Source organism: Hydrogenovibrio sp. 3SP14C1 (assembly GCF_029625905.1).
Lineage (GTDB): Bacteria > Pseudomonadota > Gammaproteobacteria > Thiomicrospirales > Thiomicrospiraceae > Hydrogenovibrio.
Genome location: NZ_JARTLM010000007.1, coordinates 1 through 56,769, shown reverse-complemented (window position 1 = coordinate 56,769; position 56,769 = coordinate 1). Strand labels below are relative to the sequence as shown.

Annotated in this window: 61 protein-coding genes and 4 tRNA genes (1 of these 65 only partly in view); 24 read left to right on the top strand and 41 right to left on the bottom strand. The window is 42.0% G+C overall.

Annotated features, from left to right (window positions below; all coding sequences use genetic code 11):
• Window positions 1-41, bottom strand: partial view of a M61 family metallopeptidase gene (locus P8629_RS07135; RefSeq protein ID WP_278165438.1) — the 5' portion only. Its footprint begins 1,765 nt before the window's first position; 41 of the gene's 1,806 nt are visible here — the first part of the coding sequence; its start codon is at window positions 39-41; its stop codon lies off the left edge, out of view.
• 290 nt (window positions 42-331) lie between these two features.
• Here P8629_RS07135 and gltX point away from each other — a divergent pair, with 290 nt between their 5' ends.
• The 8 genes from gltX to pgl all read left to right on the top strand — a co-directional run bounded on the left by gltX (window position 332) and on the right by pgl (window position 6,233).
• A complete protein-coding gene (gene gltX / locus P8629_RS07130; RefSeq protein WP_278165437.1) occupies window positions 332-1,744 on the top strand; it encodes a glutamate--tRNA ligase in 1,413 nt (470 codons plus the stop codon).
• Between the two features lie 111 nt (window positions 1,745-1,855).
• Window positions 1,856-1,931, top strand: a tRNA-Ala gene (locus P8629_RS07125).
• A 113-nt stretch (window positions 1,932-2,044) separates the two neighbouring features.
• A tRNA-Glu gene (locus P8629_RS07120) sits at window positions 2,045-2,120 on the top strand.
• 4 nt (window positions 2,121-2,124) lie between these two features.
• Window positions 2,125-2,199: transfer RNA gene (locus P8629_RS07115), tRNA-Gly, on the top strand.
• A 102-nt stretch (window positions 2,200-2,301) separates the two neighbouring features.
• A tRNA-Glu gene (locus tag P8629_RS07110) sits at window positions 2,302-2,377 on the top strand.
• Between the two features lie 243 nt (window positions 2,378-2,620).
• Complete coding sequence (gene gnd / locus P8629_RS07105) at window positions 2,621-4,069, top strand: decarboxylating NADP(+)-dependent phosphogluconate dehydrogenase (protein ID WP_278165436.1); 1,449 nt, start codon at window positions 2,621-2,623, stop codon at window positions 4,067-4,069.
• Window positions 4,070-4,071: 2 nt separating this feature from the next.
• Window positions 4,072-5,556 carry a glucose-6-phosphate dehydrogenase gene (zwf, locus tag P8629_RS07100; protein ID WP_278165435.1) on the top strand — a complete coding sequence of 495 codons (1,485 nt, stop codon included), beginning with the start codon at window positions 4,072-4,074 and terminating at the stop codon, window positions 5,554-5,556.
• Window positions 5,556-6,233, top strand: coding sequence for a 6-phosphogluconolactonase (gene pgl, locus P8629_RS07095; protein ID WP_278165434.1), 678 nt, complete (start codon window positions 5,556-5,558; stop codon window positions 6,231-6,233). The genes zwf and pgl overlap by 1 nt, the downstream gene beginning before the upstream one ends.
• Window positions 6,234-6,298: 65 nt before the next feature.
• Here the strand turns inward: pgl and P8629_RS07090 are convergent, their stop codons facing one another.
• Complete coding sequence (locus P8629_RS07090) at window positions 6,299-8,473, bottom strand: RelA/SpoT family protein (protein ID WP_278165433.1); 2,175 nt, start codon at window positions 8,471-8,473, stop codon at window positions 6,299-6,301.
• Window positions 8,474-8,583: 110 nt separating this feature from the next.
• Entirely contained in the window at window positions 8,584-10,386 is a 1,803-nt protein-coding gene (locus P8629_RS07085; RefSeq protein ID WP_278165432.1) for a cation:proton antiporter, read from the bottom strand.
• 164 nt (window positions 10,387-10,550) lie between these two features.
• Between P8629_RS07085 and dusA the strand changes: the two genes are divergently transcribed.
• The 5 genes from dusA to P8629_RS07060 all read left to right on the top strand — a co-directional run bounded on the left by dusA (window position 10,551) and on the right by P8629_RS07060 (window position 14,641).
• Window positions 10,551-11,624: a tRNA dihydrouridine(20/20a) synthase DusA gene (gene dusA / locus P8629_RS07080; RefSeq protein ID WP_278165431.1), complete on the top strand. Its 1,074-nt coding sequence runs from the start codon at window positions 10,551-10,553 to the stop codon at window positions 11,622-11,624.
• Window positions 11,621-13,189 carry an exodeoxyribonuclease VII large subunit gene (xseA, locus tag P8629_RS07075; RefSeq protein ID WP_278165430.1) on the top strand — a complete coding sequence of 523 codons (1,569 nt, stop codon included), beginning with the start codon at window positions 11,621-11,623 and terminating at the stop codon, window positions 13,187-13,189. The genes dusA and xseA overlap by 4 nt, the downstream gene beginning before the upstream one ends.
• Before the next feature lie 17 nt (window positions 13,190-13,206).
• A complete protein-coding gene (gene xseB, locus P8629_RS07070; RefSeq protein WP_278165429.1) occupies window positions 13,207-13,443 on the top strand; it encodes an exodeoxyribonuclease VII small subunit in 237 nt (78 codons plus the stop codon).
• A gap of 16 nt (window positions 13,444-13,459) precedes the next feature.
• Window positions 13,460-13,813, top strand: a complete 354-nt coding sequence (gene arsC / locus P8629_RS07065) for an arsenate reductase (glutaredoxin) (protein ID WP_278165428.1) — start codon at window positions 13,460-13,462, stop codon at window positions 13,811-13,813.
• A 285-nt stretch (window positions 13,814-14,098) separates the two neighbouring features.
• Window positions 14,099-14,641 (top strand): helix-turn-helix domain-containing protein, encoded by a 543-nt coding sequence (locus tag P8629_RS07060; RefSeq protein ID WP_278165427.1) that lies wholly within the window; start codon window positions 14,099-14,101, stop codon window positions 14,639-14,641.
• A gap of 167 nt (window positions 14,642-14,808) precedes the next feature.
• Here the strand turns inward: P8629_RS07060 and P8629_RS07055 are convergent, their stop codons facing one another.
• The 21 genes from P8629_RS07055 to P8629_RS06955 all read right to left on the bottom strand — a co-directional run bounded on the left by P8629_RS07055 (window position 14,809) and on the right by P8629_RS06955 (window position 24,459).
• A complete protein-coding gene (locus P8629_RS07055) occupies window positions 14,809-15,018 on the bottom strand; it encodes a hypothetical protein (protein WP_278165426.1) in 210 nt (69 codons plus the stop codon).
• Window positions 15,019-15,021: 3 nt separating this feature from the next.
• The gene (locus tag P8629_RS07050) at window positions 15,022-15,195 is read right to left on the bottom strand and encodes a hypothetical protein (protein ID WP_278165425.1); all 174 of its coding nucleotides are present in this window, start codon (window positions 15,193-15,195) and stop codon (window positions 15,022-15,024) included.
• The gene (locus tag P8629_RS07045) at window positions 15,177-15,332 is read right to left on the bottom strand and encodes a hypothetical protein (RefSeq protein ID WP_278165424.1); all 156 of its coding nucleotides are present in this window, start codon (window positions 15,330-15,332) and stop codon (window positions 15,177-15,179) included. The genes P8629_RS07050 and P8629_RS07045 overlap by 19 nt, the downstream gene beginning before the upstream one ends.
• Entirely contained in the window at window positions 15,329-15,736 is a 408-nt protein-coding gene (locus P8629_RS07040) for a hypothetical protein (protein ID WP_278165423.1), read from the bottom strand. The genes P8629_RS07045 and P8629_RS07040 overlap by 4 nt, the downstream gene beginning before the upstream one ends.
• A 62-nt stretch (window positions 15,737-15,798) precedes the next feature.
• On the bottom strand, window positions 15,799-15,981 hold the full coding sequence (locus P8629_RS07035; protein ID WP_278165422.1) for a hypothetical protein: 183 nt from the start codon (window positions 15,979-15,981) through the stop codon (window positions 15,799-15,801).
• A 10-nt stretch (window positions 15,982-15,991) separates the two neighbouring features.
• On the bottom strand, window positions 15,992-16,690 hold the full coding sequence (locus tag P8629_RS07030; RefSeq protein WP_278165421.1) for a tail fiber protein: 699 nt from the start codon (window positions 16,688-16,690) through the stop codon (window positions 15,992-15,994).
• A 1-nt stretch (window position 16,691) separates the two neighbouring features.
• Window positions 16,692-17,432 (bottom strand): hypothetical protein, encoded by a 741-nt coding sequence (locus P8629_RS07025; protein WP_278165420.1) that lies wholly within the window; start codon window positions 17,430-17,432, stop codon window positions 16,692-16,694.
• Window positions 17,429-17,995, bottom strand: a complete 567-nt coding sequence (locus tag P8629_RS07020; protein ID WP_278165419.1) for a hypothetical protein — start codon at window positions 17,993-17,995, stop codon at window positions 17,429-17,431. The genes P8629_RS07025 and P8629_RS07020 overlap by 4 nt, the downstream gene beginning before the upstream one ends.
• A gap of 2 nt (window positions 17,996-17,997) precedes the next feature.
• A complete protein-coding gene (locus P8629_RS07015) occupies window positions 17,998-18,360 on the bottom strand; it encodes a hypothetical protein (protein ID WP_278165418.1) in 363 nt (120 codons plus the stop codon).
• Window positions 18,360-18,554 (bottom strand): LPXTG cell wall anchor domain-containing protein, encoded by a 195-nt coding sequence (locus P8629_RS07010; RefSeq protein ID WP_278165417.1) that lies wholly within the window; start codon window positions 18,552-18,554, stop codon window positions 18,360-18,362. Before P8629_RS07010 ends, P8629_RS07015 begins: the two co-directional genes overlap by 1 nt.
• Complete coding sequence (locus P8629_RS07005) at window positions 18,554-18,712, bottom strand: hypothetical protein (protein ID WP_278165416.1); 159 nt, start codon at window positions 18,710-18,712, stop codon at window positions 18,554-18,556. The genes P8629_RS07010 and P8629_RS07005 overlap by 1 nt, the downstream gene beginning before the upstream one ends.
• The gene (locus tag P8629_RS07000) at window positions 18,712-18,960 is read right to left on the bottom strand and encodes a hypothetical protein (RefSeq protein WP_278165415.1); all 249 of its coding nucleotides are present in this window, start codon (window positions 18,958-18,960) and stop codon (window positions 18,712-18,714) included. Before P8629_RS07000 ends, P8629_RS07005 begins: the two co-directional genes overlap by 1 nt.
• 12 nt (window positions 18,961-18,972) lie before the next feature.
• On the bottom strand, window positions 18,973-19,815 hold the full coding sequence (locus tag P8629_RS06995) for a major capsid protein P2 (RefSeq protein ID WP_278165414.1): 843 nt from the start codon (window positions 19,813-19,815) through the stop codon (window positions 18,973-18,975).
• A gap of 10 nt (window positions 19,816-19,825) precedes the next feature.
• Window positions 19,826-19,948 carry a hypothetical protein gene (locus P8629_RS06990; RefSeq protein ID WP_278165413.1) on the bottom strand — a complete coding sequence of 41 codons (123 nt, stop codon included), beginning with the start codon at window positions 19,946-19,948 and terminating at the stop codon, window positions 19,826-19,828.
• A 187-nt stretch (window positions 19,949-20,135) separates the two neighbouring features.
• Window positions 20,136-20,672 (bottom strand): hypothetical protein, encoded by a 537-nt coding sequence (locus P8629_RS06985; protein ID WP_278165412.1) that lies wholly within the window; start codon window positions 20,670-20,672, stop codon window positions 20,136-20,138.
• A 167-nt stretch (window positions 20,673-20,839) separates the two neighbouring features.
• A complete protein-coding gene (locus P8629_RS06980) occupies window positions 20,840-21,343 on the bottom strand; it encodes a hypothetical protein (RefSeq protein ID WP_278165411.1) in 504 nt (167 codons plus the stop codon).
• Window position 21,344: 1 nt separating this feature from the next.
• On the bottom strand, window positions 21,345-21,638 hold the full coding sequence (locus tag P8629_RS06975) for a hypothetical protein (protein ID WP_278165410.1): 294 nt from the start codon (window positions 21,636-21,638) through the stop codon (window positions 21,345-21,347).
• Window positions 21,628-22,035, bottom strand: coding sequence for a hypothetical protein (locus tag P8629_RS06970; RefSeq protein ID WP_278165409.1), 408 nt, complete (start codon window positions 22,033-22,035; stop codon window positions 21,628-21,630). Before P8629_RS06970 ends, P8629_RS06975 begins: the two co-directional genes overlap by 11 nt.
• Complete coding sequence (locus P8629_RS06965; RefSeq protein ID WP_278165408.1) at window positions 22,022-22,291, bottom strand: hypothetical protein; 270 nt, start codon at window positions 22,289-22,291, stop codon at window positions 22,022-22,024. The genes P8629_RS06970 and P8629_RS06965 overlap by 14 nt, the downstream gene beginning before the upstream one ends.
• A 10-nt stretch (window positions 22,292-22,301) precedes the next feature.
• Window positions 22,302-24,266, bottom strand: a complete 1,965-nt coding sequence (locus tag P8629_RS06960) for a replication endonuclease (RefSeq protein ID WP_278165407.1) — start codon at window positions 24,264-24,266, stop codon at window positions 22,302-22,304.
• 4 nt (window positions 24,267-24,270) lie between these two features.
• Window positions 24,271-24,459 carry a hypothetical protein gene (locus P8629_RS06955; RefSeq protein ID WP_278165406.1) on the bottom strand — a complete coding sequence of 63 codons (189 nt, stop codon included), beginning with the start codon at window positions 24,457-24,459 and terminating at the stop codon, window positions 24,271-24,273.
• Between the two features lie 35 nt (window positions 24,460-24,494).
• Here P8629_RS06955 and P8629_RS06950 point away from each other — a divergent pair, with 35 nt between their 5' ends.
• Both P8629_RS06950 and P8629_RS06945 read left to right on the top strand, forming a co-directional pair.
• Window positions 24,495-24,737, top strand: a complete 243-nt coding sequence (locus P8629_RS06950; RefSeq protein WP_278165405.1) for a hypothetical protein — start codon at window positions 24,495-24,497, stop codon at window positions 24,735-24,737.
• Between the two features lie 393 nt (window positions 24,738-25,130).
• Window positions 25,131-25,559 carry a hypothetical protein gene (locus P8629_RS06945; RefSeq protein ID WP_278165404.1) on the top strand — a complete coding sequence of 143 codons (429 nt, stop codon included), beginning with the start codon at window positions 25,131-25,133 and terminating at the stop codon, window positions 25,557-25,559.
• Between the two features lie 167 nt (window positions 25,560-25,726).
• Here P8629_RS06945 and P8629_RS06940 read toward each other — a convergent pair whose 3' ends face one another.
• The gene (locus tag P8629_RS06940) at window positions 25,727-26,179 is read right to left on the bottom strand and encodes a hypothetical protein (protein WP_278165403.1); all 453 of its coding nucleotides are present in this window, start codon (window positions 26,177-26,179) and stop codon (window positions 25,727-25,729) included.
• A 170-nt stretch (window positions 26,180-26,349) separates the two neighbouring features.
• Between P8629_RS06940 and P8629_RS06935 the strand changes: the two genes are divergently transcribed.
• Genes P8629_RS06935 through P8629_RS06920 form a run of 4 tightly spaced genes read left to right on the top strand, consistent with a single transcriptional unit; the run spans window position 26,350 to window position 31,159 of the window.
• Window positions 26,350-27,852, top strand: coding sequence for an RNA polymerase factor sigma-54 (locus P8629_RS06935; protein ID WP_278165402.1), 1,503 nt, complete (start codon window positions 26,350-26,352; stop codon window positions 27,850-27,852).
• 24 nt (window positions 27,853-27,876) lie between these two features.
• Window positions 27,877-28,809, top strand: a complete 933-nt coding sequence (locus P8629_RS06930) for a hypothetical protein (protein WP_278165401.1) — start codon at window positions 27,877-27,879, stop codon at window positions 28,807-28,809.
• A gap of 46 nt (window positions 28,810-28,855) precedes the next feature.
• Complete coding sequence (locus P8629_RS06925; protein ID WP_278165400.1) at window positions 28,856-29,557, top strand: response regulator transcription factor; 702 nt, start codon at window positions 28,856-28,858, stop codon at window positions 29,555-29,557.
• A gap of 42 nt (window positions 29,558-29,599) precedes the next feature.
• Window positions 29,600-31,159, top strand: coding sequence for an ATP-binding protein (locus tag P8629_RS06920; RefSeq protein ID WP_278165399.1), 1,560 nt, complete (start codon window positions 29,600-29,602; stop codon window positions 31,157-31,159).
• Here P8629_RS06920 and pyrF read toward each other — a convergent pair.
• From pyrF to gyrA, 11 genes are all read right to left on the bottom strand, one after another.
• Complete coding sequence (gene pyrF / locus P8629_RS06915; RefSeq protein ID WP_278165398.1) at window positions 31,137-31,847, bottom strand: orotidine-5'-phosphate decarboxylase; 711 nt, start codon at window positions 31,845-31,847, stop codon at window positions 31,137-31,139. The genes P8629_RS06920 and pyrF overlap by 23 nt on opposite strands.
• Window positions 31,848-31,919: 72 nt before the next feature.
• On the bottom strand, window positions 31,920-32,261 hold the full coding sequence (locus P8629_RS06910) for a LapA family protein (RefSeq protein WP_278165397.1): 342 nt from the start codon (window positions 32,259-32,261) through the stop codon (window positions 31,920-31,922).
• 63 nt (window positions 32,262-32,324) lie between these two features.
• Window positions 32,325-32,630, bottom strand: coding sequence for an integration host factor subunit beta (locus tag P8629_RS06905; RefSeq protein WP_278165396.1), 306 nt, complete (start codon window positions 32,628-32,630; stop codon window positions 32,325-32,327).
• A 129-nt stretch (window positions 32,631-32,759) separates the two neighbouring features.
• The gene (gene rpsA / locus P8629_RS06900; RefSeq protein ID WP_278165395.1) at window positions 32,760-34,433 is read right to left on the bottom strand and encodes a 30S ribosomal protein S1; all 1,674 of its coding nucleotides are present in this window, start codon (window positions 34,431-34,433) and stop codon (window positions 32,760-32,762) included.
• Window positions 34,434-34,639: 206 nt separating this feature from the next.
• Window positions 34,640-35,305: a (d)CMP kinase gene (gene cmk / locus P8629_RS06895; protein WP_278165394.1), complete on the bottom strand. Its 666-nt coding sequence runs from the start codon at window positions 35,303-35,305 to the stop codon at window positions 34,640-34,642.
• Window positions 35,306-35,315: 10 nt separating this feature from the next.
• Window positions 35,316-36,653: a 3-phosphoshikimate 1-carboxyvinyltransferase gene (gene aroA, locus P8629_RS06890; RefSeq protein WP_278165393.1), complete on the bottom strand. Its 1,338-nt coding sequence runs from the start codon at window positions 36,651-36,653 to the stop codon at window positions 35,316-35,318.
• A 46-nt stretch (window positions 36,654-36,699) separates the two neighbouring features.
• On the bottom strand, window positions 36,700-37,560 hold the full coding sequence (locus P8629_RS06885) for a prephenate dehydrogenase (protein ID WP_278165392.1): 861 nt from the start codon (window positions 37,558-37,560) through the stop codon (window positions 36,700-36,702).
• 29 nt (window positions 37,561-37,589) lie between these two features.
• A complete protein-coding gene (hisC, locus tag P8629_RS06880) occupies window positions 37,590-38,711 on the bottom strand; it encodes a histidinol-phosphate transaminase (protein WP_278165391.1) in 1,122 nt (373 codons plus the stop codon).
• 29 nt (window positions 38,712-38,740) lie between these two features.
• A complete protein-coding gene (gene pheA / locus P8629_RS06875) occupies window positions 38,741-39,841 on the bottom strand; it encodes a prephenate dehydratase (protein WP_278165390.1) in 1,101 nt (366 codons plus the stop codon).
• Between the two features lie 41 nt (window positions 39,842-39,882).
• A complete protein-coding gene (gene serC, locus P8629_RS06870; protein WP_278165389.1) occupies window positions 39,883-40,947 on the bottom strand; it encodes a 3-phosphoserine/phosphohydroxythreonine transaminase in 1,065 nt (354 codons plus the stop codon).
• A gap of 130 nt (window positions 40,948-41,077) precedes the next feature.
• Window positions 41,078-43,699, bottom strand: coding sequence for a DNA gyrase subunit A (gene gyrA, locus P8629_RS06865; protein WP_278165388.1), 2,622 nt, complete (start codon window positions 43,697-43,699; stop codon window positions 41,078-41,080).
• Window positions 43,700-43,980: 281 nt separating this feature from the next.
• Here gyrA and ubiG point away from each other — a divergent pair, with 281 nt between their 5' ends.
• Genes ubiG through P8629_RS06850 form a run of 3 tightly spaced genes read left to right on the top strand, consistent with a single transcriptional unit; the run spans window position 43,981 to window position 46,087 of the window.
• The gene (ubiG, locus tag P8629_RS06860) at window positions 43,981-44,706 is read left to right on the top strand and encodes a bifunctional 2-polyprenyl-6-hydroxyphenol methylase/3-demethylubiquinol 3-O-methyltransferase UbiG (RefSeq protein ID WP_278165387.1); all 726 of its coding nucleotides are present in this window, start codon (window positions 43,981-43,983) and stop codon (window positions 44,704-44,706) included.
• Between the two features lie 26 nt (window positions 44,707-44,732).
• A complete protein-coding gene (locus P8629_RS06855) occupies window positions 44,733-45,392 on the top strand; it encodes an HAD family hydrolase (protein ID WP_278165386.1) in 660 nt (219 codons plus the stop codon).
• Window positions 45,389-46,087, top strand: coding sequence for an SDR family NAD(P)-dependent oxidoreductase (locus tag P8629_RS06850; protein ID WP_278165385.1), 699 nt, complete (start codon window positions 45,389-45,391; stop codon window positions 46,085-46,087). Before P8629_RS06855 ends, P8629_RS06850 begins: the two co-directional genes overlap by 4 nt.
• A gap of 99 nt (window positions 46,088-46,186) precedes the next feature.
• Here P8629_RS06850 and P8629_RS06845 read toward each other — a convergent pair whose 3' ends face one another.
• Window positions 46,187-46,918, bottom strand: a complete 732-nt coding sequence (locus P8629_RS06845; RefSeq protein WP_278165384.1) for an elongation factor-1 alpha — start codon at window positions 46,916-46,918, stop codon at window positions 46,187-46,189.
• 154 nt (window positions 46,919-47,072) lie between these two features.
• On the opposite strand from P8629_RS06845, the gene ppsA reads away from it, so the two are divergent.
• Entirely contained in the window at window positions 47,073-49,484 is a 2,412-nt protein-coding gene (ppsA, locus tag P8629_RS06840; protein ID WP_278165383.1) for a phosphoenolpyruvate synthase, read from the top strand.
• Between the two features lie 54 nt (window positions 49,485-49,538).
• On the opposite strand, the gene P8629_RS06835 is transcribed toward ppsA, so the two are convergent.
• The 4 genes from P8629_RS06835 to P8629_RS06820 are packed head-to-tail and all read right to left on the bottom strand — an operon-like array spanning window position 49,539 to window position 55,673.
• Entirely contained in the window at window positions 49,539-51,182 is a 1,644-nt protein-coding gene (locus P8629_RS06835; RefSeq protein WP_278165382.1) for an ABC transporter ATP-binding protein, read from the bottom strand.
• Window positions 51,183-51,192: 10 nt separating this feature from the next.
• Complete coding sequence (locus P8629_RS06830) at window positions 51,193-52,566, bottom strand: ABC transporter permease (protein WP_278165381.1); 1,374 nt, start codon at window positions 52,564-52,566, stop codon at window positions 51,193-51,195.
• On the bottom strand, window positions 52,566-53,543 hold the full coding sequence (locus P8629_RS06825) for an ABC transporter permease (protein ID WP_278165380.1): 978 nt from the start codon (window positions 53,541-53,543) through the stop codon (window positions 52,566-52,568). The genes P8629_RS06830 and P8629_RS06825 overlap by 1 nt, the downstream gene beginning before the upstream one ends.
• The gene (locus tag P8629_RS06820) at window positions 53,544-55,673 is read right to left on the bottom strand and encodes an ABC transporter substrate-binding protein (protein WP_278165379.1); all 2,130 of its coding nucleotides are present in this window, start codon (window positions 55,671-55,673) and stop codon (window positions 53,544-53,546) included.
• Between the two features lie 201 nt (window positions 55,674-55,874).
• Here P8629_RS06820 and P8629_RS06815 point away from each other — a divergent pair, with 201 nt between their 5' ends.
• A complete protein-coding gene (locus tag P8629_RS06815; RefSeq protein ID WP_278165378.1) occupies window positions 55,875-56,651 on the top strand; it encodes an enoyl-ACP reductase FabI in 777 nt (258 codons plus the stop codon).
• Window positions 56,652-56,769 lie beyond the last annotated feature (118 nt).

Sequence of the window (56,769 nt, the reverse complement as noted above, 5' to 3'; positions counted from 1 at the left end):
TTTGGATTGGCTGGGCTAATTCGATACTGAATATCCGGCATTGTGAAGACTGTCCTTTTAAATTAGTAGCAGGTGATTGTAGATCGTATTTGTTTTGATCATTGTATTATAAAGACAAAGTGTTTACTTTTAAGAATCCTGAATGGAAACGATGTGTTAAACATGTCGTGGATGATTTGGACATTAAGTAAGGCAGTTTCTTTTCTAATAAAAGATGCATTGATATTTTTAATTCAGCGCACAATCGAAAGGCTATTCCCTTTATAATATGCCTACATTTTTGAATATTTGTCTTTGTCAGAAAGACGACCAAATTATTTAGGAGATTTTTGTGGTCAAAACTCGCTTTGCTCCCAGCCCAACGGGCTACTTGCACATTGGTGGCGTTCGTACAGCGCTTTTTTCATGGCTTTATGCTAAGCAGAAAAAAGGGGAGTTTACCTTACGTATTGAAGATACGGATATAGAGCGTTCAACTCAGGCATCTGTTAAAGCTATTCTAGACGGGATGGAGTGGTTAGGGCTGGATTATGATAAAGGACCGATTTATCAAACAGAGCGTTTTGATCGTTACAAAGCGGTTATCCAGGATTTAATGGATCGTGACTTGGCTTACTATTGTTATGCCTCTCGTGAAGAGCTTGATGAAATGCGAGAAGCCCAAAAAGCGCGCGGTGAAAAACCACGTTATGACGGACGTTTCCGTAATTTTGAGGGGACACCGCCAGAAGGCGTGAAGCCAGTGATTCGTTTCAAAAACCCAGAAGAGGGGGAAGTGGTCATCGAAGATTTGGTGAAGGGGAATATTACCGTTGCCAATAAAGAGTTGGACGACTTGATCATTGCGCGTTCGGACGGAACGCCTACTTATAACTTGACGGTTGTGGTGGATGATATGGATATGGGGATGACGCATGTTATTCGTGGAGATGACCATATCAACAATACCCCACGCCAAATTAATCTTTATAAAGCATTGGGCGCAGAGCCACCGAAGTTTGCTCATATTCCAATGGTATTAGGTGAAGATGGTAGTCGTTTGTCAAAACGTCATGGCGCTGTTTCGGTTTTACAATATAAAGAAGATGGCTTCTTGCCTGAAGCGCTGCTTAATTACTTGGTTCGTTTAGGCTGGTCTTATAAAGATCAGGAAATTTTTACGATTCAAGAAATGATTGATTTGTTTGACTTGGAATCAGTCAACGCGTCACCTTCGACATTTAATCTGGAAAAGTTGCTTTGGATTAACCAACAACATATTCAGACCACTGATCTTGATAACTTGGTTAACAACTTAAAGCCGTTTATGGGTCATAAGGGGATTGATACTCAGCAGGGACCGGAATTGTCACAGGTTGCTGATTTATTGCGTGAGAGAGCAAAAACCTTAATTGAGATGGCGGATGGCGCGGTTTATTTCTATCAGGACTTTACCGAGTTTGAAGCCGGTGCTGCTAAAAAGCATTTACGCTCTGTAGCTGAAGAGCCATTACGTTTAGTGCAAAAGAAGTTTGCCGAATTGACAGATTGGAAAGCCGAGAAGATTCATGAAGCCATTCACCAGGCTGCTGAAGAGCTAGAAGTTGGTATGGGGAAAGTCGGGATGCCATTACGCGTTGCAATTACAGGAGGAGGGCAGTCTCCATCCATTGATGCGACCGCAGAGCTTATCGGCCAACAGAAGTGTGTGGCACGAATCGATTTGGCTTTACAGGCAATCGAAGCAAGAAAGGCTAACGGGTAATCCTAGGCTTAAGTGGTTAAGTTTTCTTGAAAATTAAAAAGTATGTCACTTTTGATAAAAAATGCTTGACCACTCACGCCAATTCTATATAATACGCGCCATCAGCTCGAGGGGGCTATAGCTCAGCTGGGAGAGCGCAACACTGGCAGTGTTGAGGTCAGCGGTTCGATCCCGCTTAGCTCCACCAGATCTGATTATTTTCCTTAGTTTTAAGACCACTAGGCCGGACTTAAAAAAAGAGCTGAGAAAAATACTGGGAAACCAGAGATACACAAGATTAACACGGTTAATCAACTTTGTGTCCCGTTCGTCTAGAGGCCTAGGACACCGCCCTTTCACGGCGGTAACAGGGGTTCGACTCCCCTACGGGACGCCACTACGCGGGAATAGCTCAGCGGTAGAGCACAACCTTGCCAAGGTTGGGGTCGCGAGTTCGATCCTCGTTTCCCGCTCCATTTTTAAGTGGAATGAATTGTCTACTTCTAGGTCAGTAGGTTAAGCACTTCATTTCACTGCTTGTTGAAATACAGGCACGAATGACAAGTCATTCAAAACTTGTCCCGTTCGTCTAGAGGCCTAGGACACCGCCCTTTCACGGCGGTAACAGGGGTTCGACTCCCCTACGGGACGCCAATTCTAAAGGCTCGTTTATCATTCGGTAAACGGGCTTTTTTTATGTCTGAATTTTTTCCAGCTTCTTCTCTTTTTTTCAAAATAACGTTTCGTTCCAAGCGCCAAATCAATCGGGTGTGCTTTTTGCTTTATTGTTGTCATAAAGGTTTAAATTAATTAAAAAAATTGGGTTTAAGCTATCATTTTAATCTTGGATTATTAAAATGAAGTGAACGTCTTTTTGCGTATTTACTTGGGGGTGTTATGTCTAAAGCAGATATAGGGTTAGTAGGATTGGCGGTAATGGGGCAGAACTTGGTGTTGAACATGGCTGACCATGGTTACCACGTTTGTGTTTACAACCGTTCAAAAGAGAAAACAGATGACTTTATTCATAATCGGGTAGAAGGGCGTTCCATTTCCGGAGCTGGGACGCTTGAAGAGCTTGTTGGTTGCCTGAAAGCCCCTAGGAAGGTGATGTTGATGGTTAAGGCTGGTGACGTCGTTGATTATTTTATTGATCAATTAGTGCCTTTACTGGACAAGGGCGACATGATTATCGATGGCGGAAATTCGCTTTATACTGATTCAACCCGACGTACACAAGCATTGAAAGAAAAGGGCATTTTATTCGTTGGAACGGGGGTGTCTGGCGGAGAAGAGGGCGCGCGAACAGGACCCTCGATTATGCCTGGTGGTAACCCGGATGCATGGGCATCTGTTAAACCTATTTTTCAAGACATTTCAGCTAAATCTGATAATGCACCATGTTGTGACTGGGTGGGTCCAGAAGGTGCAGGACACTATGTCAAAATGGTGCATAACGGAATCGAGTATGGCGACATGCAGCTCATTACGGAAGCGTATCAGTTAATGAGAGAAGGGTTGGGATTATCCGCTGATGAGTGTCACCAGGTTTTTTCTGAGTGGAATAAAGGGGTATTAGATTCTTACCTCATTGAGATCACGGCCGACATCTTAAGTTTTAAAGATAAGGACGGCGAGCCGTTAGTCGATAAGATTTTAGATGCCGCAGGACAAAAAGGAACCGGGAAATGGACAGGTATTAGTTCGCTCGAGCTGGGGATGCCATTAACCTTAATCACTGAGTCGGTTTATGCCCGTTGTTTGTCGGCGTTAAAAGCCGAACGTGTAGCCGCTTCAAAATTGTATCCAAGAAAACAACCGGCATCTCAAGCAGATAGAACTGTCATGCTGCAAGCTATTCACGATGCGTTATATGCCTCTAAAATCATTTCCTATGCCCAAGGCTATATGTTGATGTCTGAAGCTGCCAAAGAGTTCGATTGGGAGCTTAATTATGGTGGAATCGCTTTAATGTGGCGTGGTGGTTGTATTATTCGCAGTACCTTTCTAGCCGAGATTAAAAAAGCCTATGATGACTCGCCAGAAATTTCTAATTTGTTAAGAGCGCCTTTCTTTGAAAAAGCCATAAAACATTCGGAAAGCAATTGGCGAAAAGCGGTAATTTTTGGTATCGAAAATCAAATTCCAACCCCAGCGCTCAGTTCTGCATTGGCTTTCTTTGATGGTTATCGGAGTGAACGAGTGCCTGCTAATTTATTACAAGCTCAACGTGACTATTTTGGCGCGCATACTTATGAAAGAGTCGATGCTCCAAGAGGAGAGTACTTTCATACCGACTGGATTCAGTCAGGTGGAAATGTGAGTTCAAGTACATACGAGGTGTAATGATGTCTGAAGCATGCACATATGTTGTTTTTGGCGCGACGGGTAATTTGTCTCTGACAAAATTAATGCCGAGTTTTTATCATCTTGAACAAATTGATCGTCTCGCGGATGGTGTGAAAATCCTAGCGATTGGGCGGCGTCAATGGGATAAAGCCAAGTGGATTGAAGTGGTTAAAGAAGCGATTGAACCCAAAGCACGTGGCGGGCTGGATCCTGAAATATTTCAACGCTTCTGTGAGCGTTTGGATTATTGTGTAATGGATATTGATCAGGGGGATGCCTATCAAGCCATGTATGACAAAATCTTATCTTCAGGTTGGTCAAACAATATTGCTTATTATTTATCCTTGGGACCGGGAAGTTTTGCCAACGTGGTTCGAAATTTAGGCGAAGCGGGCATGTTGAAAGAAAGCAATGGGTGGAAGCGTGTAGTTTTGGAAAAACCGTTTGGGTTTGATTTAGACAGTGCTAAGCAGCTTCAAGCACAATTGAATAAGTATCTTAAAGAAGAACAAACTTATCGTATTGACCATTACCTGGGTAAAGGGATGGTGCAGAATATTATGGTATTCCGTTTTGCCAACCTATTGATGGAGCCTTTATGGAATCGTAATTTCATCGACCACATTCAGATCACGCATGCGGAAGATAAACCGATAGGAACCCGTGCGGGCTATTATGACAGCAGTGGTGCCATGCGAGATATGATTCAAAGTCATTTGCTACAGCTAATGGCGTTGGTGGCAATGGAACCGCCCGCATCAATGGATGCGGAAGATTTGCGTAATGAAAAAGTAAAATTATTGAAATCGATTCGACCGATTGCCAAAAAGAATGTCAAAGCGCAGTCTTACCGAGCGCAATATACCGCTGGAGAAATAAATGGTGAGCCTGTTCCTGCCTACCTGGATGAACCGGGGATGGCACCAGACAGTGTGACAGAAACTTATGCGGCGTTAAAATTGTATGTCGATAATTGGCGTTGGGCAGGGGTTCCATTTTACATCCAGACGGGTAAAAACATGCCTAAAAACAAGACGATGGTTTCGATTTGTTTTAAACATTCTCCGAAACAGTTCTTTAGAGAATCTCAGGTGAAAAAGATGCAGCCGAACTGGATTATCTTCGGTATTCAGCCAGATGAATCCATCAAGGTTGAGATGATGGCAAAACAACCAGGCCTGGAGATGAATACCCAACAAATCAGCTTGGACGCCTCGATGCGACCCGCAGGAATTGATTCAAATGATGCGTATGAAGAATTATTGTTGGATGTGATCAAAGGTGACCGATCTTTATTCCTTCGTTATGATGAGGTTAAAGCGGCTTGGAAAGTTGTGGATCCTGTGATTGAAACTTGGGGAATGGAGACGGCTTATATCGATACTTATCGGTCTGGTACTTGGGGGCCAGAGGGCGCGAATAAGCTGTTTGATCATCCTGATGAGCAAGGGTGGCGCTATCATGTTCACCCTGAGGTGGATTGATGCAGAAACTACCTGACAATTGGACTGTATTTGACACTGCAGAGCAAGTTGCGCAAACTTTAGCAAATACGTTACTTGAATTGGCGGAAGAGGCCATTGCGACACGCGGTGAGTTTTTGCTGGTGACAGCAGGTGGGACGACCCCACAACGTTGTTATGAGATTTTATCCACTAAAGATGCCGATTGGAAAAACTGGCATATTTATATGGGTGATGAACGTTGTTTGCCAGCAGAAGATGCAGAGCGTAATAGTGTTAGCTTAAAGCAGGCCTGGCTGTTTTTTGGCAAGATTCCATCGGGTCATATTCATTTTATCCCTGCGGAGTTGGGCGCTGAATTAGCCGCCACGTCTTATCAAAAAATGCTTGCCGAAGTTAAACGCTTTGATGTGGTGTTACTGGGAATGGGGGAAGATGGTCATACCGCCAGTTTATTTCCAAGGCATGTCTACCCGGGTGGCAAAGCAGTTGTCATTGAACATGATTCACCTAAACCACCTGCTGAAAGGGTGAGTTTGTCTTTTCAGGCGTTGAGTCAAAGCCGTTATGTTTTTAAATTGATTACCGGAAAAAATAAGCGTGATGCTGTTCAGCAGTGGCTTTCTGGGGAGTCGTTACCCATTCAAAGGATAACGGGTGAACAGACCCAGGTTTGGATCGATCATTCAGCTTTATAATCGTATTAAGGTGAAAAGCTATTTAATTTTAACCAGGCCTGTTACATCCTAAAAGATAAAGTTGTTTAATGAACTGGTGACGATTCTTGTTGTGTGGTCGTTTGTTTATTTAAATAAACAGAAGTCGAGACCACGTTTTGAATTTGCTCAAGTTGATCGAGTAATTCACCCATATTGGTATGCGGTTCTACATCAACGTCTAAAGTCATGGAAACACTTCCATCGGATTTATCTGTGCGCGTGTCAGAGTTATTAACGTTAATATCCCATTGCGCTAATTCCATCATGATATCTCTTAACAAGCCTTTTCGATCAAACGCTAGAATTTGTATGGTTGCTTCATGGGTGGTCTCTTGTGGTGTTGCGCTATACCACGCCACTTCAATTAAGCGTTTTTGCTCTTCAAAGGTGAGATTAAGAATATTGGCACAATCTTTTTTGTGAATGGTTACACCTCGTCCACGCGTGACATAACCGACAATCTGATCATTTTCAGTGGGGTCACAACATGGCGCAATAGTGGTTTTTAGGCGAGGTGCACCAATGACAAATGCTTTGCCTGGCTCCGCTTGATCTTCAGGCGGGAAAGAAGAAGGGCGGGCTGGTTTTTCACTGGATTCTGGTTTAATTAATTTTTGAATGGCATTCGTCAACTGACGTTCGTTGATTTGTCCTTTCCCAAGCGCTTCATAAAATTCATCCAGATGGTCGTATTTAAAACGATCAGCCACTTCCTGAGCTGAAATATTTTCACCGTGAAGGCGTCGCGCTTCTTTATTAAAGAGAGCTTCTCCCGATTCGGTATTGGCTTCTTTGTTTTGTTGGTTGAACCAGTGACGAACTTTGGCGCGCGATCGACTGCTTCCAAGGTAATGTAAGTTTGGATTTAGCCAGTTTCGGTTTGGGGTGCCGCCTTTAACGGATAATATTTCGACCGTGTCGCCCGTGTTCAACTGGTAGGTCAGAGGCATGATTTTGCCATTGATTTTGGCACCACGGCACCGATGACCCAATTCGGAATGGATTTGGTAAGCAAAGTCGAGCGGGGTAGCGCCTTTGCTCACGGTAATGATTTCATTTTTAGGGGTCATGACATAAATATGTTCACTCAGCAATTCTGTGCTGATTTCATTCAATAAGTCAGGATTGTCATTATATTCAAGCATTTGGCGAACTAAGTTAATACTTTGTTCAAGGGCGGGGTCAATGCTTTTGCCACCTTCTTTATAGCGCCAGTGTGCCGCGACACCGAATTCTGCATGTCGATGCATTTCATGTGTTCGTATCTGAATTTCAACGGTTTTGTTTTCTGAACCAACAATGACAGTATGAATAGATTGATAGCCATTTTCTTTGGGGTTGGCGATATAGTCATCAAATTCATCTTTGATATAGGGCCATCGGCTGTGAATCATACCGAGTACTTCATAGCATTGTTGGACGTTCTCAACGTAAATCCGAATGGCTCTCAAATCGAAGAGTTCATCGATGGGCACATTCTTACGAGTCATTTTTTTCCAGATACTGTAAATATGCTTGGGACGACCTGAAATATGATGTTCGATTCCGCTGTCTTTAAGCATCTCTTCTAGAGATTGAATAATTCCTTGGATATATGCTTCTCGTCCTTCCCGTTTGGCATCAAGTTGACGGGCGACGTCTTTGTATGTGTCTGGTTGCAAGAAACGGAAAGACAGATCTTCCAGCTCCCACTTTAGCTGTGCGATCCCTAGGCGATTGGCCAAGGGTGCGAAAATAAGTTGGGTTTCCGAAGCTATTTGTTGGCGAATGGCTTCAGGCTCATTTTTTAAGTTTCGTAAGCGCGCCACACGGAAAGCAAGCTTTACAATCATAATCCGAATGTCAGACGTCATGGCCAATAACATTTGGCGCAAACGTTCGGTTTGCACTTCATTAGAGGTGGTTGCCGGATGAAATTCCTTGAAGTGATTTAAGCGTCTAACCCCTGTGACCATTTGAGTGATATGTTCACCAAACACTTCGGATATTTTTTCGATAGGGTAACGAAGCTCTAATGCCATGTCACTGACAAGTGTTGCAATCAGAGTGTCGCGGTCCAGGTTTAAGTCAGAAAGGATAATCGCGGCATCAACACTTCTAACCAATCCCCGGTGTTTTTCTTGACCTGCTTCAATAGCCATTTGACAGGCCTGAAAGGCTAGCGGGTCGGTTTCATCCGTTTTGAAAATTGTTTGATATAGTGTCTGAGCGGAGTCCATCTTAAAACCTTGTTTTCTGTTAGAGAAGATTTTAAGCCAAAATCATCCTAAATGCAGAATGAATACGTAAAATCGGCCGTATAATTTTTCTTTTCCAAGCATAGCAAGAATCAGTTTTTCTTGGTTTCTAGCACTAGGGAACCAATTTTCCAACCTGTTTCTATTTTTATGTGCGAATCTTCAGCAAAAATATAAAACTCTTCCTTTGGCGATATCGCAAAAAGTGGGATTGCTTTATCTTGCCAGTGTTCTTGATAATCTTTAAATGAAAAGTTGTTTGTAATATTGGTTACCCTAACTTCTGCTCCTTGATTGATAAGGTTAGACAGTTTTGGCCAAGTCACATTGTCACCAAATAGTACTCTAGGATTCAGATTGGTGCTGAGGCTCTTTTCTTCTGATATTTCGGAAGCGGGGACGGTGCTCAGTGCATAAATGTTTTCCGGTCCAAAATCGGATCTAAAGTGGGTGTAGTACAAAGGATGTAACTCCGATTTAAAGTCCATTAACAGCATGACTTTATAAGGGTTGATATCAAGATACAGCTCAGCTTTTTTGCTAAGAAGGTCGCCATAATACGTTTTAATGCCGTGCATTTTTGTTTCTTTATCCGCCGTTCGGCTCTGTGTGGCAATCATCACTTCAAGTCCTTGATCTTTTAAAGCTTGCGCAACGGCAATCGATACTTTATTTGCACCAACAATGAGTGCCCCTTGCGTATCAATATGAGAGAGTTTGAGCTTTCGGGCAACGAGACCCGCGCTCAAAGATTGGAACAACACCGTTCCCATAATCATAATGAAGACTAACGGTAAAATGGTCTCCGCCCCGGGAATACCATTGTCTTCCAGGCGAATAGCAAACAAAGCGGAAATCGCTGCTGCAACAATCCCGCGAGGCGAAATCCACGAAAGTAATATCAATTCATTCAATTTCAGCTCTTTACCTCCAATGGTGGAAATAAAAACGGATAAAGGGCGCGCAATAAACTGGGCAACCACCAGCAATAAAAGGGCAGACCAGCTTAATGAGAATAAGAGCTCAAAATCCATTCGAGCTGCCAGCACGATAAACAGTAATGAAATCAGTAAAACTGTCAAATGCTCTTTGAAGTCCAGAATAGAGTGCATGCTAACGTCTTTTTGGTTGGCCAAATAAACGCCCATGACGGTAACCGCAACAAGACCAGATTCATGAGATATCTGGTTGGAAACTGTGAACATCAATAAAACCACGGTTAAACTGAAAAAGTTAGTGAGATAGTTTGGAATCCAATGGTTTTTTAGACATTTTGCAAGAATCCAGCCGCCTAAAAACCCTAGAAAAGACCCTATTCCAATCAGCTGGATAAAGGTTAGCAAGATATCTGCATGATTCTTAGATGAGACAATATAGACATAGACCAGAATGGCTAACATTGCTCCGATTGGGTCGATAATAATCCCTTCCCAGCGTAATACGCTGCCAACTCGTTCGGTAATCTTCATCGAACGAAGCATTGGCATAATGACTGTGGGACCAGTTACTGTGACAATGGCGCCAAATAGGAATGCAATCGGCCAATCCAGTGCGGCAAGATAATGGGCGCCAATGGCCATCACCATCCAAGTGATTAAAACCCCTAATGTGGTTAAGTTTCGAATGTAATACTTAACCCCTTTTATTTCCGAAAATCGCAGTGTTAAACTGCCTTCAAATAGAATGATCGCTACCCCGAGTGAGACAAAGGGAAATAAAAGATCTCCTAATAGGACGTCAGGGTTAAGCCAGTCTAATACGGGGCCTAAAAGAATGCCGACCAGAAGTAAAAAAATGATCGCAGGCAAACGTAGTTTCCAGCCAAGCCACTGTGACAGCATGCCTAGAAGAACTAATAAAGTCAGTTGTAAGGGGATCGAAAGAAGTTCAAACACAGGTAGCCCTTAATTAGTCATTGAAAAGATATAATACCTTTTAATAAAACACCTTACTAGTGACAGTTCACGTTATAATTTACGATTATTTAACCGCTCAAAAGAGCTTTGCAAAGCAATAAATCTCGGCTAGATGAGGCCGAGTTAAACTAAAAAGTAGATGAATGCCGCTTAAAAACTCTTTATCAACCGCTAAAAAAACAATCTCAAGTGCCTCGCAATTTAGTGTTGCACCGATGCTGGATTGGACCGATCGGCATTGCCGAGTTTTCCATCGCCAGTTGACCCAGCATGCTTGGTTATACAGTGAAATGGTGACAACCGGCGCGATTATTTATGGCAATAACCTAGAACGATTTTTAGGGCATTCCGAAATTGACAGCCCAGTGGTTTTACAGCTTGGGGGCTCTAATCCGGAAGAGCTGGCGCAGTGCGCCAAACTTGGAGAAGAGTGGGGCTACTCGGAAATTAATTTGAATGTAGGGTGTCCCTCTGATCGGGTTCAAAACAATATGATTGGGGCTTGTTTAATGGCGCACCCCAAAATTGTTGCAGATGCCGTCAGTGCTATGAAAGCGGTTGTTCAAAGCATTCCTGTCACAGTTAAAAGCCGAATCGGAATTGATGATCAAGAAGATTTTGCAACCTTGGTAGAATTTGTGTCAGCCATCCAGGAAGCAGGGGTGGATGGTGTGATTATTCATGCGCGTAAAGCATGGTTGCAAGGCTTGTCACCGAAACAAAATCGCGAAGTGCCGCCTTTGAGGTATGATTGGGTACGTCAAATTAAAGCACATTTTCCTGATTTGGAAATCGCTGTTAATGGAGGCATCCAAACACCGGAAGCAGGATTAAGTTTTTTAAAAGAGTTCAGTATTGATGAACAGAACTTGCCTGCAGTTGACGGTGTTATGTTAGGACGTGCAGTGTACGAAAAACCTTATTTATTGACGAAAGTCGACGCTCTTTATTATGATGATAGTTCGCCAGTCAATAATCGAGAAGCTGTTTTGGAAGCTATGTACCCGTATATTGAAAACCATTTATCTCAAGGTGGTAAGTTAAATCATATCAGCCGTCATATGCTTGGCTTGTTTGCTGGGCTACCTGGCGGGCGGATGTGGCGTCGATATATCTCCGAGAATGCTTTCAAGGCAGGTGCGGGGATTGAAGTGTTGCAAGAGGCTTATCAACGCGTCGCGAATGAGATTCAACGAATGGAAGAGCAGAATCGATGATTTTACTGGACGTTCCTTTTTCTGAAAAAGAAGCGGCTAAATCATTAGGGGCGCGCTGGAACCCTTTGGAAAAAAAATGGTATGTGCCAGATGAGTTGGAAAAGGATTTAACGCCTTTTCAAAAGTGGCTACCGCTGGAGCAGGTCACTCAAACGGCATTGTCGCCAGGAGCGGTGCCCGCCAACGAAAAAGAAAAAGGGATAACGCTGTCTCAACTGATGGGGAAAGTCCAAGGCGCGCTGCGACAATCTTTTCCCGGCGCAGTTTGGGTAAAAGCCGAAGTGGCGAATTTAAATGAGAGCCGCGGCCATGTTTACCTGGAACTTTCCGAAACGGCTGAATCGGGTCAACCCATTGCCACTTGTCGAGCCATGATCTGGCAAAGACAGGTAACGCGTTTATTGGAACGTTTTGCATTAGAGACCGGATCTGAGCTAAAGCTTGGTCAGAAAATCTTATTATTAGCAGAAGTTAATTTTCATGAGAAGTTTGGCTTTTCTTTGGTTGTTCAAGACATTGACCCCAGTTTTACGCTCGGCGAGTTGGAAGCGAATTTAAATAAAATTCGTCAGCAATTAATTGTAGAAAAGCTTTATGACTTAAATAAGGCCTATCCCTTTCCAGAAGATTTTTTTCGAGTGGCCGTTATTGCGCCACCAAATGCGGCAGGCCTGGGAGATTTTCGCGCGGATGCCGACTTGCTACAGACCGCGAATCTATGCGAATTCAAATATTTTTATACGGCGTTTCAAGGGGATCGGGTTGAAGCAGAAATGCTGTCTGCATTCGAAGCCTTTAATGGATTGCATTCAGCCAATCCATTTGATGCGCTTATCATTATTCGCGGTGGTGGGGCGAAGCTGGATTTAAACCCGCTCAATGTATATAGTTTGGCAAAACAAATTGCACAAACTTCTGTTCCGGTGCTGACGGGCATTGGTCATGAACGCGATAATACGTTGTTAGATGAAGTGGCTTCAACGCGTTTTGATACGCCAAGTAAAGTGATTGCCGGGATTCGTCATGCCATTTTTAATCGCGCTCAGAAAGCACAGCAGCATTGGCTTTTGATCGAACGTGCCAGTCAACTGTATGTACAAAAACAAAAGCAACGTTTAGCGGATTTGGAAAAGACGGTGCAACAGCAGAGTTTAACGATTACCGATAAATTAAAGCGTGTTTTAGCGCCGTTGAACTATCAAATACAACGCCAGAGTTTTAGTTTATTACAAACTAAAAAACATCAGTTGTCACAACTTAATCAAGAAGTTCATTACCAGGTAAATGGTGCATTAAAGTTACAAAAACAACAGCTTAAACAGATTGAGCAGCTGGTAATAACTGCGCCATATACATGCCTAGAACAGGCAAAAAACAAGAATAAACAATGGATTGGATTCATTCTAAGTTCTGGCCCGAAAACGCAGCTTAATCGCGGGTTTGCGATTATCAAAGATAAGCAGGGCACACCGATTAAGACTGCTCAGCGAGCACGTCAGCAATCCCAAATTGATATAACCTTTAGTGATGGCATCGTTCAAGCCATTCCCATCGACGAAACATAACATAGGATTCTAGGATTATGGCAAAAGCAAATAATGCAGAAAGTTATCAGCAAAACTATGCAAAATTACAGGAAATAGCACAAAAACTCTCTCATTCGGAAGAAATCGATATTGATGAGTTGGTGCCGATGGTGGATGAGGCGACAAGAGCGTATCAGGTATGTCAGTCTCGAATTGAGGCAGTTGAAGCCGCGCTGAATAAGCGTTTGGATCAAGATTCGGATGATGAAAAATTACCTGAAGATGTTGAATAGAATTTAAAGGTTTAATATGAAACAAGCCACGATTTATCATAATCCTCGTTGTTCTAAGAGTCGACAAACTTTTCAGATTTTGGAAGATAATCATTTAGCCATTAATGAAGTTCGTTATCTAGAAACGCCACCCAGTATTGAAGAACTGGATGCGTTGTGTGAAGCGATGAATATCGAGCCACAGGAATTGATTCGAACAGGTGAGCCTTTATTTAAAGAACTTGGATTGTCTGTGAGTGATGAAAGATCGCGAATGGGATGGTTAACTATTATGGTCGAAAATCCAAAGTTAATTGAAAGACCGATTGTTAAAGTCGGAGATCAGGTGGTGATCGGAAGACCGCCAGAAAAAGTATTAACCATTTTGTAATTTTGGCATCCAAAACATTTTTTACTTTATCTAAGCAATCAATAATGACCAGGCCTAGTCATTATTTCATTACGACAAATCTAACTCCTTTATTCGCAACTAATTGATTTTGAAAGTAGAAGAGCATTGTTTTATGTGTTTATTTGATAAATATTGAATTTAACATAATATACATTATGCGAAGTTGAGAAAGATTATTTTCGGCTTGTTTCGTCAGTTAATTGACGTATTTTCGTGGAATGGTTCGCGCTTTGCTTTAGCCTTTTAACACTAAGGCTGGAAATAATGACGTTCCAAAATGAATACCTCGATAAATTTAAACATAATCAATACCACACCTACCTAAAAGAATTACGCCTTTATGCTGGAATAAGCCGGAAAGAATTATCGAACCTTTCCGGCATTTCTGTTTACACCATCCGGCGTTATGAATCTAACTGGCATTCATCAACACAACCCCCTGAATACTACGAAATGCTTTTAAGGTTTTTATGCGGTGATTTGTCCTATTTCGGCCATTACTGGACTAACTGCCGTATTCATCCACATGACCACAAAATGATTAACCCTTACACACCACACGCCCGAATGAGTCCATCAGATATGCACGTACAATATTCACGAATTTATAACGAATCACAAAGAGAATTAAACGAACTTAGGAAAGAAATTGAAGCGATCAAGGCGCATAATTTGGCTTTGAAAGCTGATAACGAGTTATTACACGTACAACTTGAACGCTTAAAACATGAGAATGAACGATTACACCATCATAAAAACAGCGTTAAAACTGGAAAGGTTGTTCCGATATTTGGGAAAAAAGCCTAGTAGGACCAGACACAAAAAACGCCCAGGCCTGGGCGTTTTTTATCTCGATCAGTCACATCTTTTTTCTGCAGCATCGTCACATTTACTTCTTAGCTTTGACAATTCCGCCGCCTTTTTTCCATCGATAGCCCTTTTTAAGCTTTCCGTTTTTCTTTGTTGCTTCTTTCTTACTTGCCACTGTCTTTCCCCTTTGATTCTAAAATAGCCATTCTTTTATCCATTAAAGTCACCAGCTTTGCCGTGTCGACCAGTAACTCTTTTTGCTCATTTAATCGCCATTGATGAAACTTTAAATGCGCCCATACTGCGCCGTAACTACTAGCGAAACTGACCCCGCCCGTTAAAACATACGGGATAATTTCGGTTGTCTCTGTCATGGCTTAGTCGTCAAACTCTACTGCATCACTCGCAAACTGGCTCGCCACCTCTGCAAGCGGTGCGCTTACTTCCGGCGGAATCCCAACGGACACCGTACCACCGACAATTACGCCAAAAACAATCCATGCAAACCAACTTTTCTTTTTCTTTTGCTCTTTCACGATAATGCCCCCCATAGGTTCGTGTAATCGTCATTTTTAGCCACCGGAGGCGGCACAATCTGACGGTTTCTTAAAAATGTTGTGATACCGACAACCAGAACGCCGACCACCACGCCTGCAATGATTTGTTGCCCCATCTGTTGATAATTCATGCCACTGCATCCATTCCGGCGGTCAGGCCGCGCATTAGGTCGTAATCTGCAATTGTTAGCCCGTTTTCATGGTAGATAATTGCCCCGACAATATCGCGCAAATATGGTTCAAGTTGTGGCAATGGCACATCAGGATTGACCCCGGCTTTTTCCGCAACGTGATTGACATAAGAATCCGTTTGATTTTCTACTGGCGGCGCGTATCTGTTGATCATGCCGCGCACGGTTTTAATGCCGTGCCGATAGTAGTAATTTGAGATAAGGATTGTTAGGGCTCGCACGCCGTTTTCCATTTTATCGAACTTTACGAAACGCCCGTCGTCACCAATTTTGCCATTCCAGTTAATGGCATTGGCTTCAATGTTTCCGGGGTTGTTGTTTCTGATTCCTCGCGGTAATCTCATTTTATAAATCACTCCTATCACTGCTACGACTGCCAAGCCGATTAAAATTACTTTCTTGTTCATTACACTGGTGCTGGGTCAACTGGTAAATCAACCAGTTCCCAATCATTCAAATCAGTATTAAAAATTGCTTCTTTCCCGTCAGGAATAACAGGCGGCGCTTTTGTTGTTGCATTTGGCACCATTGAGTAGGTGTCCCCCTCTCCTGATAAACGCCCATCTTGGTCTAAATAATAAACTTTCATTCCTTATCCTTTAATACTTAATACACGCTAATAGTGCTACGTTTCGCGGTCTAGTCTCACTTCCACCAGCCGCATTAACCGTCACGGCATGGCTATGATTTCCGGCGGCATTAATGCTTAAGCTATGGTTATGATTACCAGCCGCGCCTGTTGTACCTGATGTTCCCGAACCATTTGAATAGGCGGTTGAACCTGCACTTGTACCTGAATTTATAGCGTGTGAATGATTGCCATTAGTTGAAGTTGTACCAGTATGACCATGATTTCCGGCGGCTGATGTACTCGCTCCATGACTATGAGATTTTGTTAAATCTCCTTGACCTGAACCAACAACCCTACCTGAATCAACCCCACGCCCATCATCTGCACTTCGCAAGAACTCACCACGTAAATCAGGCAAAGTAAATGTTGTTGAACCGTCACCATCCCCGAAATTACCTACGCCTTTAGAAGCTTGCGCAACAAGGTTTCCGCTTATTTGTACAAAAGCCCATAATTCCGCATAGTCCGCTCTTAACACTTCCGCCGCATTTGCTTTTAAAACTCTATTTGCCGCATTAATTTGTGAAGCTGGTAGGTAAACAATTTGACCGACTGAAGCTTGAACCAAAAGCCCGGAAACTTCATCTTTCGTAAAATAATTTGCTAAATCTGCACCGTTCTGTAATTCCGCAATCAAAGCAAGCGGGTTCGCTCCTGAAATTGGCATATTAAACCCCTATAACTTCCATAACGTTTACCTTGTCATTTAACGCCGTTGCAAACAGATTTAAATCTGCTGTTATTTCCCCGTCGTATGACTCGCCTTTTCCTAATGGAATCCCAACGCCTGCAACCGTCGAACCAACCCAAACTTCACCCGTATTATTGATACTTGCTTGAATTTCTAAATGCTTTCTTGAAACGTTTCCGGCCAATGTTTTCGCCGCCGTGTCAAAGCTAATTTGCGGCAATCCGACCAACTGCCCTGATGTGTCCTTTTCGACCTTATGCCCGATTGTTACATTAGGCAATTGAGACACTTGAACCGCCGGAAGCGTGCCGATATTCACTTGACCATCAACCGTTTGCACGCTTGGCAAATTATTGATTGCTACATCTGACCCCGGTTTGATTGCAATTTGTGCATCTTGAGCAATTTGAACCGTTCCAACGTCAATACTCGCACCGTCCACCAAATCAACCTTTGAACCCTCGGCGATTACAACGCTATCAAGTTCTTTAATCTCATAGGCTGATGTTTGAAGTTCGACCGTAATTTCAACCGATTGACGGTTAATTAGCGTAATTCGCATAGGGTCTCGTAAATCGACTGCTTGCTTATTTCTTAACTCGAACTCTGGCGCGTTCGGCGTTTTAACTTCAAAGGCCGCACTCGCATAAAGCACTCTTAAAAATCTATGCTCTAAATCAACTGGCTGGCTTTTCCCCGGCTGAATTGTAAACTTCATTTTCTACCCCTGATTAAAACAATCAAAACGACCACAAATAACGCCATCATGATATAAAGCATTGTTTTTTCTTGCCCGGTTTGCTCTGACGTTGCCCCGGCTTTTAGGTTTTCCGCGAAATTCTTAAACATGGAAACCACCCCGGCGTTATTTGAAGCCAAAGAGCGCACTTGTTTATCTGCAAAATTCATCATCGAATTAGCGTTTTGATCAATTGAATTGATGGCTTTCACTCCAAACTCTAACGAATCTTTATTGATGTTTTCAGCCGTATCAATAACATTGTCTGCTGAATCAAAAAGCCCACTCGTTGATTTTTCAAACGTTTTTAACGTATCTTCACCGAATGAAAATGCCTTTTCGATTGCGCCTTGATCTAATACGTTATAAGAATATTCTGTACTTGCCGCGCTTGAATTTCCGCCTTGGTTATAAGCATCTTGGCCACCACTTCCGCGACCACTTGAACGAGCAAGACCCATTTGCACAACCGTTCCGCCATTTTGCAAATTGACGGAATTGTCATTGACTACGTCACCCGCTGAACTTGAACTCGTATTCATAATTACAATTCTTTCCTGTAAACAATTTCAGCGACGTTATACCCGTCACACATTCGCGCTAAACCACCTCTAAGAGAATGAAAACGGCTTGTCACCATCCCCAAGCTTTTCGCCCATTGCTCGATAAGTAAATAACCTTTTTTAAGGCCTGTACCCTCTACACAACAAAAAACCAGTTCATCACCATCTTGACGGCGTTCACGTCGTAAAATCGTCCATAAATCGACACCATCATCTAAAACCCTAATGACCTGAGCGCGCTCGTTTAAAACTTGATGTTTTAACGTTTGAGCATCATCATTTAAAGACTTTTCAAAGACTTTAAAAAACTCATCTGACCATTGATAACGCTTAAACTCTGGCATCATTTTTTCTTTTTAAATACAAAATAAAGCGCAATTAAGGTAATGACCGCGAACCCGATTAATGTCGGATTTGTTAAGCCTTGGCCTTGATTGTTGTCACCAAATCGCGCCCCAAAGGAAATATTTGTATCGCCTTTGGTTGCCGCGCTTTTGGCTTCGCTTTTCATATCTAATGAATAACCTGCGCCCGCCATTACTTAATAAACCCCATCTTTTTCGCCGTGATATAAGCAATCACGACAATAATCAGAATGAATAGCCACTTAACCCAACCGTTAGAAGTCCAACTCCCAACGGCAAAGCCTGCGCCGCCTGTAAATAATGCCGCTAAAGGCCAAATTAACAACGGCATTATTTACCTCGCATCACTAAAACCACAATAAGCAAAAACACAAGCACCCCGCCGCCGATCATGCCCCATTTCAATAGGTCATTGCCTTGCGGCGCATGGCTATAAGTCACCGTCCCCCCGTCCGGGGCTGTACCCTTAACAGGTTCTTGAACTGGCGTGACTGCGTTTTCAACTGCCGGGGCTGGCTTTTCGGCGTTACCCTCGACAAGTACGCCTGATACTTTATAAATATCTTCTAACCAACTCATAAAAAGCCCCTTTTATTGTTTTGATGTTTGAAGCGCGCGCAATGGGCTTGTTTTTGGGTCTTTCGCATTTTCCAGCGTATGGAATACGACGGGAATATCACCCGGTGCCGTTACCGTTGGCATAATTTCAAGCTTGCGCCCTTCCGTGTCTAACATATCCAAAATGCCCCAATGCGTCATAATCGGAGCAAAGATATATTGGTTTGTAACCCCGGCCAATTTATAGCGTTCAAGCTTTCTGTTTTGATCAGTTTTTGACAGTTCAAAAACTTCTTTTCTGCCAATTTTGATACGCAAACTTTCCATATCTGCAGAACGGAAAAACATACGACGCAATCCCGGACCGGTCATAAATGTTTTATAGTTGTTTTCCCCAGTTGCACCAATTGCAATGTTTTCCTGATAGATACGCTGCACAACTACACGCTCACCACGTGGCGCGCTCAATTCTGAATAACCAGAAATACCCGGCACTGCCCCCGCATCGATTTGCGCTTGCGTTGCTGGCGCAATTTTTACCGCCAAAATCAAGTTATCTGTTCCCATTGTCACCAATGATGATAAAGATTGCCCCGCATCTGTTTGCAAAGATAAATCGCGGAAAGGAATGCGCAAAACGCCCGTTTCTGCTGGCATTTTCGTATGTGTATCTAAGTCTTTTAAATGCTGACCATCAACCGAGACAATCGGGTCACCGTTTAAAATAACTTCTACGCGCTCGACTTGGTCGATATTGATGTTTTCAAGATTCAAACAAATTTCTTCATATGTCGAACCTACATCAAGCATTTGCTTGAATGTGTTTTTGTACCCGCCGCCGTTAAAGCCGTCTAACTGAATTAATGCGTTTCTCATTTCTTACCCCTTACCCGATTGCGTCTTCAACAAAACCGACGTTATTCGACGCCCAAACAACTACCGCCGCCACGACTGCACAAATAGCAACCGTCACGATCAACTCACCACCCTTAGGAATTGGAAATTTCATTTTTTAAAACCCTTTCTACTGAAAAAAAATAAAGTCGCTCTATCGCGCTTTTTTCCAGTAAAACAAAGCGTTTTCGGAAACTGTCAAGGGGCTGTTTCCGGTAAAAAAAATCTTTTTCCGGTAAAAAGTTGAATTTCAGACACAAAAAAAGGGGCTTTTGCCCCTTTTTTAGTAATTTAAGATAAGTTTAAAAGTAATGAACACCTTTAAAAGTTCCGTCTTTTTGTGGTATTAAATTCGCCGGGCGCCCCTTACCATTCTTAACACCGCTGAATTTTGGCGACCCATTGATGTACTCAACCTTACCGCGCTTGATGATAATTCCTTTATTTGGCGTCCAAGTAATAAACTCCATTGGTTCGCGCGGTATCTCTGACACATCCACACCGATTCGCTTCGCCATATTTTCTGCATCTGTTTCGGTGCTATGCTGAAAAATATTAATCGCTGTCGCATTGTTGATGATTGTTTTATCAACTTCTTGCCCCCTCTGTACGGTTGCCATAATTACCGGGTTAAAGGCCAACCCTTGATTAATTAATCTAGCCCAATTATTAACCGCCGCCCCGCTTTGGGTTACTGTCCCCAGTTCTTCTGCGATAATTAACCCCTCTTTTTCTCGGTTGAAATTGAATGCACACGCCGCCCAAAAATCAAAATCTTTTTTATCATAAGAAGCAAAAGCCGCCTTAATCTCACCACCGTTAGAATCTTTTAATGTCATTAAAAAATCGCGCTTTTCTTCGTGTAGTTCATAACCCAACTGAACCCATTCAGTTTTTGGGTCAAATGCTACCGCTCGACTATGCAACTTTTCGACCGCCTTAATAATGCTGGTTTTTCCGCTTCTTGATTTTCCGATATTTAAAATTGTTTTTCCGTCCGCTCTACTCATGCCGCATCCTTTTCTTGCTCATAGTCATAGACTTTTTCATTCATGGCTTCTTTTGTCTGTCTCTCGACTTCCTGACGGCTTAAAATCTCTTTTCGGCGTGCCTTGCGTACCGCACCAAACAAAATCAATGTGGCTGACCCTGCCGCGATCAAATCGCCATAAGCTTCCATAAAGTCGGTGACCGGGTTATCCGGGAATCGTTTTACAATGACAACCGCCCACGATTGCGAAAACTCGCTTTTGATACTGTCGTCTAGTTCGGTAACTTCCAACATACCTAAAACCATGTTTAGACTGCCTAATAAAAGTTTTGCGGTCACCTGTTCTTTTTCCGCTCGTTCTTCTGATGACAAAATTATAACGCCGTCACCATTTCCGGAAGTTTCCGAACTTTCCCCGGCATTGCTTTCAGCATTTTCACTTAAATCAATCTTAAAATTATCAGCAATTTTAAGCCATTCCTTTTCCACTGTTTCCGGTGATACATCAACCTGATTCATCCTAACCCCCAAATAACCAAAATCGTTTACGCTCTTTTTTTTCCGGCATTGCTTCCGGTGTTTCTTCCGGCGTTTCCGGCGCGGCTTGTTGCTCTACTTCCGGCGTTTCTTCGACAACTCCCCGGCATTCGTTTAACAACTTGCGCGCTCGTTCCTGAAACTTTCGCCCCTGCATATTCATCAACCCGAATTTTTCGGACTTGATATAAAGCCGTGCCCCGTTCGCGGTTTCGTAAATACTGTATTCACCCAACTCACTATTTGCCCCGGTGCAAATTGGTTTCTTATCTGCCATGAACTTTCCCCTCTAACGCTTCGATTCGTTTTGCCATTTCCATGATGATTTTTGTTTGTAGTTGATCAACTTCATTCGCTTTCATTAAAGCGTTATAAAGCGGCGCAACTTCCGGCACTAATTCGCCAATTTTCGGAATCAACCCCATTAATCCCGCCGTGCCTGAATGCTTAACCTTTTCCGAAAATTCTTGCACCTTGTCCGAACTTCTCACCCGTTCAAAATCGTGCTTGATACTTTCTTTCGCTCTGAACATTTCCGAAAGCATCCCCGGCAAATCCCCGGCGGCACGCTCCACGTTTTCACCAACTTCTAAAACGGTATTACCTATATTTAAACGTTGCTCTCTTTGCGCATCATAATGCCCCATACTTTCCCCCTCTTTAAATTGCTTCAACTTCTTTAAAAATAGAAATTAATTTTTTCTTATCAGAATCATTTATTTTTTTACGCTCAATAAGCCTTAATTTCACCCCATTGATATAAACCCATAGACCGCCTTTAAATAAAAAAATATCATTTACAAAAATACTAGAACCTTTGTCTTTTCTTATGATGTAAGTTGGCTTACTGCCTGCTGGTGGGTAATGCCTTACAACAATGTCAAACCCGCAACATTTATATTCTTTTTGCTTTAATGGTATAGGACCCACTTTTCACCCCTTACTCACTCAAATAAATTCCATAACGTTGATATAAATAATCGCCTAACCATTGGTTAAACCGATATTCCTTAAAATGCTCAAACCCTGACCCGTCACAATCTAAATTAGGTACTCCGCTTTCTTCGTATTCGTCCATCAGTTCAGAAAAGCCAACTTCCCCGGCAAACTTCAATTGCATTTTTTCGGTGAATCCGTCGTCAAAATCCCAGCCTTTCCCCAGCCTTTCATCAATGGCCTGACTAATTGCCCGGCCTTTCACCGCTTGAATGGCATCAACTGCATTAAAGCCATTCGCAATAAGCCCGGAAACTTCCCCGGAATGATTCGATTCAAACCCTTTTAAAAACCGTGCCAATTCACTTTCGAGTAATTGTTCCGTGCAGTTATTGACACGAGTCCAAGGCTCGCGCACTTCGTGCACTTCGCTGGCGGCGTTGCCGCCAATTTCCCAAACATGAGGGCGCGTAACAACCCCGTAACCGTTGCTTTCGATTCCTAATACAGCCATTTGCTTTTCATCCCCGTAAACGTTTAAAGCGTTTTCGCCCTCTGGAAGTTCCTTTTTCATTAATTTGATATTGCCCGACCAATTCAATTGACAATATCCCGCCCAATCTCCAACATTCGCGCATTGTCTCGCTCTTTCGATTAACTCCGAACCGTTGACCTCGTCATCCCGCAAACGTCTCAACTCACGCCAAACCGTTACAGATGCCCCGCCAATTTGCTGAAACTGACGTATTCCCCATGTGCTTGCCCATGTTTCAATACGTTTTGCGGCGGCGGCGGCATCATTTCCGAATAAATCTTCACCAACCCCAAAACCATCAATCGCTTTTGAAATGTATTTGGCAATGTATCCGGCGGCTGAATATTCCTGCCCGGTTTCCGGGTTAATGCCCTCTTTGATTTTCTCGGCCTTGAATCGGTGCAAATCTGCCCCTTTCTCGTTGCCATCCATTTCAAGCGCGTAATGCTTAAACACGTTGCGAACAAAGCCGACGCTTTCCGGTGACATGAAAAGCAATAAATGCCAATGCGGTGTGCCGTCGTGTTGTGGTTCAACAACTCTAAAGCCGTAATATTCAACGCCGTTACGGTCAAGTTTTGCCCGGATTTTTCTAAATTGGTTTGAAAGGTATTTTTGTGCCGCGCGCGGATCTGTTCCGTCGTATTTAGGATTACGGCGACCAAAGGTTTTATTGTCCTTTGAGTGACTAAGAGCGGCGTGCATTTTTGACGGGCAAGTAATCGTGTAAAACTCGGCAACATCCCCCCAGTTTTTCGCGTACTGTTCAAAGCCTTTTATGCGTGTCATTAATTCAGCCCGGCGAATTTCCGGGTTTGATACCGACAACGCCGCTAAATCGTAAATGGTATATTCTTGGCCTAACTCATTGACTGCCGTTACATTTTCCAATACGCGCGCATTTCTCTCTCTTTGCGCTTCCCGGCGTGTCACACTCTTGTTAGATGCGTAAATTTGTTTGAAGTTTGAAACCTGATTTTTCTCTAAGGCTTCCGTTTCCATTTCTCGCGCTTGTTTCACCCTCAAACGTCTAAGCCACCACTTTGAACAAATCGCACGGTTTGCGGCTGAATAGGTCGTTTTTGAATCCGGCGGGGTAATGCGTTTTTTTGTCAGGTAAATAAATACATCAACATAGGCCAAATCTATATCGCCCATATGTTCCGATAATGCCGCTTCATAAATCTGCTTTGTTTTTCTGGCTTCACTTTTCGCCAATCGCTTTAAATGTGAATCCCCGGCGTTCAACAAATCAAAGCGAATGCCGCCCTCTTTTTCATGCCAATCATTCCCGGAAAGGTCTAGCATTTTCTCGGTGATTGCTTCCAAAATGTGTTGCTCTCTTAAAGCCACATTTTCCGGCAATAATTCATTAATCTTTAAGCCTGAAATATCCCGGTTAAAATCTTCTTGAATGACTTCGGTTTGATACATTGATTTAAACCCGGCTCGAATTTAGGAAGTTATTTTTTAATGAAATGAAAGCGGCGTTTTGTTCGCGCTTTAAGTGTGAAGTTTCTGCGCCTGATAATTCGGCGGCTTTGATATTCTTGCGGATTATCTGCATCCACTCTGCCGGACTGATTTCCGCATTGAATGAAAGTTGATTTGGGTTAGAATTACGCATGAATCACCTCTAAAATTACAAAAGGACTATTAAAAATGGCTTACCCTAAACCGCCAACCACAGGCAAATACAAAACAACCCAAGGAATCTTATTTGTTGAACATTCCCCAATTCCTTTCTCTAAAGATGACGACGTACACCCGGACGATGTTGGTCGTTGGTTTGTTGATGCGGTTGAATCTTCCGATGCAATTGAAGAACATGGTTTTTCTGTTGAAGAATGGCTAGAAATTGAACCCGAAAGAATCGACGATATTCCATCCGACTGGCCTGTATAAGAAATATTATCTAACGTTGTAATAACTCGTCTATAACCTATTTTGTGAGGAAACACTTCTCTTAGGTGTTTTCTCATTCTCGCCGCTTCATAATTCTTTTTCTTTTGATCTGCTGATAATTCGGTATGTTTTTTCATCTTGACCCCAAAGTTAAATTTGAATGGACCCTAAAGAATTAAAACCCCCGACCGTCGCCGGGGTAACTTTAAGGAAAAATATTCACAGTTGTGAAAATTTGAATCTATATTACTTCCTCTTTGTGAAATGTGTCAAATATTATTTTCACAATGCGGAAGTATTGATTTACCGGAAAAATACCGGAAAATGGTTAATGTATGATATTTTAGTTATGAAATACTTGATAACAAATTAATTAACTTTAAGGAAATGATTATGGGCGACATTACAGCTAAGTATTTAGAAATGGCTCGGAATGAAGTTACAAAACAACTTTCGGAAAAAGCCGGAAAGTTCACAAAAGCAACTGACTATAAATTATCAAAAGTTCTTGGAATAAGCACATCTGCAATACACTACTATTTAAAAGAAGAACGTGAATGCGACGACGACGACATCATTTTTGCAATTGCTTATTATGCACAAGTGGACCCCATGCAGATTATTGGTGCACTTCGTGCCAAGCGTGCAAAAAATGAAGAAGTCAAAAGCTTTTGGACTAAAGCCGCAAAGGGTGGTGTGGCGGGGTTTGGTGCTTTGGCTTTGGCAAGTACTTTAAACCTCGCTCCGAATGAATCGCAAGCGGCTGATTTTGAACAAAATAACCTACTTTCTATACATTATGCGAATATTAAATGGTTTTGAATGGGGCTGCATTGACGTGTTTAAATTTTAAAAATGATATAAATGATTTGTTTTAAGGATGGAATTTAAAAAAGAGATTTTGATTATATTTGCTTGGGTTTGATATTGAGGTTTGTACATTCCTTCTTGTCTGTTGGAAGTACAAACCTACTTGATGGGATTTATCTTTATTTAAAATAATCCATGTGTTCACTGAGCATTATCATCATCGGCGCCATAGAAACGATGCCCATTAAGATTGGTACCCAAGCCTTAGGTTGATGGTGTTTAACGCCCATAGCACCGGCAATTACAGCTATTGGTGCAGCAATCCAGGTAATAGGTGGAAATACAAATGCGAAAAAGATTGCTATGACACCTGCCACCATGCCTAATGTGGCTTCATTTCCTGGGTTATAAGACTTTGTATCACGCATATCATCAGGCATGGCACTTGAAGAATCTAAGCGAGCCATAATGTTTGAAATTTCGGCTTCAGATAAATGATCTTGCGTCAGCTCTAAATCCGTCATTCCCAAGGTAATTTTCTGATTGCGATATAGGCTTTTAATTAAATCGTTCCAGTTGGCATCTTCTGGTAATTGATCAACGATTTCATGGGCTTGTTGCTTAATGGACACCTTGTCACTCCTCTGATTATTTTTATATGAATTACTTAAAATCAAGATTTTGGCATGTTTTTTAAAACTAATGCCAAGGAACATACCGTTTTAAGTCATTTTAGATTATTATATAACCATTATTAAGATACTCAACCGATAAATCATTTCAGGGCAAGGAGATTCTATCTATGGCTTTAATGCCAGGTTTACAGATTAATATAGGTCAACAGCTCAAGCTGACTCCCCAACTGCAACAATCCATCAAAATCTTGCAATATTCTGCGTTAGAAGTTCAGCAAACTATTTCGACGACATTAGAAACGAATTTCATGCTGGAGCTTGATGAAGATGGCTCTGAAGAAGCCGAAGAGTTTGATGCGGATGATTCCGAGTATGATGAAGAGCCGCTGAGCGAGGCGAGTGATGTCGAAACAGAGTTGGATATTGAAGCATCGGATACCCTTTCGGACGATTTGCAGGCTGATTATGAGTGGGAAGAAGTCTATATCGACTCCCCTATTACCAATTCAATCAAATCGAACAATAACGATGACTATACAGCGCCAGAGAACTACACGTCTGCCGAAGTGACCTTGAGTGAAAAGCTTTACTGGCAATCAGATATTTATTCTTGGTCCGGTTCTGAAGAATTAATTGCTTCGTATATCATTGATGACATTGATGATGAAGGTTATTTAAAAGCGCCTCTAGAAGATATCATGGCGTCGATCCAGAAGAATGAACCAGATTTAATGGTCAGCGTGCCGGATATTGAAAAAGTGCTTGCAGTGATCCAACAGTTTGAACCAACGGGCGTGGCAGCAAGAGATTTGTCGGAGTGTTTGATTCTTCAGCTGAAAGCGTTGCATCAGAATCCTTATGTTGTGACTGCCATTAAAATCATTGAAGAGAACTTTGATTTACTCAGTGTTCGAGACTACAAACGAATCAAGAAAATTTATTTATTGAATGATGATGAATTGATGGAAGTCATTCATGTCATTCAAGCATTGAGTCCTCGCCCTGGAAGAGAATATTCCTCTACTCAGGGAGAAATCGTTATTCCGGATTTGAAGTTATATCGTTCAAAAGAAGGATTTATTGTTGAGCTGAATCAGGATGCCTTTCCTCGTTTGACAATTAATTCCGCCTATATTGATATGGCAGGCAGTCTAGGAACAGACAGTTCCGATTCAAAACAAATTAAAGAACAATTGGTTGAAGCAAAAGGCTTAATCAAAAGTATTCAAAGCCGCGGTGAAACGCTGCTGAGAGTCGGTAAATATATCATTGAGAAGCAAGCGCGCTTTTTTGAAGAAGGCGAGCAAGCAATGCAGCCTATGGTTCTTCGAGATGTAGCTGAATCGCTAGACTTGCATGAATCGACCATATCACGGGCAACGAACCAAAAATATATGCAAACCCCAAGAGGGACGTTTGAGTTGAAGTATTTCTTTTCAACCGGGGTTTCTCAGTATGGAAGTGAGGATCAATCAGCCATTGCCATTAAATCACATATTAAGCAGTTGATTGAAAATGAAGATCCTAATAAGCCATTAAGTGATAATAAATTGATGGCTTTATTGGAAGAAAAGGAAATTAATGTCGCACGTCGAACGATTGCTAAGTATCGTGAGGCATTGCACATCCCCTCTTCCAGTGAACGTAAAAAAATGAATAAATTTAAATAGTTAGATAGCAGGTTTTAAATAATTATGATTCCTAAACAAGCCGTTGAGCACAGACAAGAAGTTGCACAGCAACAGTGGGAAGCACAAGCTGATTTTAATGAATACATGTCAGCGGTTAATCCACCGATGCCTAAGATTGATGTAGTGGATTATCCATCTAGCTTGCATCAATCGGGGGATTCTCGACTGATTCCGTTCGACCTGTCTAAAAGCTTGGATATCGCCTACCCTGCTACCACACCTAATTTGATGGCCAATTTTTTAAAAATCAACCCGAATGATACGCTGAAAACGCAAGCGGAAGCGACTTCACAGATGTTTTTTGTGATTCGCGGTTCAGGTAGAACGCAAATGTCTGAAGGAACCATTGAGTGGAAAGCAGGCGATTTATTTACGTTACCTGCGGTGATGGATGCGTTGCATACCGCAACAGAAGATACTGCAATTTACTGGGTACATGATGCGCCTTTACTGGAGTATTTAGGGGTTGCGCCAAAAACTAAACGCTTTTCTCCAGTTTTGTATACCAAAGAACGGTTGGATAATGAATTAGATAAAATTCGAGAAGAAGCGGCAGGACGTAATCGAACGGGTATCCTACTATCAAACCCTCACTTCCCCCATACGCTGACGCTGACACATACTTTATGGTCTCTTTATAACGCATTACCAGCGGGTGTTGTACAAAAGCCTCATCGACATAATTCTGTTGCGCTTGACTATTGCGTGTCTGCTGGGCCTGATACCTATACCTTAATTTCCAAAGAAATTGATGAAGATGGAAACCTGGTTGATCCGATCAAAGCAATGTGGACGCCGGGCTCTGTTTTTGTCACGCCACCGGGTTGGTGGCACTCACATCACAATCATTCAGATGAGGATGCGATAGTGCTGCCGATTCAAGATGCTGGAATCATTATGAATATGCAAGTATTGGACTTTCAATACATAAAATAAATTGCTTAAATAAGTGGAACAAATGACCTCTTTGGAGTAGCAAACTATGTTAAACACTGATTACACCATCAGTATTATTGAAGATGATCCATTACAATTAGAAAACCTAGAAACGGCTTTAGCCGAACAAGGCTTTCAAGTGAAAGCGTTTTCTGACCGAAAATCTGCTGAAGCCAGTTTTGAAGACAGTCTGCCAGATTTGGTTATTTCCGACATTATTCTAGGAAATGAAATTGATGGTGGGTTTGAGTTGGCGAAGCACTTATTGTCTTATGAACGTGCGATTCCAGTCATTTTCTTATCGGAAAGACAATCTGAATTCGATATTTATACCGGACATGCTCTAGGTGCAATTGATTACCTTCCCAAGCCGATTAGCTTAAGTGTGTTAACGGCAAAAGTAAAAAACTTGTTACGTATAACCGGTTCTAGCCCGGCAGCGGATAAAGCCGAGCAATCATTGATTAATGGATTGGACCTGGCGAATGAAGAATTCAAAGCCTATTGGCAAGAAAAACCGTTGGATCTCACCGCAACGGAGTTTGAAATGTTGAAGCAGTTTGCTTTGACAGGTGAACGAGGTGTTGTGACATATGATACTCTGCAAGAGTCCACTCAAGGAGTGGTTGAGCGAAATACCATTAACACTCATATTTGTCGAATCCGATCCGCTTTTAAAAAAATAGATCCGGAATTCAACTTAATTCATAATGAGTATGGACGAGGGTACAGCTGGCATAAAAAATAACCAGGCCTGGCCAGTTTTGACTAATAGGATTGTTTGAGATTTATGAGAAAACCGGCCTTTCGTCTTCGACTTTCTATTCGAACAAGATTCTTTATCTTGTTGTTGTTGTTGACAATTTTACCTTTTTTAGCCTATAAGTTTGCTGTTGATCTGCATCGGTTGCTTCTAAAAAACCAAGCCATTATCCAGCAGCAAACCGTGGTTAATTTATCCTATATTCTTGAGAATCGTACCGATTTATGGGCTTTGCAAATTCAAGCAGGTAACCCAACTAGTCAATTGTCTCATCTAAATTTAGAGAAATCTGTTCTTTGGATTGTGAATGAGTATGGCCAAGCCACGTATGTGGTGGGACATTTACCGAATTATAATTCTTTAGAAAAAAATAATGATCCCTTCAGTTTATTGGGCCATTTTTTAATTAAAACTTTCTCTGCTATTGTTCCGTATACCTTGCCCTACCCCTACCCACAAAGTAAAACGCCAGAAATTGCTTTAATTCGACAAGCGATTAACGGGCGAACATTTCAACAGTACCGTATGGACCGGAATAATCAGCCTGTTTCGTTAATGTCGGCAACGCCTTTAAGAGTAAAAAATCAAATCATTGGTGCGGCGGTTTTAGAGCAAACGATGGACAGCTTGTTGACGGAGTCGTTAAATTATTTTTACCGTTTAATTGGAATTGGTGGCTTAGTTTTCTTTTTAGTGATTTTAGGTGCGATTATTTACACGGCATCACTTTCAAATCGTATTGTCAGGTTGGATAAAGATGTACGAAATACGTTTGATAATTACGGTAAGGTCAACCAATTATCTTTTCCCGATACGCGGATTCGAGGCTATCACGATGAACTGTCTGATTTAAGGCATCATATTTACGAAATGCTGACCCAGCTTTCTTCCTATGAACGCTATCTGAAGCAACTGCCAAGAACCTTGCGGCATGAGATTCACAATCCATTAAATCGTTTATCAATGTCTTTGTCCTTGCTGGAGAAAGATGTGGAACATAAGCAGATTCGTTATTCTAAGCATGCATTAGAGCAGTTAAAACAAATTATCGCTTCCTTGTCTGAAGCTTCCAGTATTGAAGACAGCTTAAATTCGCAAAGCCCAGAGCCTTTCGATATTGGTGAAATGCTAAAGCATTACCTTGAAAGTATCCAGGAAACTAATGATAAAAAAGATGTTTTGGTGGATTATAAGCTTAAACCGCAGACCTATATTTTAGGGGATGGGTTTATGCTGGAGCAGTTAATGGATAAGCTTATCAGTAATGCTAAAGACTTTAATGATCACCAAATGCCAATCAATATTTTGGCGACTCAAGATGATAAAACAATCACGATTAAAGTTCAAAATAGTGGCCCTGCGCTGCCGTCAGGTTATGAAAAGCAAATATTTGATGGGATGATGTCGATTCGAGAAGCGAATGCCGATGATCAAACCCATTTAGGGCTGGGTCTGTTTATTGTGAAGCTCATTGCGGATTTTCATCTAGGAGCTGTCGATGCGCAGAATCTGATCAATTCTCAAGACAATGAGCCTTATGGTGTTGAATTTAAACTTGAATTACCTATATACCAATTGACGCATTAATGGCGTTAAGAATGGCAAGAGGATCTTGTGCTTGTGTGATTGGTCGCCCTACCACTAGGTAACTCGATCCTGCTGAAATGGCGTCCGCAGGTGTCATAATTCTTTTTTGGTCATTCACATCTGCATTTGCTGGGCGAATTCCTGGTGTGACTAGGCAAAAATCTTGTCCTAGCTCATGTCTTAAATCTGAAGCTTCCTGAGCCGAGCATACAACCCCATCTAAGCCAGAAGACTTTGCCAGTTTGGCCAAGCGTAAAACGTTTTCTTTTGGTGTTCCTTTTAAACCAATTTCTGCTAAATCCTCAGTTTCCATGCTGGTGAGTATGGTAACGCCGATCAAAAGAGGTTGGTGTGATGCGGATAAAACAGCTTCTTTAGCTGCTTCCATCATTTTTCGCCCTCCTAGACTATGAACGTTTACCATCCATACCCCCATTTCTGCCGCCGCACGGCATGCCATGGCCACTGTATTTGGAATATCATGGTATTTTAGGTCCAAAAAAACGTCAAAACCTTGTGCTATTAATTTTTCGACTAGCTGCGGCCCTCCTAATGCAAATAATTCTTTCCCAACTTTAAGTCGGCAGAGTTTAGGGTCTAGCCGTTGAGCGAAGTCATAAGCTAATTGGGTTTTTGGGAAATCGAGGGCAATAACAACTTTTGGATCAGGTTGAGAGGATTGGATCATGATTATTCTCTTGGTAAGGCGGTCTATATTTTTTGAGTTTACAAAATAGAATTGTGTGAATGAAATCAGCCTTTAATGTTCAGCTTCAAGACTTAATGATTTTTTATCACGGTCATTTTTTTGCGTTTGCAGCTCTAATATTTGTTTTTTGAGCTGAATGATTTCATCTAGTTGTTTCTTATTCGCTTTTTCCTGCCGTTTTAAGTGCCACTTTAGTGTCAATGTTTGTGACAAAAAGTAAAAGCTGGCGAGTAGCATTCCAATGACGAGTGCAATGGCGAGTAAAAGAGATAATGGCATTTCGATTTGCGTCCAGAATAGATCGAACGGGACTAGGTTGGGGTTTAGGATTCCCAGCGTTAAACCGATTAATAGAAAAAGGATTGTGATGGTAAATGAAAATATTTTAGTCATAAAAAAAGGGCCACAATGTTTTTAAAACATTGTAACCCTTTTCAAAGAATAGTTGAATGATATTTAGCCAATAATATCTGTGAAATCCTTAGAATCGTCAACTCTATCTCGCAGGGATTTCCCCGGCTTGAAATGAGGGACGCGCTTCTCACTTAATTCAACTTTTTCGCCCGTTTTGGGGTTACGCCCTAAACGTGCTTTTCTATGATGAAGACTAAAACTACCAAAGCCACGAATTTCAATTCTGTCGCCTTCTGATAAAGTGTCTATCATCGAGTCTAAGATTTGGTTGATTGCTAACTCAACGTCTTTTTGACTAAATTGAGTTTGTTTTCTAGCAATCAATTCAATTAATTCTGACTTAGTCATTATTATTGTCTCTTTCTTCATTCATTAAAAATGAATCGTATTCTAATCTGCTATCGAGATAACAGATTAGAGAGTTTTTAATGTATTTCCTACCAGCGCACAGAAAGGTGAGCTGGTATTGAGTTACAATTAATCTTCAGAAGAAAGTTGACCTTTTAACAAGTCCCCTAAAGTGTTCTGCGCTTGAGGTTGCTTAGATGAATAGTCTTTAACCGCATTCGCTTCATCTTGCATCGCTTTTGCTTTGATAGATAATGAAACGTTACGGTTTTTACGATCAACGTTAACAATCTTAGCCTCAACAGAATCACCAACTTTTAATACCGAGCTGGCATCACGAGTATCTTCATCTAGTTCAGAAACACGAAGGTAACCTTCAACTTCTTCAGCTAGATCAATTACTGCACCCTTCTCGTCTACAGACTTAACAGTACCTGTTACGATGCTGTTTTTGCCATTTTCAGCAACAAACTCACCGAAAGGATCTTGTTCTAGCTGTTTTAGACCTAAAGAGATACGCTCACGATCAGGATCAATAGATAGAATAACGGTTTCTAGCTCATCCCCTTTCTTGAATTCACGTACGGCTTCTTCGCCAGATTGTGACCAAGAAATATCAGTCAAGTGAACAAGACCATCGATGTTGCCTTCTAGACCAATGAAGATACCGAAATCAGTGATAGATTTAATGCTACCAGAGATTTTGTCACCTTTAGTATGTGTTGCTGAGAAAGCTTCCCAAGGGTTAACAGTACATTGCTTAATAGACAATGAAATACGACGACGCTCTTGATCAACATCCAAGATTTTAACTTTAACTTCTTGACCAAGGTGAACCACTTTAGATGGGTGGATGTTACGGTTGGTCCAATCCAATTCTGATGTATGAACAAGCCCTTCAATACCATCTTCGATTTCAATGAAAGCACCGTAATCTGTGATGTTCGCAACTTTCCCCATGATTTCTGAACCAATTGGGTAGCGAGCAACCATATCTGACCATGGATCTTCCTGAAGTTGTTTCATGCCTAGAGAAACACGGTTTTTCTCTCTGTCGAACTTCAATACTTTAACTTCGATCTCATCACCAACTTGGATGACTTCTGAAGGATGGTTAACACGACGCCAAGCCATATCTGTAATGTGCAATAGACCGTCAATACCACCTAGATCAATAAATGCACCGTAGTCAGTTAGGTTCTTAACGATACCTTCTAGAACTGAACCTTCTTCCATGTTCGCAAGAAGTGCTTCACGTTCAACTGAGTTTTCAGCTTCGATAACAGCACGACGAGAAACAACAACGTTGTTACGCTTACGATCAAGCTTAACAAGTTTAAGTTCAACTTCTTTGCCTTCAAGGAAACCGAAATCACGGATAGGACGTACATCCACAAGTGAACCAGGAAGGAAACCACGAACGCCTTCAACATCAACTGTCAGGCCGCCTTTAACTTTACCAGTCACAAGACCAGTTACTGTTTCGCTATCTTCTAGAGCAGTTTCCAAACGATCCCAAGTCTTAGCACGTTTTGCTTTTTCACGTGATAAACGAGTTTCACCGAAACCATCTTCTAAAGTTTCTAGGTAAACTTCAACGTCGTCACCAACGGCAACTTCAAGTTCTCCGTTAGCATCTTCAAATTGTGACTTAGGAATAGCAGACTCAGATTTCATACCTGCGTCAACTAGAACAGTTTCTTTATCGATTCCAACAACTGTACCGATAATCAAAGAACCTGTTTTGAATTTGTCTTTTTCTAAAGACTGCTCAAATAATTCAGCGAAAGATAATTCACTCATGGATAATTTACCAAAATTTTCAAACCGGCTATTTCTATCGTATTGGGGTATCTAGAATAATAGTCGGGTCAGTTCTTAATAGTCGGCATCCCAACAAGCCAACAAAATATTTTTTACAAAAAAACAAAATCCCTGTTCGGGTTTCAAACAAGGATTTTGTTAAATCTTTTTAATTCAATAAGTTACAAGTATTAACTATAGAAAACCTATTTGATTAACCCTGCGTCATGGAGTTTGTTTAATGCAATTTGGCAGACTTCTTCAATTGATAAGCTTGTTGTATCAATCTCTAAAGCATCTTCTGCCGGCACTAAAGGAGAGCTTTTACGAGTTCGATCTCGTTCATCTCTTTCCATAATGTCTTGAGTTATTTGGCAAATATTAACATCAACTCCTTGATTTTTCAACTGTTTAACTCGTCTTTTTGCTCTTTCTTCTGCAGAAGCGGTTAAAAACAATTTTACGGGTGCTGTCGGGAAAACTACTGTGCCCATATCGCGTCCATCCGCGATTAATCCAGGGGGCTGAGCGAAGTCTTTTTGACGTTTGAGTAACGCAGCTCTTACTTCGGGGATTGCAGCTACTTTAGAGGCTACTGCCGCGACCTCTTCTGTTCGAACTTTTGAAGTAATGTCTTTTTCGCGATAAAGAATACTATTTTCAACAAACTTAACGGGTAAAATTTCGGCTAAATTCACCAGGCCTGGTAAGTTATCAAAGGCAATATTTTCTTCAAGTGCGCCATAAGCAAGGCTTCGATAAATTGCGCCGCTATCCAATAAGTGAAAGCCTGTTTTACAACATAGATACTGTGCGAGAGTGCCTTTGCCAACTCCGCTTGGGCCATCAATAGTCACGACTGAATCTGTCATCATAATTCCTTTATACTTCAATTGCGGAGATGTTTAATCCGACTTCATTTGCTAGCTCTATAAAGCTTGGGAAAGAGGTTCTAACGTTGGCACAATCATCAATGGTGATTTCAGAATCAGCATTTAAACCAGCGACAGTCATCGCCATGGAAATGCGATGGTCATGATGACTTTGGATTTCTGCAGATTGTGTTTTCTGTTTGCCACCATTGATAATCATTCCATCTTCAGTGGGGTTTGCATCAATACCAACAGCAATTAGAGCATCCGCCATTACTTGAATTCGGTCTGACTCTTTTACGCGTAACTCTTCAGCACCAGAAAGGATTGTTTGCCCTTCTGCAGAAGCGGCAGCAACAAATAAAACTGGAAACTCGTCAATGGCTAAAGGAACCAATGACTCAGGAATTTTAATGCCTTTTAATTTGGACGATTTAATATGAATGTCTGCAACCGGTTCTCCTCCTACAGTTGCTTGATTCTCAAGGGTAATGTCAGCCCCCATCAGCTTTAGGATATCGATTACGCCCGTACGCGTTGGGTTAATGCCGACATGTTCAATGATTAAATCGGCTTCTTTTGCAACCGCTGCCGCAACCATAAAGAAAGCAGCCGAAGAGATGTCGGATGGCACATCAATATCTTTAGCGGTTAATTTTCCACCGCCTTCTAACACAACTTTTGTTTGCATGTCATCTAGTTTTTCTGAGTGTACTGGATAACCAAAGCCGTTTAACATTCTTTCGGTATGGTCTCGTGTGGGAGCCGGTTCAATGACTGTCGTAGTCCCCTTTGCATAGAGTCCAGCAAGTAAAATACAAGATTTCACTTGCGCGCTGGCCATTGGTAAGCGGTAGTTGATCGCCTTTAATGCTTGTCCTTGTTGGATTTTTAAGGGCGGTTTTCCGCCCTCTGCTGTGTCAATCTTCGCACCCATTTCAACCAAAGGCTGAGTAACACGCTTCATTGGGCGTTTCGATAAGGAGGCGTCCCCTATGAGCTCGCACTCAAAATCTTGCCCTGCTAAAATCCCTGCCATTAAGCGCATAGCGGTCCCAGAATTCCCCATATCTAGAGGGTGTGCTGGTTTTTTTAAGCCCTTTAAGCCAACACCATGGATGGTGACATTTCCTTGGTTAGGCCCGCTTATTTCAACGCCCATTGCTTGGAATGCTTTTAAGGTAGCTAAGCTGTCCTCTCCTTCCAAAAAACCAGTGACATGCGTGGTGCCTTCAGCAATTGATCCCAGCATAATGCTTCGGTGAGAAATCGACTTGTCACCAGGTACGCGGATTCGACCTTTTATCGTTCCGCCAGGTTGAACCTTGAATTGAATGTTGTTCGACATAATCTTTCCTAAACTTTGAAATCTTTTTTTAAAGGACTCTGCCCTTTTATTGAATGTGGGTATCGCGAGCTTTTTTGGCTTGACTGAAAAAATCATAGATTTTATCGGATTCGTGAGTTTCCACCAAGTTAATCAAATGATCTAATTCCTGCTGATAATTTTTTAACCATTTCACAATCGAGTCGCTGTTGCTCATTGATATATCTCGCCACATGGTTGCATCGCTTGACGCGATACGAGTGAAATCTCTGAACCCGCCAGCGGTATATTGGAAGACATTGCCTAGCTCTTCATGATCATTAAGGAGGTTGACTAACCCGAAAGCCAACAAATGTGGCAAATGACTGGTTGCTGCAAACACTTCATCATGAAATTCTGGTGTCATTTCTGAAACGTCAGCGCCTAAAGCTTGCCATAAATGTTGAACTTGCTCCAGGGCATGTTTATCGGTTTCAGAGGTAGGGGTTAATATCACTTTATGTGCTTTAAATAAGGCATCGCAAGCCGCTTCAACACCGCTTTTTTCCTTGCCTGCAATAGGGTGTCCTGCTACAAAACGAGTGGGAATTTTATTAAAGACAGTCTTAACTGCGGTTAAGACGCTGGTCTTTGCGCTGCCAACATCAGTGATAATGGTTTTTTCTGTGACATAGGGTTTAATATCCGTTAAAACCTTTTGCATCGCACCTAACGGGACAGATAATAAAATTAGATCCGCGTCTTTGACCGCTGAAGCAATATCTAAACAATAATCGTCAATGACATTAAGGTTGATGGCCTTTTGAAGCTCTTTTTCATCTAACCCAAAACCGGTTATTTGATTGCATAGTTGCGCTTTTTTTATGCCTTTTGCAAATGAACCGCCAATTAGTCCGACGCCAATAATGGTTATTTTGTTTAAACGCATTCTTTTAACTTCTTTATTTTTATCATTTATTATTTGGGAGCTGATGCGGTGAGTATTTTATTCAATGCAGCCATAAAATGTTGGTTTTCATTTGGTAATCCAATAGAAACTCTTAAAAATTGACTGAACGGCCCGTCGGCAGCAACCGGTCTAACAATAACCCCTTCTTTTAATAAGGCTTGATTGATGTTGAGAGCGTCTTGTCCAAGATTGATACACACAAAATTTCCTTGAGAAGGAATATATAACAGCCCTTTCTCTTCAAAGAACTGAGTTAATGCTTGCATTCCTTGCCGGTTTAAATCGACGGTTTTTTTGACAAACATGGGATCTTTTAGCGCGGCAATAGCTGCGACTTGAGCCAAGTGGTTGATATTAAACGGTGCACGTAAGCGATTGATGTAAGCGATTAATTCTTCATTGGCAATCATAAAACCGATTCTTAAGGCCGCCAGTCCATAAGCCTTAGAGAACGTTCGAGAGACAATCAAGTTAGGGTATTGTTCAAGATAATCCAACCCGTTTGCATATTCTTCATGCGTTACATATTCAGTATAGGCTTCATCCAATACCACAATAACATTGGATGGGACTCTTGATATAAACGCCTCCCATTCCTGTTGGGTAAACAAAGTTCCTGTGGGGTTGTTTGGATTGGCTAAATAAATTAATTTGGTTTTATTCGTAATTGCATCAGCCATTGCTTGTAAATCGTGTCCCCAATCTTTTGCCGGAACTTCAACGCCTGTAGCGCCTACGGCTTGAGCACTGATTGGGTAAACAGCGAAAGCGTATTGCGAGTAGATGATTTCATCATCTTTACCGGCAAAAATACGCGCAACCAGCTCCAGAAGCTCATTAGAGCCATTTCCAAGCGCTATTTCAGTAGGTTTTTTTTGTAAAAAGTCGGCTAAAGCTTGCTTTAAATAGAAGCTGTTACCATCCGGGTAACGACCAATGTTGTTGAGTTCAGTTTGTACCGCTTTGATTGCTTTTGGGCTTGCCCCTAGAGGATTTTCATTAGAGGCGAGCTTGGAGATACGCAAGAGGTTATGCTCGCGCTGCAACTCTGAAATGGGTTTGCCAGGTTGATAGGTTTGAATATCACTGATATGGGGCAAAACTTCATCACAAAAGCGTAGCTGAGACATAGTCTAATTCCTATTCTGTTGGTTCAAAGTTAACTTAAGGGTGACACCGGAAAAGAACCTAGTAATTTAAAAAAGCTCGTTTTTTGCTGAACTTCTTTAATCGCAGTCATTAGCGACTCATCTTTTTGATGACCAATAACATCGATAAAAAACAGGTAATCCCATTTCGTTTCTGAAGATGGCAGTGAAATAATTCTTGTCATGCTGATATCACGCTCTGCAAAGCTGGATAAAACACTTAATAATGCGCCGGCTTTATTCGGCATTGCAACCACCATCGCCGTTTTATCCGCACCACTTGGGTCAGTTTCTTCTGAGCCCAAGACCCAGAATTTGGTGGTATTATCCTTGCGATCTTCAATATGCGTTTCGAGCATGTTTAATTCGTACAGTTGTGCCGCCTGTTCTGAAGCAATGGCACCTAAAGTGGCATCTTTTTGTGCCATTTGGGCGGCCAAAGCATTGGACTCAACCGCTTCAACCAGTACGCCTGGCATATTATTTTTAAGCCAGTTTTCACATTGACCTAATGCTTGAGGATGTGCAATGACTTTCTTAATCTTGTCGATATGAGATGCTTGAGACAATAAACAATGATGAATGACAAGACTGACTTCTCCTGACACTTTCAAAGGAGTTGAAAGCAATTCATTTTGTGTTTGCTTAACAATGCCTTCTGAAGAGTTTTCTACAGGGACTAAACCATAGTGAGCTTCATTTTTTTCAACAGCTTGAAAAACTTCTTCAATGGAAGAGACAGCATACGGATGCACCCAGGAACCAAATTGTTTTAATACACTGGCATGGCTATAGCTGCCTTCTGGTCCAAGGTAAGCCACCTTGATAGGTTGTTCCAATGCCAAGCATACCGACATAATTTCTCTAAATAAACGCGCCATGTCATCACCAGAAATCAGGCTTTTATTGCGCTCTTTTACCGCTCGTAGAACCTGTGCTTCACGTTCAGGTCGATAAAACACTGCTTCAACTTTTCCACCTTGTGTTTTGATGTCCGCTACTTTTTGAGCGCATTCCGCACGTCGCGAAATTAAGGTCTGAATCTCAGAATCAATCGCATCAATTTCATCACGTATTTGGGTTAATTGTTGTTTTTCAGTGTCGTTAATCATACCGGTTCATTAGCAATTTTCTGTCAGTTAAAGGGAGAATATTAGGCGTATTTGGCTTCAAACGCTTTCATAAAACGGATTAAAGCATCTACACCTTCTTCTGGCATTGCGTTGTATATACTAGCACGCATCCCACCGTATGCTTTATGTCCTTTTAAGCTTAGAAGTCCGGCTGCTTTTGATTCTTCTAAAAATGCGGCATCTAAATCGGTGTTTTTTAACTTAAAGGTCACGTTCATCCAAGATCGAACGTTAGGCTCGATTTCGTTATAGTAGAAGTCCGATGTATCAATCAAATCGTAAAGTTTTTGAGATTTACGTTGATTGATTTCAGCCATTGCTTCAACACCGCCCTGCTCTTTGATCCAGTCAAAAACCAACCCTGCTAAATACCATGAAAAAGTGGATGGTGTGTTGAACATGGATTCATTATTGTTATAGGTTTCCCAGTTCATCAGATTCGGGGTGTCAGAACGTGCTTGACCGACCAAATCTTCACGAACAATTACGATTGCCAATCCAGCAGGCCCAATATTTTTTTGGGCACCAGCATAAATCACCCCATAGTCTGCGACATTAATCGGTCGAGATAAGATGGTAGAAGAAAAATCGGCAATGATAGGTTTATCTGTTTTAGGAAGGGTTTGAAATTCAACGCCCGTTATGGTTTCATTTTGGCAAATATGAACATATTTAGCCTCGCTAGACAGTTGCCATTCTGACTCATCAGGAATACAGGTTTCTGCTTCTGCAACTACATTAACATTGACATACCGTGCCGCTTCTTTAATTGCTTTTTGAGACCAGACACCCGTATTGACGTAATCAACTGTATCGTTTTCCGAGGTTAAATTCATCGGAATACCTGCAAATTGCAGAGATGCACCGCCATGAACAAACAAAACCTTGTAATTGTCAGGTATTGCCATGATTTCACGTAACGTCTGTTCCATGTTATGTGCAACCGCCATAAATTCTTTACTACGGTGGCTCATTTCCATAACCGACATACCGGTATTGTTCCAATCTAAAAATTCTGATTGTGCTTTGCGCATGACCGCTTCAGGAAGCATTGCAGGTCCAGCACTAAAGTTAAATGCTCTCATTGTCTCTCTTTAGCTTAAATTTTGGGGGGTTAAAACTCTTTCTTTAGTGCCAACATAGGAGGGTTGAACTTGCCTGGGTAGCTTTATAACCAGGCAAGAAAGAGGGTTGAATAAAAAGCGAATCTTATCTTTAATCTTGCTGTTCAGTCTCGTTTTCTGAAGAAATAACCGGAGATTCAGACGATTCCGGAAGTTCATCTTCATCGATCTCGGGAAGCTCATCTTCTTGAACATCAACAACCGCAAGCCCGACGACCATTTCACCTTTACCGACGTTAATTAATTTAACACCTTGGGTGTTTCGACCGACAACTGAAACTTCTGCAACTCGTGTACGTACCAAAGTACCTTTATTGGTAATCAGTACAACCTCCTGATCAGGGGTTACAGCGACAGAATAAACAACATTACCATTTCGGTCAGAGGTCTTGATTGAGATGACCCCTTGCCCACCACGGTTGATGGTTGAATAGTCATCTACAGGCGTGCACTTACCATAACCATGCTCAGTGGCTGTTAGGATTAAGGTGTCTTTGCGTGCAACCTGCATACTGATGATAGACATGCCTTCTTTTAGCTTCATGCCGCGCACACCTCGTGCCTGACGCCCCATAACACGTACATCATTTTCATCAAATCGGATGGCTTTACCGATATTGCTGAATAGCATAATATCTTGTTCACCATCTGTAATGGCAGTACCTACCAGCTCATCATCGTCTAACAAGTCAACCGCAATGATTCCGTTGGCTCTTGGACGAGAGAAATCTGACAAAGCAACACGCTTGACAGTAGATTGTTTTGTTGCCATAAAGACATAATAACCATCTGAGAACTCTGATACAGGAAGAATCGAAGTAATATGTTCCCCTGTTTCCAAAGGCAAGACATTTACAATTGGCTTTCCTTTTGAACCGCGACTAGCCAATGGTAGCTGCCAGGTTTTTTGCCAGTACAATTTACCGCGGTTAGAGAAGCACAGCAGCATATCATGCGTGCTGGCCACAAGCATTTGACCAATTTCGTCATCTTCTTTCATTTGTGTAGCTGATTTACCACGCCCACCACGTCGTTGTGCTTGGTAGTCAGAAAGAGGTTGTGTTTTGATATAACCGTCACGTGACAAAGTCACAATACGGTTTTCTACTGCGATCAAGTCTTCAGCATCAATGTCTTGATAACTATGATCAATCTCAGTTCGACGTTGATCGCCAAAGCTTTCAACAACTTCCTCAAGTTCTTCCCGCACCACTTCGGTTAAACGATCTGGGTTACGTAAAATCTCCAGAAACTCGGCGATTTTAAGAACTAAATCACGATATTCAGCAATAATCTTGTCTTGCTCTAACCCTGTTAAGCGATGCAGGCGCATTTCCAGGATAGCTTGTGCTTGTGTCGGTGAAAGTTTGTAAATGCCGCTTCCATCCGCTCCAAACCCTTCTGGAAGGTCTTCTGGGCGAACGTCTTTCATTTCAACTTTTTCTAGAAGTTGCTCAACGTTACCGATAGACCAGTCTCTTTCCAGCATGCGCTCTTTGGCGACAGCTGGGCTTGGAGAGGCTTTGATGAGTTCAATCATCTCATCGATATTGTTTAGAGCCAGAGCCAACCCTTCTAATATGTGTGCTTTTTCTCGTGCTTTTCGAAGATCATAGATCGTACGACGCGTAACCACTTCACGGCGGTGGCGAATAAAGGCTTCTAGAACATCTTTAAGGTTTAAGAGTTTAGGCTGACCATTAATCAAAGCAACCATATTGATACCGAATACGGTTTGCATGGTCGTCTGTTTGTAAAGGTTGTTGATTAAAACCTCAGGGACTTCTCCACGTTTGACTTCAACAACAATACGCATCCCGTCTTTATCGGACTCATCACGTAGGGCTGAAATCCCTTCAATTTTTTTCTCTTTTACCAATTCAGCAATTCGCTCAATCAACTTGGCTTTGTTAACCTGATAAGGAATTTCGTGAACGATAATCGAAGCTTTTCCGTTCTTATCCATTTCGATGCTGGTTCTAGCTCGCATCTGAACACGGCCACGGCCAGTCTCATAAGCTTCACGAATCCCTTTTGTTCCGTTGATAATCCCATAAGTTGGGAAATCCGGTCCTGGTAAGAATTCCATTAAGTCTGAGATGGTCAGTTCTGGGTTATCAATCAGACCAATACAAGCACTTACCGTTTCATTTAGGTTATGAGGCGGAATGTTAGTTGCCATCCCGACAGCGATCCCTGAAGAACCGTTTACCAACAAGTTTGGAATGCGTGTTGGCAAGACATCTGGTTCAGATTCAGACCCGTCATAGTTCGGGGTGAAGTTGACTGTTTCTTTGTCTAAATCTGCGAGCAGTTCATGCGCGATTTTCGACATGCGTACTTCGGTATAACGCATAGCTGCAGGCGAGTCACCATCAATCGAACCAAAGTTCCCTTGACCATCAACCAGCATGTAACGTAGCGAGAAAGGCTGCGCCATACGTACAATCGTGTCGTAAACTGCAGTGTCACCATGCGGGTGATATTTACCGATTACATCACCGACGATACGGGCTGATTTCTTATAGGGTTTATTCCAAGAGTTCCCTAATTCATTCATTGCGTATAGAACGCGTCGGTGAACAGGTTTCAAACCATCTCTGACATCAGGCAAAGCTCGCCCGACAATAACACTCATCGCATAACTTAGATAAGATTGTTGCATCTCATCTTCTAATGAGATTGGTAGAATTTCTCTCGCAAAATCTGACATAGAATTACAGTTTTCTTTTTAGTTGAAATTGACTAAGCATTATACCCCAAATTAAACCATTTCCTCTAGGTTTTATGATGATTGAAGCGTAAAAATTATAATAAATAAGCAACAATGCTTCTTTAGAATGGTGTGTTACTTGTTTTTACTTAATTTTATGGGTCGCACCCAAGGTCGAAAAGAAGGTCGATTTCATATTGTTACATCGATTAAATTAAATAAAAAACTGACTAATTGCTATAATCACGTCAATTTTTTAATTGTCTGGCACAGAGGTACGCATGTCACAAGCTGACTTTAATCATCATAAAAATGCAGACCCATCTGAATTAAACAACTTTAACCAGCTAGCAAATACATGGTGGGATGAATCCGGTGAGTTTGGCGCGCTGCACAAAATAAACCCTCTTCGAGTTGAGTTTATTAAGCAGTTCCAACCAGTTGAAAGTAAAGCTATTTTAGACATTGGTTGTGGCGGCGGAATTTTATCAGAATCGTTAGCAAAGGAAGGTGGCGATGTCACTGGTATCGATTTGGCGGAAGACGTGTTAACCGTGGCACGCTTGCACAGCCTAGATACGGAAACCAAGGTGAATTACCACCTGATTTCAGCCGAAGACCATGCCCAGACTCACGAAGAGCAATACGATATTGTGACCTGTATGGAAATGTTGGAACATGTACCTGATCCGGCATCGATTATTCAAGCCGCTGCGAAAGCAGTTAAACCAGGAGGTTGGGTGTTTTTCTCAACATTGAATCGTAACTACAAGTCTTACCTATTGGCCATCTTCGCTGCTGAACAGATGCTTAATTTGGTTCCTAAAGGCACTCATACGCATGAGAAATTTATCCAACCTTCAGAGCTGGATGCAATGGCTCGACAAGCTGATCTGTTCCTAAAAGAAGGTGCCGGCATTGATTTTAACCCTCTTTTAAAGCGATATCGTCTGACAGAAAGTCTTGACGTCAACTATCTGCTGGCTTATCAAAAGCCGACTATTTAACAATTCCGTGAAACAAGAGAGAAAGCATGAGCATTCAATGCATTTTATTTGATTTAGATGGCACCCTTTTAGATACGTCTTATGACTTTGCCTACGCGTTAAATCAAACCTGTCGTCATTACGGTCAACAACCTTTACATTACCAAGATATCCGTAAAACCGTCTCACAAGGTGGGCTTGCAATGACTCAACTTGCTTTTCCAGGGCTAGCAGGTGAAGAACTGGAAGCTAGAAGACAATATTTCCTGGACGTTTATTTTAAAAATATTGACCATCACACCCGTGTTTTTCCAGGATTGGCAGCAGGCCTGGCTGAAATTTCCAATAAAAATCTAAGCTGGGGAATCGTGACCAATAAACCGGGTTGGCTAACAGAAAAGTTATTAGAAAACCTCTCCTTCCCTTCTGAGCCATTAAGCGTTATTTCAGGTGATACCTTAAGTGTCAGAAAACCACACCCTGAACCTTTACTGCTCGCTGCTGAACAATGCGGCGTAAAGCCAGAAAACTGTATTTATATTGGAGATCATCCAAGAGATATTGAGGCAGGAATCAATGCCGGTATGCAAACGGGTGCTGCGATGTTTGGTTATCTGCCAGAAGCCGCGCAAGAATCTGCTTGGCCTGCCAATTTTTTCTTTGAAACCCCAATTGAAATCACCCATTTTATCCGAGAGCAATTATGAGTATTTATGTAATCACTGGTGCAGCACAAGGCTTGGGCCGAAGTTTAAGTTTGGCATTAGCCAAAGAAAACAACCAATTGATTTTATTAGATAAAGATTTAAAAGCTTTAAATTATTTGTACGATGAAATTACCAGCTCAAGCGAGTTGAAGGCTGAACCCGCACTTTATCCCATGGACTTACTTGGGGCAAACATTGATCACTACCAAGCGCTGAGCTCAACCCTTAAAGCAGAATATGGTTATTTGGATGGGGTTTTCTTAAATGCAGCGACATTGCCTGCCTTCACGCCAATTGACCTGTTTGATTACACACAATGGTACGAGGTACTGCACACCAATCTTAATGCAAACTTTCATTTGATTCAGCAAACCCTTCCCCTTTTGAAGCAAGCGAATAAAAGCTTGATGGTGGCGGTGTTAGATCAAAACATTATAGAACACCCTGCTTACTATGGTGCTTATGGTGTTGCCAAGGCGGGGCTGGAACAACTCATGAAGAGTACCGCTAAAGAGAACCCGGGAACGCCGGTGCGCTTTTACAATGCTAAGCTAGAAGCGTTTCAATCAAATACGCGTAGTCGGCAATTTCCGAGTGAAAACCCTGCGACCATTCCTACTTCTGATGAAGCTGCCATACAATTATTGGATGTGGTGTTGGAAGGGCTAACATCAGAGTTGATTGAAAAGCTTTAACAATTTTTTCTGGTCTCGTTTAACAAAAAATACCCAGGCCTGGATGAGAGCATTTGAGGCAACCCACAAATGCTTTGCTGTTGCCAACTTAATTTAGTGTCACTGCCGTTTTCTGCGCCAAGGTAAAATCCACATCTGATAAAGTGATGTAAACAACATTACCGTTGCTGCCAGACTATAGCCAAACCCGCCAATAATCACCATCCAAGCAAACTGTGGATTCATTTTTGTCAGCCACCAGGCTGCGACATCGACAATTAAAAACGCAAAAGGGACAAAGATCAGAATGGACTTAACCCACTTGTTAAAGCCGACAGCCATTGAAAAAATATAGCCCACAAAAAAGAAAATAAACGAAATACCAAACAGATGAATATGTGAAACGCGTGTTAAAGAGGTAATGTCCGCCCCTTTATCTATTTTGGCTAAGTCTTTTAGCGTGTTGTATTGGGTAACATCCGGAAGCGACAACATCATGTGTTTGTGTCCGTGACACATTGCGCAGCGTTGATCTACAATCGGTTTAATGGTTGATTCGAATTCAGCTTGTCTTGCGCCGTCACGCGCCCATTTAATCAATGTCGTGCGCTCTTCAACTGGTGCTTTATCCTTCATTGAACCATTCAACTTGTTTTCAAGTTTAGAGTTAGTTCGATCACCATAATAACTGTAAACAATATCATCGACGGAAATCCCAAATTTTCCGTCGGCCTGCCCATGTGTCATCAGGATTTGACCGCCTGCAACGAGCAGCCCTAACCCAACAACCATAATATACCCCGTAAAAAGGGATTTGAGGGCAAGCGGAATATCTGGCAAAGTGTTATCCATGGTTGATCCAATTTTTTGACTTAAAAAGGTTAAATTAAGAATTCGATTATAAACAAGACAATTCAGATAATCATTTTAATTTTATACGTAAAAGTCGTATCATGATTTATATCATTCTTAGTAATTTACGCAGTCCCAAAAAAGAGAAAATTTTATGAAAAATCAGCGGTATATTCGTTTTTTCGACCAAATTGGAATTGAAGACATTCCCCTTGTCGGTGGTAAAAATGCTTCTCTGGGCGAAATGTATCAAGCATTAACACCTGTTGGTGTACCGGTTCCGAATGGCTTTGCCATAACCGCGGAAGCTTATAGAGCTATTTTGACGGAAAATGGCTTATGGGATCAATTACACGAAATCTTAGATCCTTTGGATGAATCGGATGTCACCGATTTGGCAGAACGTGGTTTGCGTGCCCGTCAATTATTGTTTGACGCCCCGCTTCCTGACGATTTGCAAGCCGAAATCTTGCACGCTTACCAAGCCCTGTCCGCTAGTTTTTCAACGCCAATTAGTTTAGCAATCCGGAGTTCTGCCACGGCAGAAGATTTACCGACTGCGAGTTTTGCCGGTCAACAAGATACTTACTTAAACATCGAAGGTGAAGCTGCATTGCTAGATGCGTGTAAACGTTGTTTTGCCAGTTTATTTACTGATCGCGCCATTCATTACCGAATCGATAGAGGGTTTGGGCAGTTTGATGTTGGCTTGTCCATTGGGGTTCAAAAAATGGTACGTTCCGATTTGGCCGCTTCTGGCGTGATGTTTTCGATTGATACCGAAACCGGATTTAAAGATGCCGTTTTTATCACTGGTGCCTATGGTTTAGGAGAGAATGTTGTACAAGGTGCGGTTGATCCTGATGAATTTTATGTGCACAAACCGACATTTGAACAAGGGTATCGCCATGTATTAAAGCGCCATCTCGGTGCCAAGAAAATTAAGATGATTTATGCGCCGGATTCCAAAGGCAGTCCAGTCAGAAACATCACCACGACCGAAGCGGAGCGGCAACAGTTTTGTATTACTGATGAAGAAGCCCTGAAACTTACTGACTATGCAATCCGTATTGAAAAACACTATAGCGAAAAAGCCGGAAAAGCTCGCCCAATGGATATTGAGTGGGCAAAAGATGGCGATGATGGTCAACTTTACATCGTACAAGCTCGCCCTGAAACAGTGGTTTCGCAAGAAACCGGTCATACCCTGAAGTCTTATAGAATCACACCTAAACCGGATGCGCAGATCTTAACAGAGGGTCGTGCCGTCGGTTCAAAAGTCGCGCATGGTCAGGCGCATGTAATTCAAGATGTGGCTTATATCGACCAGTTTCAGCCGGGAGAAGTGTTGGTGACCGACATCACTACACCCGATTGGGAACCTGTCATGAAAACAGCATCAGCCATTATTACCAATCGCGGCGGTCGAACCTGTCATGCTGCGATCATTGCCAGAGAGTTAGGCATTCCCGCAATTGTCGGCTGTCCGCAAGCCACTAAAGACTTAGAGTCCAATCCTTATGTCACGGTTTCCTGCGCGGAAGGTGACACGGGTAAAGTCTATCTAGGTGTGCAACCGTTTGAGGTTTTGGAAACCGACTTGTCGCATCTCGAAACACCTAAAACCGATATTATGATTAATTTGGGCAACCCTGATCTGGCCTTTCAAACTAGCTTTATTCCCAACCATGGTGTGGGATTGGCTCGAATGGAGTTCATTATTAATGAATCCGTTAAAGCGCACCCTTTAGCCTTACTGCAACCAGAAAAAGTGACCGCCCCGAAAGCACGAGAAGCTTTGGATGAATTGATTGAAGGTTATGAAAATGGCGAAGCCTTTTTTGTCGATCAACTGATCAGCGGTATCGGCACCATTGCAGCGGCCTTTTACCCTAAACCGGTAGTGGTTCGCCTCTCCGATTTTAAATCGAATGAATATGCCAGTTTGCTGGGGGGAAAGTATTTTGAACCAAAGGAAGAAAATCCAATGCTCGGTTACCGGGGGGCTTCCCGTTATATCTCAGATGCCTTCGAACCGGCATTTGCGATGGAGTGCCAGGCCATTAAACAAGTACGAGAGGAAATGGGGTTAAATAACGTCATCGTGATGATTCCATTTGTACGCCGCGTGGTCGAAGCGCAAAAAGTGATTGCTTTAATGGAAAAATACGGCTTGAAACGCAATAAAAACGCGCTGCAAATCTACATGATGTGTGAAATTCCCAACAACGTCTTAGAGATGGATGCGTTTGCGCCCTACTTCGATGGTATCTCCATTGGTTCAAATGATTTAACTCAACTGGTGTTAGGAGTCGATCGGGATTCTGATCTGGTGGCGGATAGTTATGATGAACGCGCCGAAGGGGTGAAAACCATGATTCGGTGGGCGATTGAAGGCGCTAAACGTAACGGACTTCATTCCGGACTTTGCGGACAGGCTCCGTCAGATTACCCAGAAATCGCCGAGTTCTTGGTTGAGCTAGGCATTGATTCAATGAGTTTAAATCCGGATTCGGTGTTAACCACGATGCAATGTGTTTTAGAATTGGAGAGAAAGTTGAACTGATAGCCTGTTCTAGGAAAGGTTCTTTTAAAATAAACGCCCAGGCCTGGGCGTTTTTTATTGGGTCAATGTGTTTGTTTTAAAGGCTTTTTTAATCAATTCTGGCGCAGAGTTTAAGAGTTTCTGGGTGTATTTATGTTGAGGGTTGCACATAATGGCTTCTACATTGCCTTGCTCGACAATCTTGCCCTGCTTCATCACGGCCACTTTATGCGCAATCGCGGGAATAATGGATAGATCATGCGTAATAAACAAGTAAGACATTTGGTAGGTTTTTTGCAGGTCGTTTAGCAAATCCAATACCTGCGCTCGCACAGACACATCCAACGCACTGGTCGGTTCGTCACAAATAATCAGTTCCGGCTCCACCGCCAAGGCACGCGCGATGCCGATTCGTTGGCGCTGTCCGCCCGAAAACTCGTGTGGGTATCGGAATTTGTGTTCAGGTAATAGCCCTACTTGTTCCAATAAATCATCAATTCTTTGATCTTGGGCTTCTCGCCCTTTCGGCCCCACTTTTAAACTGTTCATGCCTTCACGAATGATATCGCTGATTTGCATTCTTGGGTTGAGTGCTGAGAAAGGGTCTTGAAAAATTACTTGAACTTTTTTACGAATCGGCTTCATGCTTTTTTCATTTAAATTAATAAAATCAACACCTTGTTCATTGTTTTGAAAAACAACCGAGCCTTCGGTGCTTTCGATTAAACGCAAAATGGCTTGGCCAATCGTGCTTTTACCACTACCTGACTCCCCTACCAGAGCCAAAGTTTCGCCTTTTGCGATAGATAACGTTACGCCATCCACTGCTTTAACAAACCCGACAGTACGTTGAAAAATGCCTTTTTTAATTGGAAAGTGCACTTTTAAATCATTTATCTGAAGTAGGTCTTTGGTGTTTGAAACGGGTTTGAAGGTATGTTTAGGAACAGCGTCTTCGAGTAATTTTTTAGTATAAGGATGCGTTGGCGCGGTGAAAAAGTGTGCTTTGTCCGCTTTTTCAACAATTTCTCCTTGGCGCATTACCGCGACATGATCGGCCATTTCGTTCACGACCCCCATGTCATGGGTAATAAATAAAATGGCCAAGCCGCGTTCATCTCGTATTTGCTTTAATAGTTTCAGAACTTGTGCCTGAATCGTCACATCTAATGCAGTGGTCGGTTCATCGGCAATCAGTAAATCGGGTTCACAAGCCAAAGCCATGGCAATCATCACGCGTTGTTTTTGGCCCCCTGATAATTGGTGCGGATACCAGTCATAACGTGATTCTGGTTCAGGAATGCCTACTTCTTCAAACAATGAAATTACTTTTTCACGTGCTTGACTACGATGCATGTTTAAGTGGACACGTAAGACTTCAGCAACTTGTTCTCCGACTTTCATCACAGGGTTTAAAGAAGTCATCGGTTCCTGAAAAATCATCGCAACTTGCTGTCCGCGAACACGTTGCATTTTATGCTCAGGGAGTGTAAACAGGCTTTGTTCATTTAGCAGAACTTTACCGTCAGCAATGTCTAATGCGTCAGGCAGTAATCGCATGATGGCTAAGGAGGTTAATGATTTTCCACTTCCGGACTCGCCAACGAGTGCAAAAATTTCACCGCGCTCAATCTTAAAACTGATTTGTTTGACAAGCTCATTGACCCCCACTCGTATAGTTAGGTTTTCAACACTTAAAACAGGTTGTTTTGAAGCCATAATAAATATCCTATCGATTATTTCGAGGGTCTAAAACAGTTTGGACTCGGTCTGAAAAAAGGTTTGCCGCCAAGACTAAGATAAACATAAAGAAAAATGCAGAAAATAACGACCACCAAACCATCGGTTCACGCGCCATTTCGAGGCGGGCTTGGTTGATCATATTTCCCCAACTATGCATGGTTGGGTCAACCCCAACTCCTACATAAGATAATACCGCTTCTGCCAACACCAAACCACTGAAATCTAATACTACCGAAATCAACACTATGTGCATGACATTCGGCAAAATATGACGCCCGATGATTTTAAAGCGACTCACGCCAAATGCTTTAGATGCTGTGACATATTCAACTTGGCTGATTTTTAACGTTTCAGCGCGCAGTAAACGACATAATCCGGTCCAGCTGGTCATACCTAAAATGAAGATTAAAAATAAGAGTCGAACATCGGCGCGCTCTTCTGTGCTGGTAAACCAATCGGGATGGTTGCCCATAATGACTTGCATCACCAATACGGCTGCGGCAATCAATAATACCCCAGGAATGGAATTTAGCGTGGTGTATATGTATTGAATCACATCATCGACCCAGCCCCTGAAGAGTCCCGCACTGATGCCGAGTGTAATCGACAACGGCAACATGACCAGTGTCGTCAAAACACCAATGAGCACACCGGTACGAATACTCTTTAACGATTCATAAAGAACGTCTCCACCAACTTTGTCTGTTCCAAATACATGATAAGAAAAGCTCAAAAAATACAGCCAGCTTAAAAAGAGCACCAGAGTCGTCAAGGTGATATAGGCCGTTCGCCAAGGCAACAGGGTTTGATTTCGGATCACTTTTAGAACAAAAGCAGAAAACGATAACTGATGAGCTCGACTTCGCCATAGGGCATGTAAACTAATCAGGAATAAACTCACTAATAAACCCGCTAGAAATGCTTCTAGAGTCGCTTGTGTGATTGAAACTGATGAAGAGACATCAATATGCTTTAACGGCTGGTAGATTTGTTGTACTTCGCCAAGTTCATTGATGTCCAAACTTTTGTTATATTCTGTCGTTGCAAAAGGTGCAGAGTAGGTGCGTTCTTGCTGGTACGCCAAATGTGGAAAAATGGCATCCAATACACTTTGGGTTTCCGTCACGGTCGTTGCATGATTCGACCCCATTTTAAAGTGAATAGAATCCATTAACGCGATCGCGAGGTAAAATATTAAAATGATGGCTGAAATCATCGCGAGTTTAGATTCGAAGATGAGTAACCATTGCTGCTTGACCTGTATAGAACGGCTGATGATTTGCCCCCAGATCATGAGTGCAATGACCAGTCCCCAGATCATATAGTCAGTCCATAAAGGAGTTAAGCTAAACGATAACATCAGTTCAGCCTCACTCTTGGATCAAAAAATGTATAGGAAATATCCGTTAGAATCAAGCCAATGATATAGAGAACGGAGCCTAAAAAGACCATTGATTTCACAATGCCAAAATCCTGTGCATGAATTGCATCAATGGTGTAACTTCCTAAGCCGGGAATCCCAAAGAACGACTCCATGATTAAGCTTCCCATAAATAACGTCGGAATGACCACAACGACCCCTGTCAAAATCGGTAGTAATCCATTTTGCAGTAAGTGACCAAACAACACTTTAATTTCCGACAAGCCTTTAGCACGAGCGGTACGAATATAATCTTTGTTAATTTCTTCTAGAAAAATACTGCGATACCAACGCACACCCGCACCCAGACCAGCAAATATACCAATTAGGATAGGGAGGATAAGAAATTTCATGCCGTCCCAGCCATCGGTATAACCAGAGATGGGGACCCAATGCCATATCTTACTGAACAGGACTTGCCCTGCAATAATATAAAACAAACCAGAAATAGACATGATTGCCACAGCGACAACCATCGTTGCGGAATCCAATACCGATCCGCGGAATAAAACAATAAGCAATGCAATGGCGATATTGGTGATTAACCCGATAATAAAGGTCGGTAAAGCAATAGCTAAACTCGGCCACATTCTTTCTTTAATATCAGAGGAAATTTGACGACCATCGTCAGATTGTCCAAAATCAAACCAGAAAAGTTTTAAGGACTCTTGAACGAACAAGGTTTCATTGAGCTTTGACAGGCCTGAAGCCTTTTCATTGTAAAATAAAGGTTTATCGTAGCCATGGATTTGCTTCCAGGCAGTAATCATCTCAGGCGAGGTTTGTTTGGCGCCAAGGTGCACACGTGCCATGTCATCCGGCGTGTTCACCATAAAGAACAGCGCGAAGGTAATTAAGTTCACCCCAATCAAGATTGGCACGGCAAATAATAACCGGCGGATAATGTATGCCAGCATTTACAGGCCTCCTTTCTGATGAGGGACGACGACCGCTTTTTGTCGTGCTTGGTAAGCCTTTATTAAAGGATAAATAGAAATCAACAATAACAATAAAACAATGACGATTGGCCAGATAACAGGCTTGTTCCAAGCTTTTTGTTTTGTCACTCGCTCTATAGCGTCAATACGTTTGTACTTAAGTGTATTGTTCGCCAAAGGATTCGGCCAAACATTATGATACCAGCTATGATACAGCGCTAAGCTTTTCGGGTTAAATCCCCACGCCCAAGGCGCATCTTTTTGAACAATCCGAACCATTTTTTGGATTAAAGCCAATCTTTCCGGTGAGTTTTCCATGGTTTTGATTTTTTTGAACAAGCGATTAAATTCTGGATTATCGTAATTGGCATAGTTTATCCCTGCCCCTCTCGTTTGAGTAACGGATTGCGCCCCATTTAACAAAAATAAAAAATTCTCTGGATCAGGATAATCGGCATTCCAACCCCAAGTAAACATCTGCCCTTTTGCTCCGCGCATTTTGTCTTGGAAGCGATTGTAATCTGTGGCACGAATAACCAATTGAATACCGAGTTTGGCGAACTGTTTACGATACCAGTTTAATTGAGCTTTACTATCCGGTCCTGTGGCAGCCGTATCATAATGCAAAACCAATGGCTCTCCATTTGATTTTCGACCATTCGGATAGCCAGCTTCGGCTAAGAGTTTTTTCGCGACTTCAATTGGTTTACGTTTTGGATGACCATTTTTCCAGTCATAAACAATACTGTTAATACCTTTCTGCCCCGATTCATGTCCGAATATGCCAGGGGGAATTGGACCTTGTGCAGCGACCCCTCGACCGTTCATAAAGATAGAGATATATTCTTCAAAATTCAAGGCAATACTCAAAGCTTGGCGAAGTTTACGTTGTTTTTTTGAATATCCACCGACAACCGGATCTGCCATATTGAACCCAAAGTAATAAATGGTTGGTTCGACCGTATTTAAAAACTGAATCCCTTTTTGTTTCATTTCTGGCGTTAAGTTTAAATGCCCTCCGCCGCTGATCGAAATAGCTTGGTCAAAACTATCCGAGCTGACTCCAGAAGCATCATAGTACCCTTGCAGAAACTTATTCCACAACGGCACACTCTCCTTCTCTAGGGAGTACACTACTTCTTTGATAAACGGTAATTGTTTGCCCGCATCTTTCAGCAACACTGGATCTGCACCTTCCGACAAGCCGGATTCCGGATAAAAGCCATGATCATAATTAGGGTTGGCAACCAACCTCATTCGTTTATTTGGATTGTTTTCAACCAGTTGGTAAGCTCCCGTGCCGACCGGATAGGTATCTAAAGAAATGTTTTTTTCAGCCAGGCCTGGTTGATTGTAGAAAACTTCCGCTTCCCAAGGAATGGGCGCGAAAAAATTCATACTCAACCAATATAGAAATTGCGGATATTTACCATAAATTCGAATTTTTAATTCAGAACCAGAAACCACTTGCACCCCGGTAATCTTCATTTTTTGCAGTGCTTGTGGTTTTACGGGAGACAAGGAGACCTGTTCTGAAAAATCAGATAATCCAACAATCAATCGCTTCATGGTGCCTAGTATCGGGGAGTTGTTCAGCTGAACAGCCATGCGTTTAATTGCATAAGCATAATCTTCTGCCATCAATAGCCGAGTATCTGTTTGTTTGAAATCTTCCATTGTTGTGATGTCCGATAACTTATCTGCAGATAAGTTTGCAAATGTTAAATGCCCCGTGATGTCTTTAACAAAAGCAGGATGCGGTTGATATCGAATGCTTGGATTTAAATAGAGTGTGTATTCAGAAAAAGCGATGTCAGTAGAATCTTTAGATATCGGTTGCCCTTGCTCATTCAAGAAAGTAACTTCGGGCATCGATTGAAGCGTTAAAGGCTCTAAGCTATAGGGGCGCTTTAAATAATGGTATTGTAACGGTGGTTCATAAACCTGCCCGATAATCGACCATTCGTTGGCATTGTACGAAATAACCGGATCTAAGTGTTTTGGCTTAGAAGAAAATGAACTAAATAAGGTCGGTTGCTTGGCTAATCCTAACTCATAAGGACTATTCCAGCGACTTTGCTCACATCCAGAAACGGATATTAAGGTCATTAGAATTGTAATTATTTTTAGTAACTTAGATAACACTCTTTGTCTACTTTATATAGTTTTAAATTCATTGACTGGCAAAAACATTCATCCTTAAAATTACGAATGTCTTTTTCCCGTTAAAAGAAGGTTATTATAGCCCTATTTTAACGTTATAATTACCCAAATATTTCTAGATGATCACTCACAAACAAAGGAGTAAAAATGGGATTTCTTGCTGGTAAAAAAGCCCTCATTGTCGGTGTCGCAAACAATAAGTCTATTGCATATGGTATTGCAAAACAGATGCACGAACAAGGTGCTGAAATTGCTCTAACCTATCAAACAGAAAAATTGAAAAGCCGCGTAGAAAAAATTGCTGAAGAATTAGGCAGTAATATCGTTCTGCCATTAGACGTTACGTCTGACGAACAAATTGAAAACGTCTTTTCTGAGCTGAAAAAGAAATGGGATGGTCTAGATATCCTAGTTCATTCTGTCGCATTTGCGCCGCGTGAAGAGTTAGAAGGTCGTATGATCGATGCCTCAACGCGCTCTGGCTTCTCTATTGCACATGATATCTCAGCATACAGCTTAACGGCTTTGACTAAAGCCGGCTATGAAATGCTGAATAAAAATAATGGCTCCGTGTTAACGCTGTCTTATCTGGGGGCTGAGCGTGCGGTACCAAACTATAATGTCATGGGGATTGCGAAAGCCTCTCTTGAAGCAACAGTGCGTTATTTAGCGGCTGATTTAGGGCAAGATGGTATTCGTGTTAACGCGGTTTCTGCAGGTCCTATTCGTACGTTGGCGGCATCAGGGATTAAAGATTTCCGTAGCATGTTAGATAAAGCGGCAGCTGCAACACCATTACGTCGTAATGTTACTATTGAAGAAGTGGGAAATACCGCGGCATTCTTATGCTCTGATCTAGCGTCAGGTGTGACGGGTGAAATCACTTATGTTGATGGTGGTTATAACACGACTGCAAGTACCTAATAAGTACTGATAAAAAATAGCCAGGCCTGGTTGTTTTTAGCATCATACATTCAACTCGTAAGTGCAACGTTCTTATTCCAAAACACCTCATTTGGTGTTTTGTATCCTAAACACTTTC

Bases quoted from the DNA above. Each gene is read 5' to 3' on its own strand.
- gnd (WP_278165436.1), top strand. From the start codon at position 2,621: ATGTCTAAAGCAGATATAGGGTTAGTAGGATTGGCGGTAATGGGGCAG.
- zwf (WP_278165435.1), top strand. From the start codon at position 4,072: ATGTCTGAAGCATGCACATATGTTGTTTTTGGCGCGACGGGTAATTTG.
- pgl (WP_278165434.1), top strand. From the start codon at position 5,556: ATGCAGAAACTACCTGACAATTGGACTGTATTTGACACTGCAGAGCAA.
- P8629_RS07090 (WP_278165433.1), bottom strand. From the start codon at position 8,473: ATGGACTCCGCTCAGACACTATATCAAACAATTTTCAAAACGGATGAA.
- dusA (WP_278165431.1), top strand. From the start codon at position 10,551: ATGCCGCTTAAAAACTCTTTATCAACCGCTAAAAAAACAATCTCAAGT.
- xseA (WP_278165430.1), top strand. From the start codon at position 11,621: ATGATTTTACTGGACGTTCCTTTTTCTGAAAAAGAAGCGGCTAAATCA.
- xseB (WP_278165429.1), top strand. From the start codon at position 13,207: ATGGCAAAAGCAAATAATGCAGAAAGTTATCAGCAAAACTATGCAAAA.
- arsC (WP_278165428.1), top strand. From the start codon at position 13,460: ATGAAACAAGCCACGATTTATCATAATCCTCGTTGTTCTAAGAGTCGA.
- P8629_RS07060 (WP_278165427.1), top strand. From the start codon at position 14,099: ATGACGTTCCAAAATGAATACCTCGATAAATTTAAACATAATCAATAC.
- P8629_RS07055 (WP_278165426.1), bottom strand. From the start codon at position 15,018: ATGACAGAGACAACCGAAATTATCCCGTATGTTTTAACGGGCGGGGTC.
- P8629_RS07050 (WP_278165425.1), bottom strand. From the start codon at position 15,195: ATGGGGGGCATTATCGTGAAAGAGCAAAAGAAAAAGAAAAGTTGGTTT.
- P8629_RS07045 (WP_278165424.1), bottom strand. From the start codon at position 15,332: ATGAATTATCAACAGATGGGGCAACAAATCATTGCAGGCGTGGTGGTC.
- P8629_RS07040 (WP_278165423.1), bottom strand. From the start codon at position 15,736: ATGAGATTACCGCGAGGAATCAGAAACAACAACCCCGGAAACATTGAA.
- P8629_RS07035 (WP_278165422.1), bottom strand. From the start codon at position 15,981: ATGAAAGTTTATTATTTAGACCAAGATGGGCGTTTATCAGGAGAGGGG.
- P8629_RS07030 (WP_278165421.1), bottom strand. From the start codon at position 16,690: ATGCCAATTTCAGGAGCGAACCCGCTTGCTTTGATTGCGGAATTACAG.
- P8629_RS07025 (WP_278165420.1), bottom strand. From the start codon at position 17,432: ATGAAGTTTACAATTCAGCCGGGGAAAAGCCAGCCAGTTGATTTAGAG.
- P8629_RS07020 (WP_278165419.1), bottom strand. From the start codon at position 17,995: ATGAATACGAGTTCAAGTTCAGCGGGTGACGTAGTCAATGACAATTCC.
- P8629_RS07015 (WP_278165418.1), bottom strand. From the start codon at position 18,360: ATGCCAGAGTTTAAGCGTTATCAATGGTCAGATGAGTTTTTTAAAGTC.
- P8629_RS07010 (WP_278165417.1), bottom strand. From the start codon at position 18,554: ATGGCGGGCGCAGGTTATTCATTAGATATGAAAAGCGAAGCCAAAAGC.
- P8629_RS07005 (WP_278165416.1), bottom strand. From the start codon at position 18,712: ATGCCGTTGTTAATTTGGCCTTTAGCGGCATTATTTACAGGCGGCGCA.
- P8629_RS07000 (WP_278165415.1), bottom strand. From the start codon at position 18,960: ATGAGTTGGTTAGAAGATATTTATAAAGTATCAGGCGTACTTGTCGAG.
- P8629_RS06995 (WP_278165414.1), bottom strand. From the start codon at position 19,815: ATGAGAAACGCATTAATTCAGTTAGACGGCTTTAACGGCGGCGGGTAC.
- P8629_RS06990 (WP_278165413.1), bottom strand. From the start codon at position 19,948: ATGAAATTTCCAATTCCTAAGGGTGGTGAGTTGATCGTGACGGTTGCT.
- P8629_RS06985 (WP_278165412.1), bottom strand. From the start codon at position 20,672: ATGACATTAAAAGATTCTAACGGTGGTGAGATTAAGGCGGCTTTTGCT.
- P8629_RS06980 (WP_278165411.1), bottom strand. From the start codon at position 21,343: ATGAATCAGGTTGATGTATCACCGGAAACAGTGGAAAAGGAATGGCTT.
- P8629_RS06975 (WP_278165410.1), bottom strand. From the start codon at position 21,638: ATGGCAGATAAGAAACCAATTTGCACCGGGGCAAATAGTGAGTTGGGT.
- P8629_RS06960 (WP_278165407.1), bottom strand. From the start codon at position 24,266: ATGTATCAAACCGAAGTCATTCAAGAAGATTTTAACCGGGATATTTCA.
- P8629_RS06955 (WP_278165406.1), bottom strand. From the start codon at position 24,459: ATGCGTAATTCTAACCCAAATCAACTTTCATTCAATGCGGAAATCAGT.
- P8629_RS06950 (WP_278165405.1), top strand. From the start codon at position 24,495: ATGGCTTACCCTAAACCGCCAACCACAGGCAAATACAAAACAACCCAA.
- P8629_RS06945 (WP_278165404.1), top strand. From the start codon at position 25,131: ATGGGCGACATTACAGCTAAGTATTTAGAAATGGCTCGGAATGAAGTT.
- P8629_RS06935 (WP_278165402.1), top strand. From the start codon at position 26,350: ATGGCTTTAATGCCAGGTTTACAGATTAATATAGGTCAACAGCTCAAG.
- P8629_RS06930 (WP_278165401.1), top strand. From the start codon at position 27,877: ATGATTCCTAAACAAGCCGTTGAGCACAGACAAGAAGTTGCACAGCAA.
- P8629_RS06925 (WP_278165400.1), top strand. From the start codon at position 28,856: ATGTTAAACACTGATTACACCATCAGTATTATTGAAGATGATCCATTA.
- P8629_RS06920 (WP_278165399.1), top strand. From the start codon at position 29,600: ATGAGAAAACCGGCCTTTCGTCTTCGACTTTCTATTCGAACAAGATTC.
- pyrF (WP_278165398.1), bottom strand. From the start codon at position 31,847: ATGATCCAATCCTCTCAACCTGATCCAAAAGTTGTTATTGCCCTCGAT.
- P8629_RS06910 (WP_278165397.1), bottom strand. From the start codon at position 32,261: ATGACTAAAATATTTTCATTTACCATCACAATCCTTTTTCTATTAATC.
- P8629_RS06905 (WP_278165396.1), bottom strand. From the start codon at position 32,630: ATGACTAAGTCAGAATTAATTGAATTGATTGCTAGAAAACAAACTCAA.
- rpsA (WP_278165395.1), bottom strand. From the start codon at position 34,433: ATGAGTGAATTATCTTTCGCTGAATTATTTGAGCAGTCTTTAGAAAAA.
- cmk (WP_278165394.1), bottom strand. From the start codon at position 35,305: ATGACAGATTCAGTCGTGACTATTGATGGCCCAAGCGGAGTTGGCAAA.
- aroA (WP_278165393.1), bottom strand. From the start codon at position 36,653: ATGTCGAACAACATTCAATTCAAGGTTCAACCTGGCGGAACGATAAAA.
- P8629_RS06885 (WP_278165392.1), bottom strand. From the start codon at position 37,560: ATGCGTTTAAACAAAATAACCATTATTGGCGTCGGACTAATTGGCGGT.
- hisC (WP_278165391.1), bottom strand. From the start codon at position 38,711: ATGTCTCAGCTACGCTTTTGTGATGAAGTTTTGCCCCATATCAGTGAT.
- pheA (WP_278165390.1), bottom strand. From the start codon at position 39,841: ATGATTAACGACACTGAAAAACAACAATTAACCCAAATACGTGATGAA.
- serC (WP_278165389.1), bottom strand. From the start codon at position 40,947: ATGAGAGCATTTAACTTTAGTGCTGGACCTGCAATGCTTCCTGAAGCG.
- gyrA (WP_278165388.1), bottom strand. From the start codon at position 43,699: ATGTCAGATTTTGCGAGAGAAATTCTACCAATCTCATTAGAAGATGAG.
- ubiG (WP_278165387.1), top strand. From the start codon at position 43,981: ATGTCACAAGCTGACTTTAATCATCATAAAAATGCAGACCCATCTGAA.
- P8629_RS06855 (WP_278165386.1), top strand. From the start codon at position 44,733: ATGAGCATTCAATGCATTTTATTTGATTTAGATGGCACCCTTTTAGAT.
- P8629_RS06850 (WP_278165385.1), top strand. From the start codon at position 45,389: ATGAGTATTTATGTAATCACTGGTGCAGCACAAGGCTTGGGCCGAAGT.
- P8629_RS06845 (WP_278165384.1), bottom strand. From the start codon at position 46,918: ATGGATAACACTTTGCCAGATATTCCGCTTGCCCTCAAATCCCTTTTT.
- ppsA (WP_278165383.1), top strand. From the start codon at position 47,073: ATGAAAAATCAGCGGTATATTCGTTTTTTCGACCAAATTGGAATTGAA.
- P8629_RS06835 (WP_278165382.1), bottom strand. From the start codon at position 51,182: ATGGCTTCAAAACAACCTGTTTTAAGTGTTGAAAACCTAACTATACGA.
- P8629_RS06830 (WP_278165381.1), bottom strand. From the start codon at position 52,566: ATGTTATCGTTTAGCTTAACTCCTTTATGGACTGACTATATGATCTGG.
- P8629_RS06825 (WP_278165380.1), bottom strand. From the start codon at position 53,543: ATGCTGGCATACATTATCCGCCGGTTATTATTTGCCGTGCCAATCTTG.
- P8629_RS06820 (WP_278165379.1), bottom strand. From the start codon at position 55,673: ATGACCTTAATATCCGTTTCTGGATGTGAGCAAAGTCGCTGGAATAGT.
- P8629_RS06815 (WP_278165378.1), top strand. From the start codon at position 55,875: ATGGGATTTCTTGCTGGTAAAAAAGCCCTCATTGTCGGTGTCGCAAAC.